General features: G+C 68.8%; 33 protein-coding genes. 18 read left to right on the forward strand and 15 right to left on the reverse strand.

Going from position 1 to position 41356, the window contains the following annotated elements:
* Nucleotides 1–17 precede the first annotated feature (17 nt).
* A complete protein-coding gene (locus ACFV4K_RS14650; RefSeq protein ID WP_379275096.1) occupies nt 18–1514 on the reverse strand; it encodes a DHA2 family efflux MFS transporter permease subunit in 1497 nt (498 codons plus the stop codon).
* A 12-nt stretch (nt 1515–1526) separates the two neighbouring features.
* Nucleotides 1527–2183, reverse strand: coding sequence for a PadR family transcriptional regulator (locus tag ACFV4K_RS14655; RefSeq protein WP_379275097.1), 657 nt, complete (start codon nt 2181–2183; stop codon nt 1527–1529).
* A 224-nt stretch (nt 2184–2407) separates the two neighbouring features.
* On the opposite strand from ACFV4K_RS14655, the gene ACFV4K_RS14660 reads away from it, so the two are divergent.
* Together ACFV4K_RS14660 and ACFV4K_RS14665 are read left to right on the forward strand one after the other, a co-directional pair.
* A complete protein-coding gene (locus ACFV4K_RS14660) occupies nt 2408–2536 on the forward strand; it encodes a hypothetical protein (protein ID WP_379275099.1) in 129 nt (42 codons plus the stop codon).
* Nucleotides 2537–2624: 88 nt separating this feature from the next.
* The gene (locus tag ACFV4K_RS14665; RefSeq protein WP_379275101.1) at nt 2625–3473 is read left to right on the forward strand and encodes a GNAT family N-acetyltransferase; all 849 of its coding nucleotides are present in this window, start codon (nt 2625–2627) and stop codon (nt 3471–3473) included.
* A 258-nt stretch (nt 3474–3731) separates the two neighbouring features.
* Here the strand turns inward: ACFV4K_RS14665 and ACFV4K_RS14670 are convergent, their stop codons facing one another.
* The 3 genes from ACFV4K_RS14670 to tnpB all read right to left on the reverse strand — a co-directional run bounded on the left by ACFV4K_RS14670 (nt 3732) and on the right by tnpB (nt 12779).
* Entirely contained in the window at nt 3732–7478 is a 3747-nt protein-coding gene (locus ACFV4K_RS14670) for a multifunctional oxoglutarate decarboxylase/oxoglutarate dehydrogenase thiamine pyrophosphate-binding subunit/dihydrolipoyllysine-residue succinyltransferase subunit (RefSeq protein ID WP_379275102.1), read from the reverse strand.
* A 112-nt stretch (nt 7479–7590) separates the two neighbouring features.
* Nucleotides 7591–11313: an ABC transporter ATP-binding protein gene (locus ACFV4K_RS14675; protein WP_379275104.1), complete on the reverse strand. Its 3723-nt coding sequence runs from the start codon at nt 11311–11313 to the stop codon at nt 7591–7593.
* Nucleotides 11314–11372: 59 nt separating this feature from the next.
* Complete coding sequence (gene tnpB, locus ACFV4K_RS14680; RefSeq protein ID WP_379275106.1) at nt 11373–12779, reverse strand: IS607 family element RNA-guided endonuclease TnpB; 1407 nt, start codon at nt 12777–12779, stop codon at nt 11373–11375.
* A 190-nt stretch (nt 12780–12969) separates the two neighbouring features.
* On the opposite strand from tnpB, the gene ACFV4K_RS14685 reads away from it, so the two are divergent.
* Nucleotides 12970–13503, forward strand: coding sequence for a VOC family protein (locus ACFV4K_RS14685; protein ID WP_379275108.1), 534 nt, complete (start codon nt 12970–12972; stop codon nt 13501–13503).
* A gap of 3 nt (nt 13504–13506) precedes the next feature.
* Here the strand turns inward: ACFV4K_RS14685 and ACFV4K_RS14690 are convergent, their stop codons facing one another.
* The 3 genes from ACFV4K_RS14690 to ACFV4K_RS14700 all read right to left on the reverse strand — a co-directional run bounded on the left by ACFV4K_RS14690 (nt 13507) and on the right by ACFV4K_RS14700 (nt 16104).
* Nucleotides 13507–14295, reverse strand: coding sequence for a hypothetical protein (locus ACFV4K_RS14690; RefSeq protein ID WP_379275109.1), 789 nt, complete (start codon nt 14293–14295; stop codon nt 13507–13509).
* Nucleotides 14296–14443: 148 nt separating this feature from the next.
* Nucleotides 14444–15391, reverse strand: coding sequence for an ABC transporter ATP-binding protein (locus tag ACFV4K_RS14695; RefSeq protein WP_379275111.1), 948 nt, complete (start codon nt 15389–15391; stop codon nt 14444–14446).
* Nucleotides 15388–16104, reverse strand: coding sequence for a hypothetical protein (locus ACFV4K_RS14700; protein WP_379275112.1), 717 nt, complete (start codon nt 16102–16104; stop codon nt 15388–15390). Before ACFV4K_RS14700 ends, ACFV4K_RS14695 begins: the two co-directional genes overlap by 4 nt.
* 130 nt (nt 16105–16234) lie before the next feature.
* On the opposite strand from ACFV4K_RS14700, the gene ACFV4K_RS14705 reads away from it, so the two are divergent.
* Entirely contained in the window at nt 16235–17074 is an 840-nt protein-coding gene (locus tag ACFV4K_RS14705; protein WP_379275114.1) for a helix-turn-helix domain-containing protein, read from the forward strand.
* A gap of 4 nt (nt 17075–17078) precedes the next feature.
* Complete coding sequence (locus ACFV4K_RS14710; protein ID WP_379275116.1) at nt 17079–17498, forward strand: VOC family protein; 420 nt, start codon at nt 17079–17081, stop codon at nt 17496–17498.
* A 4-nt stretch (nt 17499–17502) separates the two neighbouring features.
* Here ACFV4K_RS14710 and ACFV4K_RS14715 read toward each other — a convergent pair whose 3' ends face one another.
* The gene (locus ACFV4K_RS14715) at nt 17503–18537 is read right to left on the reverse strand and encodes a glutathione S-transferase family protein (protein WP_379275118.1); all 1035 of its coding nucleotides are present in this window, start codon (nt 18535–18537) and stop codon (nt 17503–17505) included.
* Nucleotides 18538–18754: 217 nt separating this feature from the next.
* On the opposite strand from ACFV4K_RS14715, the gene ACFV4K_RS14720 reads away from it, so the two are divergent.
* A complete protein-coding gene (locus ACFV4K_RS14720; RefSeq protein ID WP_379275120.1) occupies nt 18755–19549 on the forward strand; it encodes an enoyl-CoA hydratase/isomerase family protein in 795 nt (264 codons plus the stop codon).
* A gap of 319 nt (nt 19550–19868) precedes the next feature.
* Nucleotides 19869–21119 carry a class I adenylate-forming enzyme family protein gene (locus ACFV4K_RS14725; protein ID WP_379275122.1) on the forward strand — a complete coding sequence of 417 codons (1251 nt, stop codon included), beginning with the start codon at nt 19869–19871 and terminating at the stop codon, nt 21117–21119.
* A gap of 73 nt (nt 21120–21192) precedes the next feature.
* On the opposite strand, the gene ACFV4K_RS14730 is transcribed toward ACFV4K_RS14725, so the two are convergent.
* Entirely contained in the window at nt 21193–21927 is a 735-nt protein-coding gene (locus ACFV4K_RS14730) for a tyrosine-protein phosphatase (protein WP_379275124.1), read from the reverse strand.
* Nucleotides 21928–22345: 418 nt separating this feature from the next.
* Here ACFV4K_RS14730 and ACFV4K_RS14735 point away from each other — a divergent pair, with 418 nt between their 5' ends.
* Both ACFV4K_RS14735 and ACFV4K_RS14740 read left to right on the forward strand, forming a co-directional pair.
* A complete protein-coding gene (locus ACFV4K_RS14735; RefSeq protein WP_379275125.1) occupies nt 22346–22825 on the forward strand; it encodes a TetR family transcriptional regulator in 480 nt (159 codons plus the stop codon).
* Nucleotides 22826–22895: 70 nt separating this feature from the next.
* On the forward strand, nt 22896–24071 hold the full coding sequence (locus ACFV4K_RS14740) for an amino acid deaminase/aldolase (protein ID WP_379275127.1): 1176 nt from the start codon (nt 22896–22898) through the stop codon (nt 24069–24071).
* A gap of 53 nt (nt 24072–24124) precedes the next feature.
* Here ACFV4K_RS14740 and ACFV4K_RS14745 read toward each other — a convergent pair whose 3' ends face one another.
* On the reverse strand, nt 24125–27868 hold the full coding sequence (locus tag ACFV4K_RS14745; RefSeq protein ID WP_379275128.1) for an AAA domain-containing protein: 3744 nt from the start codon (nt 27866–27868) through the stop codon (nt 24125–24127).
* Nucleotides 27869–28290: 422 nt separating this feature from the next.
* Between ACFV4K_RS14745 and ACFV4K_RS14750 the strand changes: the two genes are divergently transcribed.
* Nucleotides 28291–29034, forward strand: a complete 744-nt coding sequence (locus tag ACFV4K_RS14750; protein ID WP_379275130.1) for an alpha/beta hydrolase — start codon at nt 28291–28293, stop codon at nt 29032–29034.
* Between the two features lie 6 nt (nt 29035–29040).
* Here the strand turns inward: ACFV4K_RS14750 and ACFV4K_RS14755 are convergent, their stop codons facing one another.
* On the reverse strand, nt 29041–29688 hold the full coding sequence (locus ACFV4K_RS14755) for a phosphoribosyltransferase (RefSeq protein WP_379275132.1): 648 nt from the start codon (nt 29686–29688) through the stop codon (nt 29041–29043).
* A 41-nt stretch (nt 29689–29729) separates the two neighbouring features.
* Nucleotides 29730–30533: a carbon-nitrogen hydrolase family protein gene (locus tag ACFV4K_RS14760; RefSeq protein ID WP_379275149.1), complete on the reverse strand. Its 804-nt coding sequence runs from the start codon at nt 30531–30533 to the stop codon at nt 29730–29732.
* Between the two features lie 272 nt (nt 30534–30805).
* On the opposite strand from ACFV4K_RS14760, the gene ACFV4K_RS14765 reads away from it, so the two are divergent.
* The 4 genes from ACFV4K_RS14765 to ACFV4K_RS14780 all read left to right on the forward strand — a co-directional run bounded on the left by ACFV4K_RS14765 (nt 30806) and on the right by ACFV4K_RS14780 (nt 34782).
* The gene (locus ACFV4K_RS14765) at nt 30806–32605 is read left to right on the forward strand and encodes a DEAD/DEAH box helicase (RefSeq protein ID WP_379275133.1); all 1800 of its coding nucleotides are present in this window, start codon (nt 30806–30808) and stop codon (nt 32603–32605) included.
* Nucleotides 32606–32858: 253 nt separating this feature from the next.
* A complete protein-coding gene (locus ACFV4K_RS14770; RefSeq protein ID WP_379275150.1) occupies nt 32859–33104 on the forward strand; it encodes a group II intron maturase-specific domain-containing protein in 246 nt (81 codons plus the stop codon).
* Nucleotides 33105–33697: 593 nt separating this feature from the next.
* The gene (locus ACFV4K_RS14775) at nt 33698–34336 is read left to right on the forward strand and encodes a DddA-like double-stranded DNA deaminase toxin (protein ID WP_379275135.1); all 639 of its coding nucleotides are present in this window, start codon (nt 33698–33700) and stop codon (nt 34334–34336) included.
* A gap of 8 nt (nt 34337–34344) precedes the next feature.
* Nucleotides 34345–34782, forward strand: a complete 438-nt coding sequence (locus tag ACFV4K_RS14780) for an Imm1 family immunity protein (protein WP_379275137.1) — start codon at nt 34345–34347, stop codon at nt 34780–34782.
* Between the two features lie 663 nt (nt 34783–35445).
* On the opposite strand, the gene ACFV4K_RS14785 is transcribed toward ACFV4K_RS14780, so the two are convergent.
* Nucleotides 35446–35661, reverse strand: a complete 216-nt coding sequence (locus ACFV4K_RS14785; protein ID WP_379275138.1) for a hypothetical protein — start codon at nt 35659–35661, stop codon at nt 35446–35448.
* A gap of 296 nt (nt 35662–35957) precedes the next feature.
* Here ACFV4K_RS14785 and ACFV4K_RS14790 point away from each other — a divergent pair, with 296 nt between their 5' ends.
* Entirely contained in the window at nt 35958–37118 is a 1161-nt protein-coding gene (locus tag ACFV4K_RS14790) for a helix-turn-helix domain-containing protein (protein ID WP_379275140.1), read from the forward strand.
* Nucleotides 37119–37152: 34 nt separating this feature from the next.
* A complete protein-coding gene (locus ACFV4K_RS14795) occupies nt 37153–37806 on the forward strand; it encodes a Uma2 family endonuclease (RefSeq protein ID WP_379275142.1) in 654 nt (217 codons plus the stop codon).
* Between the two features lie 219 nt (nt 37807–38025).
* Here the strand turns inward: ACFV4K_RS14795 and ACFV4K_RS14800 are convergent, their stop codons facing one another.
* Nucleotides 38026–38799 carry a hypothetical protein gene (locus ACFV4K_RS14800; protein WP_379275144.1) on the reverse strand — a complete coding sequence of 258 codons (774 nt, stop codon included), beginning with the start codon at nt 38797–38799 and terminating at the stop codon, nt 38026–38028.
* Between the two features lie 209 nt (nt 38800–39008).
* Here ACFV4K_RS14800 and ACFV4K_RS14805 point away from each other — a divergent pair, with 209 nt between their 5' ends.
* Nucleotides 39009–40178: an acyl-CoA dehydrogenase family protein gene (locus tag ACFV4K_RS14805; protein ID WP_379275145.1), complete on the forward strand. Its 1170-nt coding sequence runs from the start codon at nt 39009–39011 to the stop codon at nt 40176–40178.
* A 9-nt stretch (nt 40179–40187) separates the two neighbouring features.
* Nucleotides 40188–41315, forward strand: coding sequence for an acyl-CoA dehydrogenase family protein (locus tag ACFV4K_RS14810; RefSeq protein WP_379275147.1), 1128 nt, complete (start codon nt 40188–40190; stop codon nt 41313–41315).
* Nucleotides 41316–41356: the final 41 nt, after the last annotated feature.

Raw genomic sequence — 41356 nt, forward strand, 5'->3', positions numbered from 1 at the left:
CTTTCGCACAGTCGGGATCAGTGCGCCCCGATATCGGCCTTCGCCATATCGTCCGCCCGGCCGTCGCCCTGCTTGCCGAAGCCGATGAACATCGCCGAGGCGACCACACCGATCAGCAGGATCGCCGCGGGCAGGTACATGGACTGGCTCAGCGCGGTGCTGAGCTTCTCCAGGATCGGATCCCGCACCTGCGCGGGCAGATCGCTCAGGCTCTTACCGCCCGAGCCCTCGCCGATCGGACCGCTCTGCAGGCCCTGCGCCGAGATCCGCGCCGACAGCAGCGCGCTGATCGCCGCCGAACCGAGCACCGAACCCACCTGGCGGGTGGTGTTGTAGACGCCCGCGCCCGCACCGGCCTGCTGCACCGGCAGATTGTGGGTGGCGGTGGAGGCCAGCGGCGCCCAGATGCAGGAATTGGCGATACCGGCGAAGCCGCCGACGATCATGAACAGCGGCAGCGAGCCGTCCGGCTTCATCAGCGCGGCGAAACCGAACAGGGTGGCCGCGAACACCGCGAAACCGATGGTCGGGATGACCCGCGGCGCGACCTTGTCGGAGATCTTGCCGATGATCGGCGCGAAGACGCCGGTCAGAATGGCCATCGGCGCGAAGATCAGCGCCGAGCGGGTCGGCGACAGCTCGTGCACCTGCTGCAGGTAGAAGTAGGCGGGCACGAACACGCTGGTCACCGCCGCGCCCATGGCGGCGATGCCCACATTGGACAGCGCGAAGTTGCGGTCCTCGAACAGGCTCAGCGGCACCAGCGGCTCACCGGTATTGCGCGCCTGGTTCATCACGAACAGCGCCAGCACCACAGCGCCGGCCGCGATCATGGCCCAGATCTCGGCGTCCCAGTCGTGGGTATTGCCCTCCTGGATACCGAACACCAGCAGGAACATGCCGACGCCCGACAGCGCCACACCGACCAGGTCGAACTTGTGCTCGTGCGTGGGCAGCGACGGGACCAGCCAGAACGCCAGCGCGAAGGCGATGATGCCGATCGGCACGTTCACATAGAAGATCCACTGCCAGCCCTGCCAGTCCACCAGCACGCCGCCCAGGATCGGGCCGACCAGGGTGGCCAGACCGGCCACGCCGCCCCACAGGCCCATGGCCGCGCCGCGCTTGTCCGGCGGGAAGGTGCGGGTGATGACGGCCATGGTCTGCGGCGTCATCAGCGCCGCGCCCAGGCCCTGCACGGCGCGGGCCGCGATCAGCATGTTGATGCTGGTCGACTCGGCGCACCAGAGCGAGGCGAGGGTGAACACGACCAGGCCGCCGAGGTAGATGTTCTTGGGGCCGAAGCGATCCCCGAGCCGGCCGGTGACCAGCAGCGGCACCGCGTAGGCCAGCAGGTAGGCGGAGGTGACCCAGATGACCTGGGAGACATCGGCGTTCAGGTCCTTCATGATCGCCGGATTGGCCACCGCGACGATGGTCATGTCCAGCAGGATCATGAAGAACCCGACGACCAGCGCGTATAGCGCGAGCCACGGGTTGCGTTGAGTGGACATGGATTCGGGTTCCTATCCCTGGGAGTGGGTTCTGGTGTCGACGCGCTCGCCGGTCTCGGAGTCGAAGGTCTCCCATTCGAGGTCGCCGCTGCGGAGCTCGTCCATGAGTCCGCGCAGCCAGGTGACTTCGGCGGTGCTGTGCGCGCGTATGTAGTCGACCCGCATCCAGTAGCGGCGCGGGACATCGGAGGCGGCGGCCAGGTCGCGGAGCGTGGTCAGCTCGGCGACCCGCGCCTCGATCGAGGCGATGCGTTCGCGGAGGGCATCGATGACCTCGTCCACGGGCAAATTGTGCGCTTCGGCCAATCCGGTCACGAACGCCGGGTACTCGTGCACCGGTTCCCGCAGCAGGTCCCGGACTCGTTCACGCAGCGCCGCGTGCCCGGCCGTGCGAATGCGGTAGGTGGTCCGTTCCGGCCGGTTACCGGCCCGATCGGTGCTCTCCGCCGCGATCAGTTCCTGATCGGTCAGGCGTGCCACGGTGTGATACAGCGACCCCGGCTTGATCTTGGTGAACTGGTCCTCGTGGCGGCTCAGTAACAGTTGATACATCTCGTACGGGTGCATCGGACGTTCCTCCAGCAGTGCGAGAACCAGCAGCGCCATCGGCGTGAGCGCTGGAGCCGACTGCTTCTTGATCACCACGACCTCCGTTTCGAGTGACGCCATCAACCGCCACCCCAATCCTCCGGACCAAATATTCCACGTGGAATATACGACGCCGAACACCGCGCTCACAACCCCTCCCGAACGGATCACTCCCCCGGCATGTGTGACACCCGTCACCAGTCGGTGAAATCGTTTGTCGCAAGCCATTTCTCGATGCGCGGCAACTGAAACCGGCCGGTACCATCAACCTTTCGTCAGGGAAGTAGTAGAAAGAGGTACCCGCCATGTCGGACCAGGAATCGACCACCCAGGACACCGCCGCCGCCGACGGCCTCGCCGCGATGATGGCCGCCTGGGATATCAAGGGTGAGGCCGATTCCGCTGCGGAGCAGGCGGATTCGACCGGCGAGTAACCCATCCCCGGCATCGGACACCGAACAGCCCGCCGAGACATCCTCGGCGGGCTGTTCCGTTCCGGGTCATCTGCGCCATGATGAACGCATGGGGTGGACGATTACCGAGGATGTGTCGGCATACGAGCGGGCGGCCGGTGAATTCCTGCTGTCGGATCCGGTCCGGCACACCGTGCTGGTCACGGTGCTGGACCGGCTGCTGCGGCAGGGGCTGACGGTCTTCGGGGGCGCCGCTCCCCATTTCGGGTGGTGGACCACTCCCGGCGGCGAGGTCGCGGCCGCGTTCTTCCGGACACCGCCCTTCGGAATCGTGGTGTCCCCCTTGCCGTTCGAGGCGATCACTCCACTCGTGCGCGACTACTCGGCGATCGATCCGGCGCTGCCCGCGGTATCCGGCCCGTCGGACTCCGCCCGGGCTGTCGCCGAAGTCTGGGCGCGGTCGCACGGCACGGCGGTCACCCTGCGCCGCGCCGATCGCCTCTACCGGCTGGGTGATCTGGTACCGCCGGAACCGGCGCCGGACGGCCGCGGTCGCCTCGCGACCGACCGTGACCGGGCCCTGGCAATCGAATGGCTGCTCGAATTCACAAGGGACATCGGCGATCCGCCCCCGGCACACCCGGACCGCATGATCGACGACCGCCTGACCCATGACGGCCTGTCCCTGTGGGAAGTGGACGGCACCCCGGTCTCGATGGCCGGAACCGGCCCGGTCGTAGCCGAAACCATCCGCATCGCCCCCGTCTTCACCCCGAAACCCCTGCGCGCCAGAGGCTTCGCGGCAGCGGCCACCACCTTCGCCTGCCGCCAGGCCCTCGCCTCCGGCGCGAGCCACATCATGCTCTTCGCCGACCTCGCCAACCCCACCAGTACAGCCCTCTACCAGCGCCTGGGCTTCCGCCCCCTCGGCGACTACGACATCTACCGCCTCGGCTGAGAGACGGCCCTACTACGGTGCTGGGTCGGCTGTTGGGGTGATGCGAAGCTATTTCAACTTCGAAGAGCAGCGACCGCACCCGCGTCAAGTGGGCAGCGGATGGTGATGCGCGGATTCGGGGCTCACACCCTCTTGAAATATCTAAGCCTTGCTAAGGATTCGTGCGGTGTCGTGTGAGCTTCCAGCCCGGTTCGAGGGCCCGAAACGACACGAGGCCGGAACTCGTGAGAGTTCCGGCCCCGCGCGAGGATCCGACTATCAGGCGGTCGGGGAGAACGCCTCGTCGATGATTTCCTGCTGCTCCACGGCGTGCACCTTGGACGAACCCGAGGACGGGGCCGACATGGCGCGGCGGGAGATGCGGCGCAGCTTGCCGAAACGGGCCGGGAGGATCTCCGGGAGGTTGAGGCCGAAGAAGGGCCAGGCGCCCTGGTTGGCCGGTTCCTCCTGGACCCACGCCAGATCGGAGGCGTTGGGGTACTGCTCCAGGGCCTCGTTGAGGCGGAACTTCGGGATCGGGTACAGCTGCTCGACGCGGACGATGGCCACGTCGTCGCGGTTGTGCTTGTTCTTCTCGGCCACCAGCTCGTAGTAGATCTTGCCGGAGGTGAGCAGCACGCGCTTGACCTTGGAGCGGTCGCCGTTGCCCGACTCGTAGGTGGGCTCCTCGAGCACGGTGCGGAACTTGTTGTCCGTGAAGTCCTCGACCTCGGAGACGACAGCCTTGTTGCGCAGCATGGACTTCGGGGTGAAGACCACCAGCGGGCGGCGGATGCCGTCCAGGGCGTGGCGGCGCAGCAGGTGGAAGTAGTTCGACGGGGTGGACGGGACCGCCACCGTCATCGAACCCTCGGCGCACAGCTGCAGGAAGCGCTCGATACGACCCGAGGTGTGGTCCGGACCCTGGCCCTCGTGACCGTGCGGCAGCAGCAGCACGACCTCGGAGAGCTGACCCCACTTGGCCTCACCGGAGGAGATGAACTCGTCGATGATGGACTGCGCGCCGTTGACGAAGTCACCGAACTGCGCCTCCCACAGGACGAGCGCGTCCGGGTTGCCCAGCGAGTAGCCGTACTCGAAGCCGACCGCCGCGTACTCCGACAGCGCCGAGTCGTGCACCGCGAACCAGCCCGGGTTCGCCGAGCCGATGTTGTGCAGCGGGGTGTACTCGTCGCCGTTCTTGCGGTCGATGATGACCGAGTGGCGCTGCGAGAAGGTGCCGCGGCGCGAGTCCTGACCGGTCAGGCGGACGGCCTTGCCCTCGTCGATGAGCGTGCCGAAGGCCAGCAGCTCGGCCATGGCCCAGTCGACCTTGCCCTCGTACGCCATCTCGCGGCGCTTCTCCAGCACCGGCTTGACGCGCGGGTGCACGGTGAAGCCCTCGGGCACGTTCAGGAACGCGTCGCCGATGCGCTGCAACACCGTCTTGTCCACGGAGGTCACGAGGTTCGGCGGCAGCTGCTGCTCGTCCTCGACCGACTCCGAGGCCTCCGGCGGGAACTTCTCCAGCTCGCGCACCTCGTTGAAGATCCGCTCCAGCTGACCCTGGTAGTCACGCAGGGCGTCTTCGGCTTCCTTCATGGAGATGTCGCCACGGCCGATCAGCGACTCGGTGTACGCCTTGCGGACCGAACGCTTGGTGTCGATCACGTCGTACATGCCCGGCTGGGTCATCGACGGGTCGTCGCCCTCGTTGTGGCCGCGGCGGCGGTAGCAGATCAGGTCGATCACGACGTCGCGCTGGAACTTCTGTCGGTAGTCGACGGCCAGCTTGGCCACCCATACACAGGCTTCCGGGTCGTCGCCGTTCACGTGGAAGATCGGGGCGCCGATGAACTTCGCGATGTCGGTGGAGTATTCGGTGGAACGCGAGTACTCCGGCGCGGTGGTGAAGCCGATCTGGTTGTTCACCACGATGTGCACGGTGCCACCGGTGCGGTAGCCGCGCAGCACCGACAGGTTCAGGGTCTCGGCGACGACACCCTGGCCGGCGAAGGCCGCGTCACCGTGCAGCATCAGCGGCACGACCGAGAACGACCGCGCCTCTTCGCCCTTGGTGACGATGTCTTCCTTGGTGAGCAGATCCTGCTTGGCGCGGACCAGACCCTCCAGCACCGGGTCGACGGCCTCGAGGTGCGAGGGGTTCGCGGTCAGCGACACCTCGATCTCGTTGTCGCCGAACATCTGCAGGTAGGTGCCGCGCGCACCGAGGTGGTACTTCACGTCACCGGAGCCGTGGGTGGCGGCCGGGTTCATATTGCCCTCGAACTCGGTGAAGATCTTCGAGTAGGGCTTGCCCACGATGTTGGCCAGCACGTTCAGGCGGCCACGGTGCGGCATACCGATGACGACCTCGTCGAGGGCGTACTCGGCACACTGGTCGATGACGGCGTCCATCATCGGGATGACCGACTCGGCGCCTTCCAGCGAGAAGCGCTTCTGACCGACGTATTTGGTCTGCAGGAAGGTCTCGAACGCCTCGGCCGCGTTGAGCCGGGACATGATGTACTTCTGCTCCGCGACGGTCGGCTTCGCGTGCTTCTGCTCGACCCGCTCCTGAATCCACTTGAGCTGCTCGGGATCCAGAATGTGGGTGTACTCCACACCCACATGGCGGGCGTAGGCGTCGCGCAGGATGGACAGCACATCGCGCAGCTTCATGCGCTCCTGGCCGTGGAAGCCCGCGACATTGAACTCGCGGTCCAGGTCCCACAGGGTCAGGCCGTGCTGGGTGACATCCAGGTCGGGGTGCGAGCGGAACTTGTCCTTCACCAGCCGCAGCGGGTCGGTGTCGGCCATCAGGTGGCCGCGGCTGCGGTAGGCGTTGATCATCTCCTGGACGCGGGTCGACTTGTCGATGCCGCGTTCCTGAATGTCCTTGCGCCAGCGGACCGGCTCGTACGGGACACCCATGCCGTGGAAGATCTCGTCGTAGAACTCGTCGGAGATCAGCAGGTTGTGGACGGTCCGCAGGAAGTCGCCGGATTCCGCGCCCTGGATGATGCGGTGGTCGTAGGTCGAGGTCAGGGTCATCAGCTTGCCGATGCCCATCTCCGCGAGCTGCTGGTCGCTCATGCCCTGGAACTCGGCCGGGTACTCCATGGCGCCCGCGCCGATGATCGCGCCCTGGCCCAGCATCAGACGCGGCACCGAGTGGTTGGTGCCGATGGTGCCCGGGTTGGTGAGCGAGATGGTGACGCCGGCGAAGTCGTCGTTGGTCAGCTTGCCGTCACGGGCACGCCGCACGACGTCCTCGTACGCGCTGTGGAACTGCGCGAAGGACATGGACTCGGTGTTCTTGATGGCCGCGACCGCGAGCGCGCGGTTGCCGTCCTTGCCCGGAAGGTCGATGGCCAGACCGAGATTGGTGTGCGCGGGGGTGACCGCGTTCGGCTTCCCGTCGACCTCGGCGAAGTGCCGGTTCATGTTCGGGAAGACCTTGATGGCCTGCACGATGGCGTAGCCCAGCAGGTGGGTGAAGGAGATCTTGCCACCGCGGGTACGGGCCAGGTGGTTGTTGATGACCAGCCGGTTGTCGATCATCAGCTTCGCCGGGATGGCACGCACCGAGGTAGCGGTGGGGATGGCCAGCGAGGCCGACATGTTCCGCACGACCGCCGCGGCGGGTCCGCGCAGCACCTTGGTCTCGTCCTCGGCGGACGGCTTGGGGCCGCCGGAGGTCGGGGCCGCGTTCGAGGTCGGGGCCGGAGTCGTCTGCGGGGCGCGCACCTGCGCGGGAGCCGGAGCCGGGGCGGGCGCGGCGGGTGCGGCGACGGGATGAGCGGCGGGCGCGACGGCGGCGGGGGCCGGAGCGACGGCGGCGGCCGCCTGGCTGTTGTTACCAATCTCGGCAGTGTTCTCCGGCGTGTAGTCCGCCAGGAACTCGTGCCAGCTCTCATCGACGGACGAGGGGTCTTGCTTGTACTTCTGGTACATCTCGTCGACAAGCCACTGGTTCTGTCCGAACTGGTCTGTTGAGCTGCTCACAGCAGGTGTTCGCCTCATTTCGTTCTTCGCGCTGCGACGTTTGTGACGTGCCCGGCACGGGTAATCGGCGGATGCGCGCCGATGCGCCCCCACTGAGGATATGCCCACCCCTGTTCGTCGTCGGCCATGGCTACCACCGAGCGGACGCATTCTCTCGTGACGACTCGTCCTCGCTCGAGAATATTCCCTCGGTCGCCCGCGCCGCAGCCCACAAGCGGGAGTACGGGCCGTCGGCTCCGAGGAGTTCGTCGTGCGACCCGATTTCGCTGATGCGACCGTGCTCGACGACGGCGATCCGATCGGCCTGCGCGGCGGTCGCGAGCCGGTGCGCCACGATGATCGAGGTTCGCCCCCGCGTCACCGATTCGCTCGCGACCAGCACCGATGCCTCGGCGGCGGGATCCAGTACGGCGGTGGCCTCGTCGAGCAGGAGCAGGTCGGGCCGGACCAGTTCGGCGCGGGCCAGAGCGATGAGCTGGCGTTGCCCGGCCGAGAGTCCGCGCCCGCGTTCCCCGACCGCCTGCGACATGCCCCGGGGCAGTGCGGCGATGGTGTCCAGCGCGCCGACCGCGGCGGCCGCCGCCTCGATTTCAACGCGACTCGCAAAAGGTTTGCCAAATGCAATGTTGCTGGCAATGTCGCCGGTGAAGAGGTGAGCTTCCTGCGGGACCACGCCGAGCCGGGAACGGAACTCGGCGAGGCGATAGTCGCGAATATCCACGCCGTCCACCCGAATTGCGCCGTGAGTGTCCGGATCATGGGCTTTGTCATGCGTTTTTGCTATAGAGATTGCCGTCGCGGCGTCGGTAACTTCGTGATTCGCGTCACCGGACGCAGGTTCTCGTGGCATGTCGTAGAGCCGGGCCAGCAACTTCACGATGGTCGACTTGCCCGCGCCGGTCTCACCCACCAACGCGAGGCTGCCGCCCGCCGGGATGCTGAGGCTGACGCCCTCCAGGGCGGGCCGCACCGCGCCCGGGTACTGGAAGCGCACGTCGTCGAACACCACCTCGCCGCGCAGGCGCCCGTCGATCGGGGCCGCGTCCGCGGGGTCGGGGGCGATGGAGGACCGGGTGCGCAGCAGTTCCCCGATGCGCCGCAATCCGACCCGCGCCTGCTGGTACCCGTCGAAGAGCTGCGACAACTGCATGATCGGCCCGAACAGCAGTTGTAGGTACAGCACGAACGCGACCAGGGTGCCCGCGGTGGTGGTCCCGTGCGCCACCGCCCAGGCCCCGGTGAACACCACCGCGGCCAGCGCCAGATCCGCCCACATGCCGACGAAGGCGAAGAAGGTGGCGATGGCCCGCTGCGCCTGCATCCGGCTGACCCGGTAGTTGTCCGAGTACCCGGCGAAGCGCCGCTCGGAGATCGCCTCGTGCCGGTTGGCCTGCACCACCCGCAGTCCCGCGACGTTCTCGGCGAAGTCGGCGTTCACGGTCGCCGAATGCTCCCGGGAAGCGCTGTAGGCGGCGTCGGAGACCTTGCGGAACTTCCAGCTGGCCACCAGCAGCGCGGGCACCGTCACGAACACCACCAGGGCCAGACCCGGGTCGATGATGGTGAGCGCCACCGCGATTCCGCCGACGGTCAGCAGCGCGACCAGCGCGTCCGGCAGACCGGTCTGCATGAACGTCGACAGCGCGTCGATGTCGGTGGTCATCCGGGTCATGATGCGACCGGACAGTTCCCGCTCGTAGAAGTCCAGGCCGAGCCGCTGCAGATGCGCGTAACTGCGCACCCGCAAGCCGAACAGCACCCGCTCCCCGGCCCGATTGCTCCAGAGCAGCGCGGTCGCCGCGACCAGCCACCCGGCCACGACCAGGACGACGCCGATGACGGTGGCCCGCACCAGCGCCGCGCCGTCGTGCCGTCCGACGCCCGCGTCCACCGCGTACCGCACCACCGACGGGAACCCCACGCCGACAAGCGCGTTCAGCGCCAGCAGGATCATGGTTCCCGCGACCAGCCATTTCACCAGTCCCAGCGCGTGACTCAACCGGAACCCGGGGTCGGGCTCCCGCAACGAGTCCGCGTCCAGCCCTGGCTCTTCCAGCGCGGGCGGCAGCGTGCCGAGCACCCGCCGCACTTCCTCAGGCGTATCCCGATCCGGTTGCGCGCCCGCCGCGGTCTGCCCGAGTTCGAGGTCGGAGTTCGCGGCCGCCGGATCGAGGGGCGCGAATTCCGGTGCGGGCAGCCGGATCACGCGGTCGGCGTGGGACAGCGTCGATTCGCGGTGGGCCAGGATCAGCGTGGTCCGGCCGGAATCGGTGGGCAGGGACGCGAAGATCGCGGCCTCGGTGACCGCGTCGACCGCCGAGGTGGCGTCGTCGAGGATCAGGACGCGCGGGTTGGCGAGCAGGGCACGGGCCAAGGCGATGCGCTGGCGCTGACCGCCGGACAGGGTCAGGCCGCGTTCGCCGACCACGGTGTCGTAGCCGTCGGCGAGGGCATTGATGAAATCGTCCGCCGCGGCCTGTTTCGCGGCCGCGTGGATCTCGGCCTCGGTCGACTCCGGGCGGCCCAGAGCGATATTGGCGGCGATGGTGTCCGAGAGCAGGAACGCCTCGTCGAACACCACGCCCACGGCCGCGCGCAGGTCGGCCGCACGTAGATCGGCGACATCGGCGCGGGAGTCGGTGCCGTACAGGCTGATCCGGCCGGAGTCGGGGGAGTAGAAGCGCGGCAGCAGCAGGCTCAGCGTGGACTTGCCCGAGCCCGCCGGGCCGATGATCGCCACCGTCTCCCCGGGCGCGATGTCGAGGCTGAAATCGCGCAGCACCGGCCGGTCCGGATCGAAGCCGAACGTGAGGTCCTCGATGTCGATGCCGAGCGGCCCGTGGGGCATCGACGCCGGCTGCTCGGGGTCGACGCGGTCGGGCGCGCTGTCGATCACCTGGTGCACGCGTTCGGCGGCGGCTCGCGTCAACTGCGCCATCACCACCACGTACGACACGATGCGGGTGGAGTTGGTCATGGTGGCGACGTAGGCGACGAAGGCCAGGAAGGTGCCGAGCCCGATGCTGCCGTGGAAGGCCAGCAGCCCGCCGACCGCGATCACCGCGACCAGCCCGGCCTGCGGAATCGACCCCAGTGTCGGGCTGAAGCGGGCGTCGATGCGGGCCGCGCGCATGCGTTCGGCGTACAGCTCGCGCCCATGGCCCTCCAGCAGGTCGACCATGCGGGCCTCCTGCCCGAAGCCCTTCACCACGCGCACGCCGGTGACGGTCTCCTCGACGTGCTGGGCCAGATCGGCGGCGCGCTGCTGCGCCGACCAGGTGGCGGCGTAGAGACGCGGCCGCACCCGGTAGACCACGAAGGCCAGCACCGGCACCACCAGCAGCGCGGCCAGCGCCAGCGGCGGCGAGAGCCACAGCATGACGCCCGCGGCGAGCACGAATTGCAGCGCCGCCACCGAGGACCAGGGCGCCATCGACAGCAGCCCCTGCACCAGGGTGAGGTCGCTGATCGAGCGGGAGATGACCTGGCCGGTGCGCAGCTCGTCCTGCCCGGGGCCGTCCAGGCGTTGCAGCGCGGCCAGCAGATCCACCCGCAGTTCGTGCTGGACGTCGAGGGCGAGCCGCCCGGCCAGCATGCGGCGGCCGAAGGAGGCGAGGAAGCGGCCGACGGCCAGCGCGCCCAACGCGATCGCCAGGCCCGCGATGATGCCGGTATTGCCCGCGGTCGCGCCGTCGAGGGCGCGTTTGGCCAGCAGCGGCCCGGTCACCTCGACGAGCGCGCCGAGTGTGACCGCCGCCGCCAGCCCGGCCAGCATCCACGGGTGGCCCACACATCTGTCCCACAGCCGCCGCAGCCAGCCGCGGCCTGTCACGTCACCGGTCCCGGTCACCATCGCCTCGCCCGCATCACTCGAACTTATCGCGCAGCGCAGAACAACGACCGTCCCACCGTTCACGGAATGTGTTGTTTTGTTCCGTGACCTGCCCGATTGCTCCGGCAGGGTTGGCCCGCAACCGCGGTTTCGGGTCTTCCCGTGGCGATACCACCGCCCGGCGAGCCGGGTCTTACACGGTTTCCAGCGGGCATCTTTACCGTCCCGACGCAACTCGCCGAGGACACCAACGCCGCCAAATTACGGGCAGCGTTCACATCACGATCCAACACCAGACCGCAATGATCGCAACGGAATACGCGCTCACCCAAAGCCAGCTTGGTTTTCACTGTCTTGCAGGAAGAGCACGTTTTGGAACTGGGGTACCAGCGATCAGCGGTCACCAGCACCCCGCCGCGCCAGCGTGTCTTGTATTCGAGCTGCTGGCGCAGTGTGGAGAACCCAGTCGACCAGATCGCCTTGGCCAGGGACCGATTGCGCAGCATCCCCGCAACATTCAAGTCCTCCACCACGATCGTCCCGTAGGTGCGGGTCAGGCGGGTGGTGAGCTTGTGGAGCCCGTCACGGCGCATCGCGGTCACACGATGCTCGAGGCGGTTGGCATTGGCGTTGGCCTTCTCCCACCGCCGCGACGGCCCCACACCGTGCTTGCGGTCGGGGCCACGCCGCCGGGACCGTGCTCGCGCAAGCCGGCGGCGCAGAGCCTGGGTCTGCTGGTAATGCTTGGGGTTCGCAACAATCTCGCCCGTGGACAGGACGGCCAGGGACTTCACCCCCGCATCCACCCCGACCACGGCGTCGGGCCGCACGGGTTCCGGATCATCGCGGCGGACCGCGACCGTGAACGAAACCCACCAGCGGCCACCCCGCCACGACAGGGTCATGCTGCGCAGTTTCGCGGTCCCGTTGCGCAGCCGCCGCGCGAGCTTGCGCGTCGATTCACTCGTCCGAACGACCCCGATACGGGGAATCTTGACCTGCCGCGACCCGTCGCCGAGCCCGTAACTGCCGGTGGTGACGGTGAACGATTGGTGGGAGTGCTTCTTCTTCCGGGCCGGGACACCCATACGTGCCCCGGCCCGGGGACCACGCTTGGACGCCCTGTAGTTGGAGAACGCCTGGGCCACCCGCGTTACACCGGATGAGTACGCCTCTTTGCTGTTCTCCGCCCACCACGGCGCGACCGTATCCTTCTCCGCGTTCCAGGCTTTGCGGAGGCCGTAGGCGGATTGATCGATCCACGGAGTGAGTTCGTCCTCAGGGATGCCGTAGGAGGCTTCGGCTGCGCGTTGCGCCCAGTTGGCGAGGACTTTCCGACGACCCCAGTTGTAGGCGAACCGTGTTGCCCCGCAATGTGAACGCAAGGCTTGTATCTGGTCGTGGGTCGGTTCCAGCGCGAACCGGTACGCCTGCATCTGACTCGCCCCCTCCTCGGGGCGACCGTTCGACGACGACGGCTCGCTCACCTGTTCGACGTTAGGGGAACCGGACCGGACACGACAATATTGAAACCGAAGACACGCCAATCGAATTACAGCGACCGCACCCAAGCCCGACCGTCCCACCGCAACACTCAACGCGCAACGACACGAACGTCACAACCCGCCCAACAGTTGATCACCCCGCGTCCGGTCTCGTCGAAACGGAGTTCCCGCCATGCCGATTCAGCGCCTCAATCACGCTGTCCTGTTCGTCTCCGACGTGGAACGCTCGGTCGCGTTCTACAGCGAGGTGCTCGGCTTCCGCCGCCTGCCCGGCGGCTTCCCGGGCGGGGCGTTCCTGCAGGCCGAGGGGTCGGCCAATGACCACGACCTGGGCCTGTTCCAGTCCCCGGACCCGTCGGTGCCGCACCGCACCGGCCGGGTCGGGCTCTACCACCTGGCCTGGGAGGTGGACACGCTCAGCGAGTTGCAGCGGGTGCGCGACGCCCTGATCGCGGCGGGCGCGCTCACGGGCGCGTCGGACCACGCCTCCACCAAGGCCCTCTACGCCGCCGATCCCGACGGCATCGAATTCGAGGTCTGCTGGCTGGTTCCCGACTCCGCGGTGGAGGCCGAACTGGCGGGTATGACCGCGCCGAGCCTGCCGCTCGACCTGCCGGGGCTCATCACAAAGTACGGCGCGGACACCCCGGGCGGCCCGCGCACCGACCACGCGGTCTGGCAGCGGGTGTTCGCCGACCGCGACTGAGCGTCAGATGTCGCGGCGGGTGTAGAACCACCAGCCCGCCGCGCCCGCCGCCGCGCTCCACAGCACCAGCATCGCCATGGCCGCCGGGGTGGGCGCGATGAGGGCGTTCTTGGCGTACCGTCCGCCACTGATCGCCCCGACCGTCGAGGACACCGGCAGGATGGCCGCCAGCCCGCCGAATCCGATGGCGCGCGCGGTGATCCAGATCAGCGGTTCCAGCACCGCCCAGCCCAGCACCGCCATCAGCGCCTGGGTGGGCGAGCGCAGCACGAAGCCCACCGCGGTCCCGATCACCGCCCAGCACACCGCCGCCAGCGCCACCCCGATCAGCACGCCGAAGTAGCCGCCGTCCATGGGCGCCCGCGAGCCGCCCGCCAGCCGCATGGCGGCCCCACCGAGCACCTCCATGACGACCACGGTGGCGAGCGAGAACGCCCCCGCCACCGCGAGTTTCGCGCTCAGCAGCAGTGTCCGGTCGGGCGTGAACAGCGAGCTCATCGCCACACCCCCGGTAGCGAACTCAGAGCCCGCGCCGACCGCCCCGAAGGCGGCGGCCGCGGCCACGGTCAGAACCACCACCCAGGCGGTGAACATGGCCGTCCACCCGGACCCGGAGCTGAACCCCTGCGCGTTCTCGCCGCCGGGCTGGAATCCGGTGCCCAGCGCCACGAACGCCGCCACGCCCGCCGCGACGACCCCGCCGCCGATCACCCAGTTCAGCCGCACCGAAGTCACCTTCCGCACTTCGGAATTCGCGGCCCGGGCCACCACCGGCGGCACAGTGAACTTCATCGAGCGTCCTTTCGTGAAGCGTCCCCGGCCCGGGTGAGCCGCCCGGTTCCGAGTATCTGTGCGGCCCGGGGCGCTGCTCCGGAATCGAGTGTCCTGGCGCCCGCCGGTGCCGCCGGCCGCTTGCGAATGCCGATGTGGCACACCGATGTCACCGATACGCCCCGGGGGCGGCCGGGCCGGGGTAGGCGGGGGTGGTGGGTCCGGTGTGGGTGAGGGCGGCCAGCACCTGATCCGGGTGGATGTGTTCGGGCGTGACCTCGGTGAGCTGGACCCGGGCGGCGGAGGCGGCCGATTCCAGTTGCGACAGTGAGGCTTCCGCGATGGCGAGACGGCCGTCGGGCCGCATGACCGCGTCGGTGAAGCCCTGCGCGGCCAGCGAGGTGGCCAGCGCGATCGGGCTGGAGGCCTTGACCAGCAGCCGGTCCGGGTGGCTGCGGCGCAGCCGGGCGGGACTGCCCTGGTAGGCGATGCGGCCGCGGTCCATGACGATGAGCTCGTCGGCGATGGGCAGCACGGTGCTCAAGGTGCGCGAGGTGAGCAGCACGGTGCCGCCGCGGCGGGCGTGGCCGCGCAGATGGTCGTTGAGCCAGGCGGTTTCGCCGATGTCGAGCCCGGTGGCCGGATCGTCGAGCACCAGCAGCGGGGGATCGCCGAGCAGGGCGACGGCCAGCGCCAGCCGGGTCCGCATGCTCTCGGTGAGTCCGCCGATCCGTTCGTCGGCGGCGTCGAGGAGCCGCACCAGCCGCAGCAGTTCCTCGGCCCGTTCGTCGGAGACGCCCGCGGCCGCGGCGTACACGCGCAGCTGGGCGAACACCCGCCGCGCGGGGTCGAGCCCGCGCGGGGTGAGCATCGCGCCGACCGCCCGCCGCCCGGCCCGCGCCCCGGAACCGGGCCCGCCCACACGGGCGGTGCCGGAGGTGGGGGCGAGCAGTCCGAGCAGCATGCGCAGCACCGTGGACTTGCCGGCGCCGTGCGGTCCCACCAGCGCGGCCACCGTCCCGGCGGGCACCACGAAGCTGACGTCGTCGACGGCGGTGATGCTGTCGAAGGTCTTGGTCAGCCCGCCGGCGGCGAAGGCGAGGGGCCGGGCGCTCACTGCTGCTTGTTCCAGGCCGGCGCGTTCAGGGCGGTCAGCGGGTCGGCGTCGACGATCATGGGCTGCGGCCAGTTCAGCGGCGGCGCGCCGAAGGCGTTGCGGGCATTGTCGACGGTGCGGCGGCCCAGCGCCCGGTTGCCGAATCCGCCGATGGCCGCGCCGATTCCGGCCGGGATCACCTTGCCGACCATGAGCGCTCCGCGCTTGGCGATGAACTGCACCATGAACCGCTTGAGCAGCGAGTCGTTCATGGAGCTCAGGCCGGGGATCTTGGCGGCCATCAGGCCACCCCAGTTCTTGGCCGACACGCCGACGCTCTTCTGCATGATCTCCATGCCGCTCTCCCCGAGCACCACGGCCAGCACCAGGGCGCGGCGGCGTTCCTTGTCATCGGGCGCGATGCCGTGCACTGCGGCCACGGCCAGGGTGAACACCGCGGACGCCTCCAGGAAGAACGCGGTCTCCGCGCTCATGGCGGCCACCGACGCGACGGTTCCGACGCCGGGCACGGCCGCGGTCGCGCCGACCGCGGTGCCGGAGGCGGTGACGGTGTTCAGATACAGCTTCTCGAAACGCGCGATGATCTGCCCGGGTGTCTCGTCCGGATGATCGGCCCGCAGCTTGGCGACGTATTTCGCGACCGCCGGGGCCTGCACCTGGGACCCGTTGTCGAGCAGCGAAACGACCGCCTTTTCGAATCCGCCCTTGAACATCGGCAACCCCTTACTTCCGTGCGGTCCTCTCCGACCGAAACTCTATGGCACCCCGACAACGATTCGCGAGATAGACCGGTTCCGGATGGGACCATCGCGCGCCGCGCCGGATCGGCCTAGGGTGGACCGGGTGGCAGGCGTGTCCGAAGGCGCGTCGGGTGTGCCCGACCCGCGGCTGAGCGCGTACGTCCTCGACTACGAGGGCTACCTGTTGCACGGCTTCACCCCGGGCACCCATATCGGTATGCCGGGCTCGGCGCTGACGGTGATCATCACCATCGGCGAACCGGTCCACGTCCCCGTCTCCAGTCATCCCGAGCAGGCGGGCGGCCACTGGGACATGCTGGCCAGCGGGCTCACGGTGCGTCCGGCGGTGATCGCGCACAACGGCTTCCAGCACGGCGTGCAGCTGAATCTGACCCCGCTGGGCTGCCGGGCGGTGCTGGGGATGCCCGCCGCGGCGCTCGGCTCGTGGATCGTGGACCTGGCCGATGTGCTCGGGCCGCGCGCCACGGAGCTGCGTGAACGGCTGGCGGAGCCGGTGCCGTGGCCGGAGCGGTTCGCCGTCATCGACGAGATCCTGTTGCGGCACATCGCCCCCGTGCGCTGGGAGGACGAGCTGACCCACGCCTGGGCGCTGCTGTCCGGGCCGGACCCGGCGGTGCGGGTGGCCGAGGTGGCCGACGAGATCGGCTGGAGCCGAAGGCATCTCGGTAGCCGTTTCGGCGCGGAGTTCGGCATCACCCCCAAGGACGCGGTCCGGGTGGCCCGTTTCGAACGTTCGCACCGGCTGCTGCGCGAGCCGGTCACGCCGCCGCTGGCCACGGTGGCTGCCACCGCCGGGTACTACGACCAGGCGCACATGGCCCGCGAGTGGCGGGAGCTGGCGGGCATGCCGCCGTCGGTGTGGCGGGAGAACGAGGAGTTCCCATTCGTCCAAGACCAACCAGGGGCCGAGGTCGGAGGCTAGTGCCATGAGCGAAACCACCAATCCCGTACGGACCGCCACCGTCGTCTGGCCGACCCTGGTCTACCGCGACGCCGCGGCCGCGATCACGTTCCTGGAGGCCGCCTTCGGCTTCGAGACCACCGCCCGCTACGAGTCGGGCGACACCGTCGACCACGCCGAGTTGGCGTGGCCGGGCGGTGGCGCGATCATGCTCGGCGGGGTGCGCGAGGGCATGGCGCTGGACTGCCAGCCGCCCGGTGTCGGCTCGGTGTACATCGCCCTCGACGAGGTCGAAGCGCTGTACGAGCGGGCGCGGGCCGCGGGCGCGACCATCACCCGCGAACTGCGTGACGAAACCGATTACGAATCAAAGGGTTTCACCTGCCGCGACCCCGAAGGCGTCTACTGGAGCTTCGGCACCTATCGGGGCGCGGCGGGGCAGTGAGCGGTCAGACCGCGCCGTGACCGGCGGGCACCCGCTCGGCTTCCACCGGCGGAGGCGGCGGGGTGCCGTCGCCGAACGGCTTGCCGCCCAGGGCTTCCCGGCCGTGCGGGGTCAGCCAGTCGCCGAGTTCGGGGCCCTTGGGCACGACCCGCGTCGGATTGATGTCGGTGTGCACGATGTAGTAGTGCTGCTTGATCTGCACGAAGTCGACGGTGTCGCCGAAGCCGGGGGTCTGGAACAGGTCGCGGGAGTACGCCCACAGCACCGGCATCTCGGTGAGCTTCTGCCGGTTGGTCTTGAAGTGGCCGTGGTACACCGGGTCGAACCGGGCCAGGGTGGTGAACAGCCGCACATCGGCCTCGGTGATGGTGTCGCCCATCAGGTACCGCTGGCCCGCGAGCCGTTCGCTCAGCCAGTCGAGCGCCGTGAACAGCCGGTCGTAGGCGGCGTCGTAGGCCTGCTGGTCGCCCGCGAACCCGCACCGGTACACGCCGTTGTTGACCTCGGTGTAGATGCGGCGCATGACCGGATCCATCTCCGCGCGTAGATCTTCCGGGTACAGGTCGGGCGCGCCGGGCCGGTGGTACTCGGTCCACTCGGTGGAGAAGTCGAGGGTCATCTGCGCGTAGTCGTTGGTGACCACCGCGCCGGTGCGCCCGTCGACGACGGCGGGCACGGTGATGCCGCGCGGGTAGTCGGGGAACCGCTGGAAGTACGCGTCCCGCAGGAAGTGGATGCCGAGTACCGGATCCACCTCGCCCGGATCCAGGTCGAATGTCCAGCTGCGCTTGTCGTGGGTCGGCCCGCACAAGCCGAGGGACAACACCGATTCCAGCCCCAGCAGCCGCCGCACGATCAGCGTGCGATTGGCCCACGGACACGCCCGCGCCGCGACCAGCCGGTACCGGCCCGGCTCGACCGGATACCCGTCCCGCCCGTCCGCGGTGATCCGCGTCTCGATGTAGTTCGTGTCCCGCTTGAATTCGCCGGGCTCGACATAAGTCCCCGGCTCGGATTTCGAGGTGGTCACTGTGCCCATTTTGCCCTCCGCTTCGCTCCGGGCGGGTTCGCGGCCCCGAGGTCTCGATTCTTCCCTCCTCCGCTCCAAGGCGGAGGTCTATCAAGCCGCAGTCCAGAATCGAGCGCTCCGCCTCCCCGCGCTTGGCCGCGAACCATCGGGGTGGTCTGCTGCGGCCGGCACCGCCGATGTTGCGCTTGCCCTTTTGCGAAGGTAAGCGTCCGCATACATTCAGGGCATGACTGACTCGAAGCCCACCCGCCTGGAGCGCATCGTCACCGCCGGCGGCGCGGACGCGGCGATCCTCACCATCGACCATCCGCCGCTGAATCTCTTCGACAAGGCGTTGATGGACACCCTCGTCTCGGATCTCGAGGAGCTGTCGGCCAATCCGCCCCGCGCGCTGCTGATCCGCGCCGACGGCAAGTTGGTGTCGGGCGGCGTGGACGTGCACGTCTTCGACGGGCTGTCGGAGGAGGAGGGGGCGCAGCTGTGGCAGACCCTGTTCGCACGCATCATCCACCCGCTCGAGGCGCTGCCGTGCCCGGTCGTCTTCGCCGCCCACTCGCTGACCCTGACCGCGGCCTTCGAGATGTCGCTGGCCTGCGACATCATCCTGGCTGCCCCCAAGGCCAAGTTCGGTCTGGTGGAGACCGTGGTCGGCCTGACCCCGTCCATGGGCGGTCCGCAGCGGCTGGCCGAGCGGGCCGGTTCGGGCCGGGCCCGCGAGTTCGTCATGACCGGTGACCTCTACGACGCCGCCACCATGGCCGACTGGGGTGTGGTCAATGCCGTGCACGAGGACGTGGACGCCGCCGCCCGGGCGCTGCTGGCCAGCCTCGCCGACGGCCCGACCCGCGCGCACGCGGCCACCAAGACGATCATCGAGGCCTGGCGGTCCGGCGGTGTCGCCCACGCGGATTCGGTGACCCCGGAGGTGTCCGGGCAACTTTTCGGCACCGAGGACCTGAAGGGCGCGGTGCGCAGCTTCCTGGAGGTCGGCCCCGGAAAGGCCACGTACACGGGCAAATAGGCCCGGCCGTTCGGACCGGCTGAGCGCGCTCGGGCGTGTCCAATGACGCCCGGGCGTGTCGAACCGTCTACCTGCGATGGTGTCGGATTGGGGGCGACACGAGACCGCTCGGAGGCCATTTCGGACGCCCGGTCGTGAACGACAGCCCAAATCCGACGTTTCCGCAGGCTCGATTGGGGGAACTGAGGTTTGGCAGGACGCCGATCTGTTTCCGCGGGGTCAAAGCCTGACATCCGTTTGCCGACAATCCGCCCACTCCTGTGATCTGCATCATATAGTCACTCATGCCTGGCATGGCTTCGAGGCACTCGGAGGGACGATGTCGCAGTTACTCGTGGAATTCCCGCACACGCGAAACGGCTGGTGTGACAACCCGCTTGCGCGCGCCGCCGACGGCATCCTGCGCTACGGGAACCTCACCCCCGCCCTGACCGAGCTACTCGACATCCAGGTCCACAATTTCGCTGCCCGCGAGGCTGTCGTCGAGATCGGCGGCCCCCGGCTCACCTACCGCGAGCTCTGGTACTCGGCCTCCCGCATCGCCGGCGGGCTGCAGGAGCACGGCATCGGCTACGGCGACCGGGTCGCGGTCCGCATGCCGGTCGGCGCCCGCTGGGTCCAGGCCTTCCTGGGCGCGCTGCTCTCCGGCGCGGTCCCGGTGCTGGTTCACGACGGCCTCCCGGACGCGCTGGCGGACCGTGTGATTCGCGACGCCTGCGCCGACTTCGTGCTGGACGGCGGCGGCACCGCGGCCGGTTTCGCCGCGGCCCTGCCCGATGGCGCGGCCTTCATCGACGACGGCGCGTCCCTGGGCGAGCTGGCGCTGCTCTCCTACACCAGCCCGAGTCCCGACACGGCCCCGCGCGGGGTGGAGCTGACCAACGAGAACCTGCTCTCCGCAATCCGTTCCGTGGTGGGCGCGCTGGATCTGCCCACCGACGGCCTGCGCAACCTGGTGCTGCTGCCGCTCGCGCACGCCAGCGGGTGCGTGGATCAGCTGCTGCCCACATTCGCGGTCGGCGGCACGGTGGTGCTCACCCCGGACCGGGCCCTGGTGCCGCGGGCGCTGGTGGCCGAACGCATCGACATGGTCGCCGCGACCCCCAGCATCTTCGCCGGACTGCTGCCCGGTCTGGCCGGGCTGCGGGTGGAGCAGGTGCGTCAGGTGTGCAGCGCCGGGCACCGTGCCGAACTGGCCGCGGCCTCCGCCGCCTCCGGCTCGGTCGCCGACACCCTGCGCGAGGTCTTCCCGGCCGCGCGGCAGTGGTCGGTGTGGGGCGCGACCGAGACCTCCGGCATCGGCCTGGCCCGCGACGACACCGCCTTGGACTTCGACGATCACGACAGCGCCCGCGACACCCTCGGATTCGCCTTCGGGGGAACCGAACTGGCGTTGTGGGGCCCGCGCGCGGACGCCGGGTGCGGTGAATTGCTGTGCCGCGGGCCGAATGTGAGCCCGCGCTACTGGAACGACCCGAAGACCACCGAATCGCGCTTCACCGGGCCCTGGTTCCACACCGGGAACCAGGTCAGCATCACCGCCGACGGTCTGGTCCGCCGGGTCGGCTGACCGGCGCGGTCGGGACACGTCGCCGAGCCGCTGCGGCTCAGGTGTCGCGCGGGGGTTCCGGGTGCCGTCGGGGTCAGCCCAACAGGCGGGTGTGCAGGGCGTCGCGGATCTCGACGGTGATGCCGATTTCGGTGAGGTAGCCGTCGAGGCCGCCGTAGAGGGCGTGCATCGAGGTGGTGGCGCACTCCAGGTATTCGGTGCGGACGCCGAGCAGGTCGTCGGAGACCTCCTTGTCGGACTCCGCGGTCATGAACGACCGCAGCACCGGCACCGCGTCATTGCTGAGCAGGTAGTCGGCGAACACGTCGTCCTCGGTGACCCCGACCGCGCGCAGCAGCGTGGCCACCGCCCAGCCGGTGCGGTCCTTGCCGGCGGCGCAATGCACCAGCGCGGTGCCGGCCAGTGTGGAGTCGGCCAGCGACTTGATCGCGAGGTGGGCCTCGGGCAGGGCCGGGAATCGGCGGTAGACCTCGAGCATGTGGGCCTGGGCGGTCGCCTTGTCGCGCGCCTCGTGTGGCGGGGTCTGGCCCATGCGGGAGTCGAAGGGCGTCACCCGCAGTCGCACGCCGTCCGGGATGACGTCGTGTCCGATGTAGTCGATCTCGGCGTGTCCGCGCAGGTCGTGGATATCGGTGACGCCCAGCGTGCGCAGGGTGTCGACACCGGTGTCGTCGATCCGGCTGAGCTGGGCGGACCGCAGCAGGACGCCTTCCTTGACGGTGGATCCACCGATGGTCCGTGCTCCACCCAGATCACGGAAGTTGAAGGTGCCGGAGATCAGGAATTGGTCGTAGCGCGCAGAGGTCACGAGCTCAGGCTATCGGTGAGTGGGACTCGTGGTCGGCGATCGATCGGTGAGCGGGACTCGTTCGCGGCGAATACGGGGCCCGGAAATGCGGTCTCGGGTGTGGGGTCGCGCACACCCGCTATGCGTGTCGCGCATACCTCAATAAAATACCGATTGGTCCAAACAGCGGCTTTACCTGGCGATCGTTCAATTTGATCATTCCCAATCGATCGCGGGCCCGTTTCAATCAGGTAACAAAACAATCCTGAGGTACGTATTGGGCTATCAAAGCTGGTCGCAAGGCCAGTAAACGACGTAACATCGGTACCCGTTGAACGGGTACGCCGGGGTACAGGCCGGTGATCGATGCTGATCTGCAACCCGTTGAGCGAGCCGCGCAGGCGAGGTGCGCGAGTCTTTTCGCCAAAGGGAGTCGTCGTTGAGCGCAAGTGGAGAAATCACCCAGGTCGGACTTCGTCCGGCTATGACCGAGGCCATCGAGGCCGCGGCCGGGTCGCTCGATTTCAGCGGTAATCGTGCGCTTCGAGTTCTGTTGCACGCGGGGGTCAGCACGCTGTGGCCGATCCTGAAATCCTCACCCGACCGGCAGTTGCGGGCCTACGAGTCGACCCTGTCGGTGCTGCGGCGGCGCTGGGAGAACCAGACCGGCTGCGTGCCGGATCCGATCGCCACCGCCATGTTCCGGGAACTGGACGCCGACGTGACCGAGTTCTTGGACCTGTGCGCCCGCCGGTCGGGCACCCAGTGGCTGGAACCGGTCGACGCCATCGCCGCCTACCTGCTGGCAGTCATCCAGGGCATGGTGTTGCGCTGGCTGGCGGACTGCAATGACGAGATCTCGCTGGTCGTGCTGGACGACCTGGTCTCGTACCTGTCCACCAAGGCCGTCGACCTCTGAGGATTCGCCCCGTCGGATTCGCCCCAACTTTGTGCTGGACGAGTGACCAGGTTCGTGGTCGAATGATCTGGTGACCGATTCGTCGCCGATCAGCGGGCTGCACGCGGCCACCGCCGACCTGGAACCACCGCTGGCCGCGGTCGACCTCACCGCCCTGCGCGCCAATGCCGCCGATCTGGTGCGCCGCGCCCGCGGCGTGCCGATCCGGGTGGCCAGTAAATCCGTGCGCTGCCGCGCGGTGCTCGAGGAAGTGCTGGGCGACAAGCTCACCGCGTCCGGCGGCTTCGCCGGGATCATGGGTTACTCACTGCGCGAAGCGATCTGGCTGGTCCGCGAGGGCGCGCGCGACGTGCTGCTCGGCTATCCCACCGTCGACCGGCACGCGCTGGCCGAACTCGCCGCCGATCCGCTGCTGCTCGACTCCATCACCCTCATGGTCGACGACACCGACCAGCTGGACTTCATCCGCGCCGCCGTCGGCGAGAAGACCGCTCCCCGTGTGTGTCTGGATGTCGACGCCTCCCTGCGCATCGGGCCGCTGCACCTGGGCGTGCGCCGCTCCCCGATCCGCACCCCCGATCAGGCCGCGAAGCTGGCGACCGAAACCCGTTCCCGCGGTTTCCGGCTCGTCGGCGTGATGACCTACGAGGCCCAGATCGCGGGGCTGCCCGACACCAATCCGGCTGTGCGCCTGGTGAAGTGGGCCTCCGCCGCGGAGATCGGCAAGCGCCGCCGCCAGGTGCTGGACGCGGTGCGGTCGGTGGCCGGTGAACTGGAGCTGGTCAACAGCGGCGGCACCGGGTCCATCGAGGTCTCCATCACCGACCCGGGCGTCACCGAGGTGACCGCGGGTTCGGGCCTGTACCTGCCGACCCTGTTCGACGGCTACCGCAATCTCGCTCCGCGTCCGTCCATGTACTTCGCGGCTCCCGTGCTGCGCCGTCCCGCGCCGGGGATCGCCACCGTGTTCTCCGGCGGCTACATCGCCTCCGGTCCCACCGGTGCGTCGCGGGTGCCGAAACCGGTGTGGCCCTTGGGCTTGAAGCTGATCGGCACCGAGGGCGCGGGCGAGGTGCAGACCCCGCTGACAGGCGCCGACGGGCTGCGGATCGGTGATCGCGTCTGGTTCCGGCACGCCAAGGCGGGCGAGCTGTGCGAGCGGTTCAACGAGGTCCACCTCGTCGACGCCGACGGCGGCCGCACCACGGTGCCGACGTACCGCGGCGAAGGCCACAACTTCGGCTGATGGCACGTGCGGCGCCGAGTTCCGGCTGTCGGGGGGAACTCGGTGCCGCGCCGTCAGACCCGGTCGAGTTGCAGGACCGCGGCCAGGTCCGACAGTTCGGCGGTGGTGGCCGGGAGGAATTCGGTCAGTAGCGGTGAGCGCACGATGATCGCCGACCACATGGCCCGCGAGATGGCGCTGGTCAGCCAGTGTCGCGACAGCAGCGCGCCGATGCCGTGCGGCGCGTCCTCGGGCGCGGAGGTGGTCATGGAGACCAGCACCACCGCCGCCTCGCGACCCTGGAAGTGGTCGGGCGTTCCGACCAGCACGTCCTCGATCTTGGCCCGCGACAACAGGGTTCGGATGCGCGCCACCTGCGCGTGATACGGGGCCACCACCAGGATGTCGTGCGGGTGCAGGCGGCGGGTGACCGCTCCGGTGTGCCAGGGCAGGCCGAGCAGTGTCCGCACCTGGCGCACGATCTCGCGCGCCTCCTCGGCGGATTCGGTGCCGTTGCCGTGATGCTCCACCGCGACCGTGCGCACCCCGGGCGGGATGCCATCGAGTTCGCGTGCCAGGGTGACGGTTTCGTTCGAGCGCAGCCGATTGTCGTAGCGCAGCCGCGACACCGGCCCGCACATGCGCGGATGCATGCGCCAGGTGCGGTCCAGGAAGTAGCCGTAGGCGGCGGGCAGGGTGCGGTGCGCGCCGAGCAGCCGGCCCAGCACGGATTCGGCGATGGGCTCGGGATGGGTGCCGTGCGCGGTGGCCGGCGCGGGGTCGCCGACCAGCAGCAGGTTGCGCGCGCACACCGCCACCGCGGCCGCCTCGGCCAGCGGGAACTTCCCGGCGTCCACGATGACCAGCAGGTCCAGGCTGGCGCGCGCGATGCGTTCGGGATCGGTGAAGTCGCCCGAGAGTCCGCCCACCACACAGCCGTTCACGGCATTGTCGAGAAAGCGCGGATAGCGGGACGCCTCGATGGGCAGCCATTCCGGGGCCACCGCGCGGCTGTCGGCCTTGGCCACCAGCTCCGGGAGCACGCCCACCTCGACGACGGCGTCGAGCAGATGCTCGACCGCCCGGTGCGTGCGCGCCACCACCCCGACCCGCCACTTGTGGCGGATGACGAGGCGTTCCACGGCGCGCGCGGTGGTGACGGTCTTGCCGGTGCCGGGCGGACCCTGCACGGCCGCATAGGAATTGTCGAGGTCCAGCACGGCCGCGGTGACGGCGGCGGCCTGGTCGCCGAACACCTCGGGCAGCGTCGCGCGGGTGCGCAGCCGGGGCGGGCGGCGGGCGAGGATGTCGAAGACGGCCGTCTCGGGCACCTGGGGGAGCGCCACCAGCAGCTGATGTGCGGTGTCCTCCAAGGCTTCCGCGAGACGCGCGTCGGGGCCGGGCGGGCAGGGCGCGATGGCGGTGGGCAGCTCGTCGTAGGGCGCGCAGCCCTCGTGCAGGAACTCGACGACGCGCATCACGTCCTCGAAGCCCGCGTCCAGCGAACAGCCGAGCACGGTGGCGTGCGCGGTGGCGCGCAGCCCGGGGGTGACGGCCATACCGGGCGCGGCGTGGTCGTAGAGGGTCAGCACGGGGGTGCCGGGCGGCGGCGCGTTGCCGGTGCCCAGTCGGCCGGTGAGGGTCAGGTACCGGCGCAGGGGCCGCTGTCCGGTGCCGTGCCAGTCGGTGTCGACCGAGCCGGAGTCGGCGACGAGTACGCCCGCGGTGTCGGCCCATTCGTCCACGGGGTGGTCGAGGCGGTCGTCGTGGGCCCAGCGCAGCGGGCGGCGTTCGCGCCGGTGATAGCCCAGCGCGGCCGCGGTCAGTCCGGCCGCCTCCTGGGCCGGGCCGCGTCGCGCGCCCGAGCTCTCGGCGAATTCCCGCAGCGCGGCCTCGACGTCGTCGGGTCCGGTCTCGGCGTAGTCGTAGGCCCAGCGGCGGCTCGGCCGCACCCGGTGTTCGGCGGCCAGCTCCAGCAGCCAATCCCGCAGGCGCAGGACCGCTTCGGCGCCGTGCCCGCTCTCCTCTTGATTGGGCGGCAGCTGGTGCAGGTCGTAGGACCGCTCGCCGACCACCAGCGCGGCCCGCACCACCGGGTACAGGTCGACCAGCGCGGGCAGCAGCTCCGCCACGGCGTCCTCGGCCTCGGAGTCGCGTTCCCCGACGGTGTCGAGCACCTCGCGCAGATCGCCGCGGTAGTGGTGGATCCGCAGCTCCGGGAATTCGCGCTGCCGCTCCATCAGGAACTCCAGCAGCTCGTCCGCGTCGTCCCGCCGCCGGGTGCGCGACACCCCGCCGTTCCGCTCGCCGGCTCGAATCACGAAGGTGCGCTCCGTTTTCGGCAGCGCAGGCGCGGGCACGAAGCCCAGGTCGATGGTGCTCACGCCGGGCATCGGCCCGCGTTCGGCGGTGGCCACGCGATCGCAGACGGTCCCGGGGGCCGTCGCGCCGGGCGTTCTGGGACCGAAACTCAGTGCTACCGGAGGGATTTCCGCGTTGCCGAGCCCGGCGGCGGCGCGCTCCGGCTCGCACGGGTGTTCAGCGGTATCGGCCCGGGTGTCACGGGGGCCGTCGGCGCGGTGGGAGCGGGCGTTCGCGGGATCGGAGTCGCCGATCGCCGCGGCGAAACCCACGTGAACGATCAAATCACCTGCGGTACGGCATATCCCGGCCCGAGGTCGGGCTGTTCCGCGGGCGCTGACCATGGGGCCGCCAGTGCCGTCGGGTCCCGGCGGCGCGGTGACGCTGACGAACAGATCGCCCGGGGCGGGGGCGGCCAGCGCGGCGAGGGCGGCCGGCTCGACGAGGCCGTGCACGGGGCGGCCGGTGCGTTCGCGCAGGATCTGGACCTCGGCCTGGCGACGCAGCGCGGTGAGCGTGGCGGCGGGGATGCCGGTGACCGTGGAGTCGGCGACAGCGAGCCGGTCCACGGTGGTGATGCCGGCGTCGCGCAGGTGGGCGCGGGTGGCCGGGCGCATGCCCGCGACCAGCAGCAGGTCCCGGCGGGCCTCGAGTTCGGCGGTGCAGGTGGGGCAGTGGCCGCAGGCCAGGAAGCGCCGATCGCCCCACTGCACGGGAAGTAGTTCGCCGAGCTTGGATTCCACGATGAGGTTCAGCCGCGCGCGCCGGGCCTGGTAGACCACCGCCATGTCCGCGAGCCGATGGGTGACCGGGACCCCGTTCTCCCACACCAGCGCGTGCGAGGCGGCCCGGAAGCCGTTGTGCCGCAGGGCTTCCGACGCCGCGGCCAGCCCGAGCAGGGTGGCGACGCCGCCGCGGCGTCCGGCGACGCCGGTCACGATGTAGTCGTGGCCCTCGGGTGCGTGGTCGCGGACGAGGAATTCGCAGCGCGCCGCGAGGTCGCCGTCGAACAGGACGGCCCCGGCGACCGCTTCGGCCTCGCCGCGCAGTGCCGCGGCGGTCTGCTCGTGCGCGACCCGCAGCCCGGCCAGCGCCTCGTCCTGCGTGTGCTCGGGCGTCGTGGCCGCGGTGTCGCGGCGTAGCGCGCAGGGATGGTCGTCGGGTAGGCCCGCGAGCGGGTCGGCGTCCGGAGGCGTGAGGGCGGCCACGCCGAGGGTGGCCGCGGCGGCCGGCGATAGGCGGATGCGGGTGACGGCGTCGCCGTGGCGGTCGCGGAGGTCGGCGAGGCGGTGTTCGACGGCCGCGTCCGGGCCGGGGGTGAGCGTGCCGCGCGACGGGTACTCGGCCGGGGTCACCAGTCCCAGTTCGGCGTCGAGCGCGCGCAGCAGCGCGAACTCACAACGCGCCGCCGCCACCAGGTCTCCGGTGCTGCACACGACACGATCACCGAACAGCATCAACCGCGGCCCTCCTGTGCCATTGCTCCGCCCGCCCGGCCGGGATCGTCACGTGCCGAGTCGGCCATAGCGTAATGACTGCGGGCGGTGTGATGTGCCGCCAGGTGGGGCCCGCGCGCCGGGGCGTCCCGGTCGGCAGCCGCCCACGTCAGCGCGCGTTTGCGGGCGGTGTTGGGAGACAACGCGACTCGTGCGCGGTGCGGTGGCCGGAGTCGGCTCAACGCCCGGTCGGACGCCAGAAATCACCCCGCCATTTCGGCGTGTCGCCCGGCGGGCGGGACCGGGTCGCCCGTCCGGTCCGGCCGCCGGGACCGGCCTCGGGCCGGGAAACCGGGCCGACCGTTCGGTCCCTGCGTTAATTACTGACCAGTTGCCTGTTCGGAGCGCCCCCATAGCCGCGTCCGGTCTGTCACAATCTGCCGATGCTCTACCTCGCGGGCGCTCGCGGCCGTCTTCACTACCGACGATGGCGGCTCGACCGTGCGCAGGCCGTCCTGGCTCTGCTGCCCGGGATCGGCCAGCACAGCGCGCACTACCATCGGTTTGCCCGGGCGCTCGCCGCCCACGGAATCGAACTCTGGGCCCTGGACACCTCGGGCCACGGTCTCAGCGAAGGAGACCCGGAGCGGCCCGGCAATATTCACGAACTGGCCGCCGACGCGCGGGTGTTCCTGGATCAGGTGCACGAGCACTCCGACTCCACGCCCTTCCTGATGGGTCACTCGCTGGGCGCGGCCACCGCGCTGGCGGTGTTGCGGGACGCCGAACCCCGGGACTTCTCCGGTCTGGTGCTGTCCGGTACGCCGCAGGCGGTGCTGGAGGGCCGGTCGCCGAAGTCCGCCCGCGGCAGCGCGGTGGCGAATCGTGGCCGGGCCCAAGCCGTTTCCGGCGGGAGTTCGGCCGAGGCCCGCTCCCGGGCCGCGGCGGCCACGGCCAGCGAATCGGATTGGCCGGGCCCCCGGCTGCCCGAGGGCCTGCCGGTGCTGATCGTGCACGGCGCGGACGATCGGCGCGCGCCGATCGATCCGGTCCGGGCCTGGTCCGAGCAGGTCGGGGCGCGCTTCCTCACCTACCCGGACACCGGCCACGATCTGCTGCACGAGCGCGCGCACGCGGCGGTCACCGCCGAGGTGGTCGATTTCGTGCACGCCCGCTCGCTGGTCTGACGGCGGTCACCGTTCCGGGTCGCGGGTGGCGGCGGGCCGCAGCAGCCGCACCACCTCCGCGTCGGTGAGCTGGTGGAAGTCGCGATACGCGCCGCCCACGCCGCCGAGATTGCGCGGCACCATCGGGCACACCACCTCATCGGCGATGGCCCGGATCCGCTGCAGCGCTTCGGCCGAGGACACCGGCACGGCCACGACCACCCGCCGGGGCTTGTGTTTGCGTGCGATCTCGCATCCGGCGGCCACGGTCGCGCCGGTGGCCATGCCGTCGTCGACGATCACCACGGTCCGGTCGGTCATGTCGATCGGCGGCCCCTCGCGCAGCACCCGGCGCCGCCGTTCCAGCTCGGCGCGTTCGACGTGCTCGATGTCGATCACCTGCTCCGGGGACACGCCCGTGTGCCGCATGATGTCGTGATTGAGGACCCGCACCCGGTCCTCGCCGATGGCCCCCATGGCCAGTTCCGGCTGCCACGGCACCCCGAGCTTGCGGACCAGCAGCACATCCAGGTCCCCGCCGATCGCCTCGTGCACCGCCGCCGCCACCGGAACCCCGCCGCGAGGCAGTCCCAGCACCAGCGGATCCGCCGCGCGCAGGTGCCCGAGCACCTCACCCAGCGCGCGCCCGGCGGCCCCGCGATCCGGATAGATCATCGGTATTCAGTCTAGTTGCGTGAGCCTCGGCTGACCGGGGCTCATTCGCCGCGGATGGTGTACCGGCGCAGCGCCAGGCTGGGGTTGGTGGACCGGACCTCGCCCAGGTGCGCCAGGTCGACGCGGGCGGTGGCGATGCCCGGTTGGTCGCCGAGTTCGGCCAGTACCGCGCCGGTGGGGGCGATGATCATGGAGGCGCCGGAGCCGCGCGGCGCGGCCTGGTCGGCGGCGGCCACGTACATGGTGTTCTCGATGGCCCGGGCCCGCAGCAGGGTGGTCCACTGATCGACCTTGCCGGGGCCGGGAATCCACTGCGCGGGCAGCAGCAGGGTGTGCGCGCCGGCGGCGGCCAGGCGGCGAATGCCCTCGGGAAAGCGCAGATCGAAGCAGGTCTGCATGCCGAACACGACGCCGTCGACGGTGAAGGTCTGGGACTGGTCGAGCGGGCCGGGGATGAGCAGGTCGGATTCGCGGGAGCCGAAAGCGTCGTACAGATGAACTTTTCGGTACACCGCGGCGAACTCGGCGTCGGGGGAGGCGGCGACGAGCGTGTTGTAGATGTGCCCGGCGGGCTGGTCCGGGCCCCCGGCCTCGACCACGCCGGCGACCACGTGCACGCCGAATTCGGCTGCCACGCCACGCAATCCGGTGACGAAATCTCCGGTGAGCGGCTCCGCGGCGGCCAGCACCCGCTCGTCGAGGCGCTTGGTGGCGAACATCGCGTACTCAGGGGCCACCACCACCGTCGCTCCGAGTTCGCTGGCCGCTTTGACCTCGGCGCGCAGGGCGGTGAGATTGGCCACGGTGTCGGTGTGCGGATCGAACTGCACCACCGCCACGTCCACCGACCCCGCGGGCGCGGTGCCGGCCTGCTGCCGGGCCGCGGCGCCGGGCTCGGGGTCGGCCGTCGCCACGGCTCCCGAGCTGGCCGCATCGGGCGAGGCCAGGGTCCCGGCGACGTAGTTGTGGACGGGAGCGGCTTCGGTATTTCCGAGTCCGGAAACCGGACTCGAGGGCGTCGGGAGGACGGGCGCGGGCGGGTTGTCCGGTTGCACGACCCCCAGGGTATTCACCCGATGGTCAGGCCCGCAGCTAGCAGGCAGTAAAATCCATGGCAATGAGCACCTCACCGGCCGACAGCGTTCCCACTGACGACGAGAGGGACGTTTCCGGCCCGTCCTTCGCCGATCTCGGGCTCGATGACCGCATTCTGCGGGCCATCGCCGATGTCGGCTACGAATCGCCGTCGCCCATCCAGGCGGCGACGATTCCGCCGCTGCTGGACGGCCATGACGTGGTGGGTCTCGCCCAGACCGGTACCGGTAAGACGGCGGCGTTCGCCATCCCGGTGCTGCAGGGCATGCACGGGGCGGGCAAGGCGCCGAAGGCGCTGGTGCTGGCCCCGACTCGTGAGCTGGCGATCCAGGTAGCGGAGGCGTTCGGCCGGTACGCCACCCATATGCCCGGAACGCATGTGCTGCCGATCTACGGTGGTCAGAACTACGCGGTGCAGCTGTCGGGGCTGCGGCGCGGCGCCCAGGTGGTGGTCGGCACCCCGGGTCGCGTCATCGATCACCTCGAGCGCGGCACGCTCGACCTGTCGGAGCTGCAGTACCTGGTGCTCGACGAGGCCGACGAGATGCTCAAGATGGGCTTCCAGGAGGACGTCGAGCGCATTCTGCGGGACACGCCCGAGGAGAAGCAGGTCGCCCTGTTCTCGGCCACCATGCCGACGGTGATCCGCAAGATCTCCAAGCAGTACCTGAAGGATCCGGTCGAGATCACGGTCAAGACCAAGACCTCCACCAACACCAACATCACCCAGCGCTGGGTGCAGGTGTCGCATCAGCGCAAGCTGGACGCGCTGACCCGCATCCTCGAGGTGGAGCCTTTCGAGGCCATCATCATGTTCGTGCGCACCAAGCAGGCCACCGAGGAGCTGGCCGAGAAGTTGCGCGCGCGTGGGTATTCCGCCGCGGCCATCAACGGTGACATCGCGCAGGCGCAGCGTGAGCGGACCATCGGCCAGCTCAAGTCGGGCGTGCTCGACATCCTGGTCGCCACCGACGTCGCCGCCCGCGGCCTGGACGTGGAACGCATCTCGCACGTCGTCAACTACGACATCCCGCACGACACCGAGTCCTACGTGCACCGCATCGGCCGTACCGGTCGCGCCGGCCGCACCGGCACCGCCCTGCTGTTCGTGGCCCCGCGCGAGCGCCGGCTGCTCGACGCCATCGAGCGCGCCACCCGCCAGCAGGTCACCGAGATGCAGCTGCCCAGCGTCGAGGACGTCAACGCGCAGCGCGTCACCAAGTTCCACGACGCCATCACCGACAACCTGGCCTCGGACAACCTGCCGTTGTTCCGCAAGCTCATCGAGGACTACGAGCGCGAGCACAACATCCCGCTGGTGGACATCGCGGCGGCGCTGGCGGTCGGCGGCCACGACGGTGACAACTTCTTCATGGAGCCCGACCCGGAGCCCGCCCCGCGCGAGCGCCGTGAGCGTGCCCCCCGCACCTTCGACGACCGCGAGCGCGGCCCCCGCGAACGCCGGGAGCCCAGCGGTCCGTCCCGGCACCGTCAGACCGGCGCGGAACTGGTCACCTACCGGATCTCGGTCGGCAAGCGCCACAAGGTCGCGCCGGGCGCGATCGTCGGCGCCATCGCCAACGAGGGCGGCCTGCGCCGCAGCGACTTCGGGCACATCAGCATCCGCCCGGACCACTCGCTGGTGGAGCTGCCCGCCGACCTGTCCAACGAAACGCTGAACGCGTTGAGCCGCACCCGGATCAGCGGTCAGCTCATCGAGCTCACCCTGGACGGCGGCCCGCCCGGCGGGCGCTCGATGAGCCGCGCCCCGCGCCGCGAGGGCAAGCGCCCCGACCAGCACCGCCGCAAGCCGCGCTTCTGAACCGACTGCTCGAAACGATCAACGCCCGGATCCCTTGGGGATCCGGGCGTTTGCGTTCAGCCTCGATTCTTCGAGCAACCAGCGGATCGGGGGTGATGTAGGTCGTCTGTGGTCGTAAGCTCGTCGTCGCTTGCCCGTGGAGCTGTCAGGGGCCCGGTAGCAGACTGGCGCTTCATCTGGGAACTGGTGAGGCCCTCCCCGGCCCGGTGACCTGCGGTTGAAGGTGTTGCTTTCCTTGCCCGCAGACAACGCGATGCAGCATGCCCGCAACCGGATACGGGATATGACCGGCCGGAACTGGGCGTGCTGCGGGCAGAGCGCATCGTGGGAAGTGAACCGCTTCCTCCTGGGTTGGGCCGGGCACTTCCGATGCGGGAACTCGTCTCAGCGCTTCGACAAGATCAGGAGCTATGCGTTGCTGCGGATCGCTTCGAAGGTGGCTTCTACCAGCAACTTTCAAGAAGTTCAGACTGGGCTGTTGACTTTCCTCGTCGCTTAAGTCGCGCTATGTGCAGCGCTACAGTTGCGCCTTCACCCCGAATCTTCCGGGAATCATCACTCCAACACCAGGTTCCACTCTCATCCGGTGTTGACCCGAGATCCGCTGCCCCGGCACGAACTTCGCCGACACCGCGCCCTTCTCGAACCTCTGCGGCACGCCCCCCCCGAAAACCCTTCGCAGGTACAACGCGGGTTCAGATCAAGCGGCGAAGCCTCGGTCCTGATCTGAGGCGTTCGGCTCGCACCGAAATGTAGCCGCCCCACCCACAACTTCAGCTTCCGCGTGAAGGCCCAATCCCGGGTTCGGGATTGGGCCTTTGTCATGCCCATACGAAAGGCGCGAGATCTCATGTCGATCTCCCTGTTCGGGTCGCCCGAACCGCCGCCCTGGGTAGCCGAACGAGCCGCGGCGTGGGACCGGATGACCGCGAACTACCGGGCTGCCCCGCCCGGGCCCGCCCCCCGGGTTCACAACATCACCGTCACCTCCCCCGAAGACGCCGTCCGCAAGTTCGACCGCATCATGCGCGCCAAGGAACTCACCCAGTACAAATTCAGGCCGAGATCTCGCCACGCAACACGACACGGGCCATGGCACACGCAGGCCGTCCAGAGGGCGAGCCGAACGGTGGTGGCGCAAATCCGGAGAGACCCTTAGGTCCTCCACCCAAGATCCGAGCCGACAGCTCCCCTGGCACTTCTGGGCGCACCGCCAGCTCCTTATCTGCCAGCGGAGGGGATCGCGGCACCGGAAGTACTAACCACAAAGGGCCCGCTCAACACGGCGACAAGAATCCTGGTGTCCGCGAGGCGCTGGAAGATTTGCCCGAATATCAAAGCTCGGGCACGCGCAAAAAGACCTATGGGTACTTGCTGGATGCGGACGGTCGTAAGATTCCCTATCCTTATCAAGAGTCGGGTGGTCTCATAATCAGTGGAAAAGAAGGGTCTTGGAAAAAGGCGGTCGAACTGATTCAGAATATGCCATTCTGGCAAAGGTTTGGAAAAACAACACCCAATTTTGCGTCGGATGTCGAGCCGAAAGCTGCGATTGCTGCACTTGAAAGTGGTCATAAATTTGTGACCATTGTCATCAACAACACCAATGGCCCATGTCGTGGCTGCATGGAGACTCTGCCGTACCTGGTGGATCCAAAGGGTACGATCGATGTCGTATGGCCAGGTGGGTCCATATCATTCCGTGGATCCAAATTGCCGCCTGAAAACTAAGGAGATTCGTGGGCGACATCCTCTTCGAAACTGCATACCTGCCAGAGCATAGAGACTCTCCAATCATTCCGGCATCAGGGGAGGAACTTGCGGCGGTCATCGATCAAATGAAAGCCAATGGGCGAACCGATTGTAACTATCTGACAATATTTGCTATCGACACGGATCGATCTCATATCGCTCACATCGGCGTCGGAGTTGACGTCGGAAATGATGTTGGAAGTATCTACTTCGTGGGCGCCGAAGGGGCCTTCTTTAGCAAAGGGCGGCAAGTCTCTCGCGAACCGCTTGTATACTTCGAATTCGGTAATCCGCGATTCTTTGCCCCTGATTCCGGAATTGGATTATCCGATCTTAAGATCGCGTTAACACGCTTGTATCAAGGCGGCGGAGTGAAGCCAGGCAACGTGGAATGGCAGGATTGGTTCGACGCCGAACCTGAGTAGTGTCGGGGACGTGGCAAGATCATCCAGCCGATCGCTGTCGTGAACCAACCACGTTCGGGCTCCCGGAATCGGCCTCCATTCTTTTCGATGGCCCGGGCGAAGAATACTTCAGTAACGTGCGCGAGTGGCAGGAAGGGCTGCTATCGTACCGAAACTTCGGCAACGAAATATACTTCCCTGGGGATTCTGAAATTAGTTTGTCGGCAGCGAAGGGTGCATTGGTTGAGTTCTTCGACAATCTCATTTCAGAGACCAAATAACATTCAGTGGCAAGACTGGCTGGAAGAGTTCGCCTATTGTATAGCTGAACGGTATTCACTTCCAGTGAAAACCTTGAATCACGTCCTATTCGGTGAGGTCAAGGGGGTTGAATCTCAGGGATAGCACGTTTCTCGACCGGAGTATGCCTGACCGAAAAATCATCCCTTGCATCGAGGAGTTGAATGCTGATGACGCAATTGGCGGCTCCGTAACCATGTGCGATTCAAAGGGGAAGTGGTTCACGAAAGGAAGTGTCGGGCATACCTTATTTCTCCACGAGACATGAAACGGCATCCTTTCATCCGGATGCCCTCGCGGCGCACTGACACCCGGAGACCGCCCCTCGTTCGGTCGCCTGGACGCGCACCGACTGAGCGCCGGATACGGCAGGCGGGGCGCGATCTACGAGCCGTTCAGTTCGGGAAGCTGCCCGGTGGACCATCTGGCGTAGGTGCGCTCATCGTCCACAGTTACCACGTCGGCCACCTGGACGAGTCCAGGTGGAACCTCGGCGCCGTCGAAGTGCTCGATGCTGGGCGTGAAGACGGCCTCCGCGCCGGTGCGGGACAAGGTGACTCGTATCCGGTGCAGTGGCCGGTCGGTGTCTGGTCCGAACACCAGGATCTTGCACAGGTCATAGCCGTATCTCGCTGCAAGAGATCGTATTTGGATCTCGTGCCAGCGCTGACGAGCTCCGGAGATGTCCCCTCGGACAAACCCGACTGCCTTCGACCTGGTCATTTTGACGCCCTCCTCGCCCCGTCGGTGAATGGTGGACTGCACCCCGAGGAGCCAATGGGAAGGGGGCGTCACCCGGTGATACGGCCGCTACTCAGCTTCGCCGCCCGCAAGTCCGCTCAGGGACAGTGAAGGGACAGGAAGACAGCCCGCGGACACCGGTCTACGCTCGGATCATGGGCGGACATGTGGGGCATCGGATCGCCGTGGAACGCAAGATCGCCGGGTTGAGTCAACGGGCGCTGGCGACCCGCGCCGCCTACAGCCTGAGCATGGTCAAGGCTGTGGAGCAGGAACGAGAGCCGGCCTCGCCAGGATTCATCTCGGCGATCGCCCGCGCTCTGCGCGTCACCCCGGAGCAGTTGACCGGCGCGCCCTATGACGACGGAAAACCATTGTCGGACGCGGTGAATGCGCTGTCGGTGCTGCTCGCCGAGGGCCGCTATGCCCGCGCGGTCGAACCCGGCCCGCTGTCCCGCCTCGAGGCGGACCTCGAGGCAGCGCAGCAGCTCTACCGCGGCGACCGCACGCGGCAGACCATTGAGGTGTTGCCGGACATCATCCGTCGCCTGCACGGGGCGATCCGCGAACTGTCCGGTGACGATCGGGCGCACACCTACACACTGCTCACATCGGCCTACGTGCTCGCCGAATGGTCGGCCCGCCGCACCGGACACCTCATGCTGGCGCTACCGGCCCTGGATCTGGCAGACGCCTACTCACCGCTGGCTGACGATTCGAATCTCGGCGCGTTCTCGGCGCTGGCCCGCGCTCGCGTCCTCACCCACTACGGCGAGTCCGAAGTGGCCGGGCAGCTTATCGATTCGGCCATCGACGCCGCCGACGACACCCGGGCCGGTTTGGTGCTCGCCGGATACTCCCATCTGGCGGGGGCCATCAATCAAGCGCGCCAACTCGACCATCCCGGCGCGGCCGACCATATCCGGGCCGCACGGGAGATGGCGGCCCACACCGGTGAGACCGATCTGTACCTGACGGCGTTCGGTCCGTTGAATGTCGAAATCCATGCTCATGCAATCGAATTGGAATCCGGCGATCCGAACCGCGCGGCAGTGGAGGGCGCGCGGCTCACCTACCCGGCGGATTCTCCGCCGACCCGCATAGGCCACCACTGGCACGACAACGCTCGCGCCTGGTTGCTCAGCGGAAAGCCGGACAGGGCGCTGGCCGCGCTCAACAAGGCGCGCGCGGCGGCGCCACAGCAGACCCGCTTGCATCCTTCTGTGCGCGAGACGCTGCACGGCATCGCGGCGGCTCAGCGGCGGCAGTCTGACAATTTGCTCGGCTTCGCGCATTGGCTGGGCGCGACACTGTAGGTGAGAGTGGGCCGCGTTCCACTACCATGACCGCATGTCCGTCCCGCACGCGCAGCGGCCCGACCTGCCCGAATACCTGACCTGGGAGGACCTCGAACGCCTGCCCGATGAGGTCGCCGCGAACATCGAACTGTGGAACGGACGAGTGGTGTGGGTTCGCCGCGGCCCCGCCGAACATCAAGCGTTCATGTTCAACGTGACGAGCGCACTGAAGCGGTGCGCGCGCCAGGCGACGATCGAACAACCCGAACAGTGCTGGCGGGCCGACCTGGAGACGAACGTCTTCTTCGGCCGGACCGGGAAATCCGATTTCATGACGCCCGATTTTCTCGTGTATCGCTGCCTCCCGACCCCCTACCAGGACATTCGCGCCGGTGATGTGGCTTTGGTCGGCGAAGTGCTCTCCCCGTCCAATACCCAGACCGACATCGAGGCGAAGAAGGCTCGCTACGCCGACGGCGGTATCCCCTGGTACTGGGAGGTCACCTTGGCGAGGGAGGCGAGCGCCATCGCCTCTGTGCGGGCCTATGTGCTCGAGACCGAACCAGGTCGGCTGCCGGTCGGCGTTCACCCGCTGCGTCGCGCCAACTACCTGATGGCGGGTGAATGGACCCCGGCGGACAGCGAAGGCATCGAGATCCCTTTTCCCTTCGCCATCGATATCCGGTGGGCCGAGCTGGAATTCTGAGCCGTGCAGAGTCGGGCATCCGCGTCGCGAGCGCCCGGATCAGCACCGCGCGAGCCGTGCTTCTGATACCGAGCGCTTTCAACGACCGACGCCCGCATCGGAAAGGGATGCGGGCGTTGCGTCTTCAAGGCAGCGGTGTTGCCGGTCGCCGGGTGTCAGGGGTGGTGCGGGTCGGCTGCCGAGGCGGCCGGGAGTCGGTTGCGGGGGAGTGAGCCGGGCCTACGCCGGGATGGCGGCGGGGGCCCCGGAACCCGTGTTGTCGGTGCCCGGAGTCTGGGCGGGGGTGGTCGGTGCGGCCGGGGTCGCCGGGACGCCCGAGGGTGTCGAGGCGGAGGCGTCCGGAGTCGCCGGGTTCGCGGGTGTGGCCTGGGGAGCCGGGGCGTCCGGGATGGTGGACAGGCCGACGGTCGGGAGCACCACGCAGCGGGCGGAGGGGTAGTCGATCGTGCCCCAGAGTGAGGCGATGACCATGCCCGGACCGGTCTCGACGGTCTTGGACAGGGCGGGCAGGTTGTATTCGGTGTGTTCGTCGAGCGGGACGATGCCGCTGCGGCCGTTGTTCACGTTCAGCCAGGCGACGGTCAGGCCGGAGGCGAGGGGGAAGCCGTTCTGCTGGGCCATGACCTGGAAGCTGACGCTGCCGGCGGGCAGCGACACCGTGGCGGCCGGGCCCGCGAAGCCGGTGACGGCGGTGGCCGAGGTCAGGCTGAACGGCATGTTGAAACCACAGCCGAGGGTGGGGGCCAGGTACGAGAACGGCGTGAACTGAACGTTTTCCAGTTTCGCGGCGGCGACCAGCTGGGCGGATTTCGCGATGTCGGCGACCGCGGTCTTGCCCGCCGCGTCGTCGCCGACGGCGTGGGTGAGCTGTTCGACGCCGGTCTCGGCGGGGGTGCGGGGCTGATCGGCAGTGGCCGTGGTGGTGCTCAGGGCCGCGGCGGTGGTGAGCGCGGCGATGGCCGCGGCGCGCCGGAAAAGCGTGCTGCCGTTCACTCTGGCTGCTCCTGCGTGGTCGTGATTCTCGCCGAACTGGGACAGCCCGACGCCGCGACATCGCGCGGTATCGGATTCTCCGGCAACGTACCAGTTCGATGCGTGAGCCGCGCCGCCGCGCCGCCGACCGAGTGTGATCCGGGTGACAAAGCGATCGTTACCGGGGGGTAGGTTTGATGGCGACATGCCTGCGACGCTCGGGAGAAAACATGAAGCTGGCCCTTTCACCCGATGAGGTGACATTCCGGGACGAACTGCGCGAGTTCTACCGGACCAAGATCCCGGCGGAGATCCGTGACCGCGTCAAGTACGGTCTCGAGCTCTCTCGCGATGACATCGTCACCACCCACCGCATCCTCAACGAGCACCACCTGGCCGTGCCCAAGTGGCCGGTGCAATGGGGCGGCCGCGACTTCTCGCCCATGCAGCTGCACATCTGGGAAGACGAGATGCAGCTGGCGTCGGTGCCGGAGCCGCTCACCTTCAACGCGCAGATGATCGGCCCGGTCATCGCCCAGTTCGGCTCCGAGGAGCTCAAGCAGCGCTTCCTGCCGCCGACGGCCAACCTCGACATCTGGTGGTGCCAGGGCTTCTCCGAGCCGGACGCGGGTTCGGACCTGGCCTCGCTGCGCACCACCGCGGTCCGCGACGGCGACTCCTACATCATCAACGGCCAGAAGATCTGGACCACCCTGGCCCAGTACGCCGACTGGATCTTCTGCCTGGTCCGCACCGACCCGAACGCCAAGAAGCAGGCGGGCATCTCGATGCTGCTCTTCGACGTGAAGACCCCGGGCGTCACCATCCGCCCGATCAAGCTGATCGACGGCCACCACGAGGTCAACGAGGTCTTCTTCGAGAACGTCCGGGTCCCGGCCGACCAGCTGGTCGGCGAGGAGAACATGGGCTGGACCTACGCCAAGTTCCTGCTCGGCAACGAGCGCACCGGCATCACCGGCGTGGGCCGCACCAAGGTCAAGCTGGGCGTCGCGAAAGAGCATGCGGCGCAGATCCGTTCGGGCAACGGCACGCTGCTCGAGGATCCGGTCTTCGCGGCCCGGGTGGCCGAGATCGAGAACGAGCTGCTGGCGCTGGAGCTCACCCTGATGCGGGTGATCTCGAATTCCAGTGACGGCAAGCCGAATCCGGCCTCCTCGGTGCTGAAGCTGCGCGGTTCGGAGCTGCAGCAGGCCGCCACCGAACTGCTGCTGGAGATCGCCGGTCCGGACGCGCTGCCGGTGAACGCCGCCGACATCGCCTCGCCGGGCTGGGCGCAGCGCAGCGGCCCCGGGTACCTCAACTACCGCAAGACCACCATCTACGGAGGCTCCAGCGAGGTGCAGCGCACCATCATCGCCTCCACCATCCTCGGATTGTGAGCCGCCGCCATGGATTTCGAACTCACCGATGAACAGGTCATGCTGCGCGATACGGTCCGGGACCTGCTGGGCCGCGCCTACGACCCGGAGACGCGCCTGAAGGTCATCGACACCGAACTCGGCTGGAACCGCGACGTGTGGCGGCAGCTGGCCGAATTGGGCGTCCTCGGACTGCCTTTCGACGAGGAGGACGGCGGCGTGGGCGCGGGCCCGGTCGAGACCATGGTCGTCATGGAGGAGATCGGCCGCCGCAACGCGCCCGAACCCTACCTCGACGCCGTGCTGGTCCCCGGCGGGCTGATCGCCCGCGCGGGCACCGCCGACCAGCGGCAGCGTGTGCTGCCCGCGCTCGCGGGCGGGGAGACGCTGCTGGCCTTCGCCCACGACGAGCCCGGCTCCCGGTGGCCCGCCGCCGACCTGGCCACCACCGCGGCGCCGGACGGGGACGGGTATCGGATCACCGGCGTCAAGAACCCGGTGCCGCACGGTGACTGCGCCGATCAGCTGGTGGTCAGCGCCGCCCTGCCCGGCGGTGGAGTCGGGCTGTTCCTGCTCGCCGCCGACGCCGAGGGCGTCACCCGCACCCCGTTCCGCACCTTCGACGGGCGGCGGGGCGCGCAGCTCGAATTCGCCTCCGCGGCAGCCGAACTCCTCGGCGACGGCGGCGACGCCCAGCCGGTGATCGACGCGGTCACGGTGGCGGCGCAGGCGAGCCTGTGCGCGGAATCGCTGGGCGCGATGGAGGAGTCGATGCGGCTCACCACCGATTACCTGAAGACGCGCAAGCAGTTCGGGGTCACGTTGTCCAAGTTCCAGACGCTGACCCAGCGGGCCGCGAACATGTACGTCTCGCTGGAACTGGCCCGCTCCATGAGCCTGTACGCGACCGCGGCGGTGGCCGACGGCTCCGCGGACCGGGTCGCGGCGTCGCGGGCGCGGTTGCAGGTCGGCCGCTCGGCCCGGCACATCGGGCAGGAGTCGATCCAGATGCACGGCGGCATCGGCATCACCACCGAATACCCGGTGAGCCACTATGTCGCCCGGCTCACCGCCATCGCCCGGACCCTGGGCGGCGACCTGGAGCATCTGCGGGTGCTCAGCGATCGGGTCGGCGAGTACAGCCTCGTGGAGTTCTGACCCGCAAGCCCCCTGAACCCGCCCCGCTCGAGCCTCGAGCG

Origin of the sequence: Nocardia sp. NPDC059764 (genome assembly GCF_042732555.1) — a bacterium.
Lineage (GTDB): Bacteria > Actinomycetota > Actinomycetes > Mycobacteriales > Mycobacteriaceae > Nocardia.

Bases quoted from the DNA above. Each gene is read 5' to 3' on its own strand.
- ACFV4K_RS14650 (WP_379275096.1), bottom strand. From the start codon at position 1,514: ATGTCCACTCAACGCAACCCGTGGCTCGCGCTATACGCGCTGGTCGTC.
- ACFV4K_RS14655 (WP_379275097.1), bottom strand. From the start codon at position 2,183: ATGGCGTCACTCGAAACGGAGGTCGTGGTGATCAAGAAGCAGTCGGCT.
- ACFV4K_RS14660 (WP_379275099.1), top strand. From the start codon at position 2,408: ATGTCGGACCAGGAATCGACCACCCAGGACACCGCCGCCGCCGACGGC.
- ACFV4K_RS14665 (WP_379275101.1), top strand. From the start codon at position 2,625: ATGGGGTGGACGATTACCGAGGATGTGTCGGCATACGAGCGGGCGGCC.
- ACFV4K_RS14670 (WP_379275102.1), bottom strand. From the start codon at position 7,478: ATGAGGCGAACACCTGCTGTGAGCAGCTCAACAGACCAGTTCGGACAG.
- ACFV4K_RS14675 (WP_379275104.1), bottom strand. From the start codon at position 11,313: ATGGTGACCGGGACCGGTGACGTGACAGGCCGCGGCTGGCTGCGGCGG.
- ACFV4K_RS14685 (WP_379275108.1), top strand. From the start codon at position 12,970: ATGCCGATTCAGCGCCTCAATCACGCTGTCCTGTTCGTCTCCGACGTG.
- ACFV4K_RS14690 (WP_379275109.1), bottom strand. From the start codon at position 14,295: ATGAAGTTCACTGTGCCGCCGGTGGTGGCCCGGGCCGCGAATTCCGAA.
- ACFV4K_RS14700 (WP_379275112.1), bottom strand. From the start codon at position 16,104: ATGTTCAAGGGCGGATTCGAAAAGGCGGTCGTTTCGCTGCTCGACAAC.
- ACFV4K_RS14710 (WP_379275116.1), top strand. From the start codon at position 17,079: ATGAGCGAAACCACCAATCCCGTACGGACCGCCACCGTCGTCTGGCCG.
- ACFV4K_RS14715 (WP_379275118.1), bottom strand. From the start codon at position 18,537: ATGGGCACAGTGACCACCTCGAAATCCGAGCCGGGGACTTATGTCGAG.
- ACFV4K_RS14720 (WP_379275120.1), top strand. From the start codon at position 18,755: ATGACTGACTCGAAGCCCACCCGCCTGGAGCGCATCGTCACCGCCGGC.
- ACFV4K_RS14725 (WP_379275122.1), top strand. From the start codon at position 19,869: ATGTCGCAGTTACTCGTGGAATTCCCGCACACGCGAAACGGCTGGTGT.
- ACFV4K_RS14745 (WP_379275128.1), bottom strand. From the start codon at position 27,868: ATGCTGTTCGGTGATCGTGTCGTGTGCAGCACCGGAGACCTGGTGGCG.
- ACFV4K_RS14750 (WP_379275130.1), top strand. From the start codon at position 28,291: ATGCTCTACCTCGCGGGCGCTCGCGGCCGTCTTCACTACCGACGATGG.
- ACFV4K_RS14755 (WP_379275132.1), bottom strand. From the start codon at position 29,688: ATGATCTATCCGGATCGCGGGGCCGCCGGGCGCGCGCTGGGTGAGGTG.
- ACFV4K_RS14765 (WP_379275133.1), top strand. From the start codon at position 30,806: ATGAGCACCTCACCGGCCGACAGCGTTCCCACTGACGACGAGAGGGAC.
- ACFV4K_RS14770 (WP_379275150.1), top strand. From the start codon at position 32,859: ATGCAGCATGCCCGCAACCGGATACGGGATATGACCGGCCGGAACTGG.
- ACFV4K_RS14775 (WP_379275135.1), top strand. From the start codon at position 33,698: ATGGCACACGCAGGCCGTCCAGAGGGCGAGCCGAACGGTGGTGGCGCA.
- ACFV4K_RS14790 (WP_379275140.1), top strand. From the start codon at position 35,958: ATGGGCGGACATGTGGGGCATCGGATCGCCGTGGAACGCAAGATCGCC.
- ACFV4K_RS14795 (WP_379275142.1), top strand. From the start codon at position 37,153: ATGTCCGTCCCGCACGCGCAGCGGCCCGACCTGCCCGAATACCTGACC.
- ACFV4K_RS14805 (WP_379275145.1), top strand. From the start codon at position 39,009: ATGAAGCTGGCCCTTTCACCCGATGAGGTGACATTCCGGGACGAACTG.
- ACFV4K_RS14810 (WP_379275147.1), top strand. From the start codon at position 40,188: ATGGATTTCGAACTCACCGATGAACAGGTCATGCTGCGCGATACGGTC.